Genomic DNA, 57,671 nt, shown 5'->3' on the forward strand with positions numbered 1-57,671 from the left:
CGAATTTGGGGAGGTGCCTCATTTTTATTTCATTGAAACCCTTGATACCGAAGGGATTAGAATTATGAAATTAACTCAATTGGAAATCTATAATAAGCTGTTACTTCTGTAAAGTAAACATTGGAAATATAATAAGCCCCTATTATAATGAAAGTAATCGTGTAAAGGGGGAGTAGGGATGTTAACTAAAGATGAAACGGTACTTGTACTGATTGATATTCAGGGGAAGCTTGCGCAAATTGTAGATGACAGTGACGCTGTTATTGCGAATATTGTGCGCGTTATAAAAGGCGCTAATGTACTTGAATTGCCAATTTTATGGCTGGAACAATATCCGAAAGGGCTTGGTCCAACCGTAGAAGCAATTGCCAATGAAATGAGTGGCACACCGATTGAAAAAATAACATTTAGTGCTTATGATAACGAAGAGTTTGTACAAAAGCTTGAAGCAACGGGGCGTAAGAAAGTGCTATTAGCGGGAATTGAGACGCATATTTGTGTCTATCAAACGGCTGCTCGTTTATTAGCAAATGGTTATGAAGTGGAAGTATTAGCTGATTGTGTGTCATCACGAACAGCGGGTAATCGTGAAGTCGGTATCCAAAAAATGATGCAGCTTGGTGCTAATATTACGAGTGTTGAAATGGCTTTATTTGAAATGCAAGTCGTAGCAAAGGGCGATGCATTTAAAGCGATTAGTGCGATTGTAAAATAAACGAAGCGCCCAGACTGTTGCCAAGCGTTTTCAAGACAGTCTGCAGATTTTGCTGTTTTTAAGTTGTACCTAAAAATAAATGTAGACAAAGTCAAAGTTCGACTTTGTCTACACTCTAAGCGTTCTGAATATTTAGGGCGCTATTTTAATGTTGTTCATGCTCATCTACATGTGGTGGTTGAACTGGGTGGGCGTCGGGAATGACTCGAATCGGCCGCATCATATCGTGATCCTCATGTTCAAGTATATGGCAATGCCAAATATAGTTCCCCGTATATTCTTTCCAATGCATAATAATTTTTGTTACAGTACCTGCATCGACTTTGACTGTATCTTTCCAACCTCTTTCATAGTCTCTTGGTTCCTCAGGCTCACCAGTAAACATTAATTTCCCTTCATTTCGGTAGAGTTCTACATCAAAAGGTCTTCGTTCAAGGATTTTAAATTGTACTAAGTGTACATGGATTGGATGTGGAAATGGTGTTGTATTAATAATGTTCCAAATTTCGATACTATCTAACGAGGGCTTTTCCGTAGCGGGATCGTGGTACATTCGTTCATTTAACATTAGCATAGGTCTGCCGTATTGGTCGGTTGAAGCGGAGAGAGGTAAATTTCTAACAGTATGTGCGTGAGATTCATGCATGCCCATATCTTCAGCTAACTTTACAGGGACTTCACTCGTATCTTCCCCTCTTAAAGGAAGATCCACGCGGAATTGCATGATCATACTAGTATGTTCATCTGCATTAAGGGCATCGTTCATAAGTGTAATTTGTTCTCCGGCAAGATGGGAGAAATCAATAATAATATCAATTCTTTCGGAAGGGTGTAGTTCAGCGGCAATAATTTCGTTTGGTGCTGTTAAAAAACCACCATCTGTCCCAATTTGAATCATTGGCTGATTATTAGACAGTCTTATAATATACGCTCTCCCATTAGAGCTATTAAGTATGCGGAATCGGTATTTTCTAGGCTCGACGCGCAAATATGGCCATACTTTTCCATTTACAATAATTGTATTCCCATTAAATCCAGGTGTAACAGAAGGGTGGACAGTAACAGGGAATGGCGGCGCATCAGGATAGAATAAGGAGCCATCTTCGTTAAAGGATTTATCTTGAATCATTAACGGAATTTCATATTGGCCGCTTGGTAGATTTAATCTTTCCTCAAGTGAGTCTCGAAGGAGGTAAAAGCCAGCGAGACCTGCATAAACATTCAGTCTAGTCATCCCCATTGTGTGATCGTGATACCATAAAGTGGTAGCAGGTTGGTGATTCGTATATTCATGAACTTCTCTGTTAAATTTCGGTCCGGTCACTTCATAATTTTGTGTATACCACGCTTCAGGGTGACCATCGCTTTCCCAATCAACATGTGCCCCATGTAGGTGGACAACGGATCTCACTTCCGGTGAATCTGATACGCTATGAAGAGTAGTATCGACAGGTAAAAAATGTTTTGTAGGTAGTTTATTTATATATTTTACAAACGTAGATTGGTCTTTTTTCGCTTCGATAGTTGGTCCAGGAACGAGCCCATTATAACCCCAAACAGTAGAGAACGGAAATTGTTTATGGAATCGATGGCGGGCTTTAAGCATGGTCATTTCATAATAAGATTTTCGTGGATAATCTTTATGCGCTTTGGCTATTGCTACTGGAAGAATAGGAAGCGAATCAACAAATTTAGGGATAGTGCTGGGGTCTGCAGGATTAACGAAGTCAATATGTTTACTCATTTAACATACATCCTTAATTTTTATTTTACGTTATCTAGCATATTCAACTTATGCTAAAAGGGTGTAATTTCATTCTAATCTTCCTAGATAACAGAGGTTTCCCTACTATTAAGATGCATCTTTTGTCTTTCGCACGCCAGGTCGTTCTCTTGGTGTGATATTAATAATGTAATAACCGATAATTAACACTAAAATAACGAGCGAGAACAGGAGTGTATCAGTTGGATGCTCGTGCTCAACGATAATTAGTCGAACCATCGCTGTAATGCCGATATACATGAAATACCTTAATGGGAAATGATAATCCTCTTTAAAATATTTTACAATCATTGTGATGAACTCGAAGTATAAGAAAAATACGAGGATGTTGGCAAGGAAATATTTATAGTCACGTTTATCAGAAGAAAAAACCATTTGCAAAAACTCTATAAGCTCCATCATCAGCATAATACTTAAAATAATCGCTAACACCGTTAAGCTTATATTTAAAATGATTTGCAACATGTGTGGAATCACGTTTTTCATACTATTTACTTGTTTCAACTTTTGTTCCAAAAATAAAACCCTCCTTTCTTGTAAATATGTTCTCGTAATAAGCAAAAATAAACCCTAAAAATACCAGGTAAATAGTAAAAGATATTAAATGCAAGGTTAATGGTAGCCTCCGCGCTTTGCCACAGCCTACACAGGAGCTAAAACAGGCGTGGCCTGTTTGGATCTCCTGTTCCGGCTCCTGACGCTTGCGCTTTCGTCGCAAAGAAAATCTTGGCTCCTGTGGCTATGGCGCGCTACGGCAAAAGTGAATACTTCTCGATATACTAGAAAAACATTTATCTTTTTAAAAGAAATCATTTTCTCTCCATTTGCACATATCGTCGCCTAACACCTGTAATCAATAAGGATATTTATTGTTTTTAGCATCTCATTTTTATTGAACACTAGTTGCTTGTAGCGGAGGCACGAGAGTGTAGCTGACGGCATGCGCCTTTCGCTACAGAGCAAAGCTTCCTACGGGAAAAGCGAGACAATCAAGACCCCGCAGGAAATTTATTTGCGACGAAAGCGTAGCGACAGGAGCACCGAAGGATGAGCGACGAGGAGGCTTGATCTCGCCCGTGGAAAGCGAGTGCCGGAGCGGAAAGCAACGGCTGCTCAAATGGTAATATATATTTTTAGATTTACTCATTATGTGTATGTTGTTTATCTTTGGTTGAATCTGAGAATTTAAATATTTAACAAAAACGTCATAATGAAACCGCTTGCTCCTTATGTTTCATGTATAATGAGTTCTAGCTAGCGGTAGGAGGAACAGTATGCAAAACTTTAAACAGTTTCATTTAAGTGAGCCAATTGAGCGTGCACTAGATAAACTTCATTACACAATGCCAACAGAAGTACAGCAAAAAGTATTGCCAGTAGCATTGGCGAACCTTGATTTACTCGTAAAATCACAAACAGGTAGTGGGAAAACAGCTGCCTTTGCCATTCCGATTTGTGAACAAATCGAGTGGCTTGAAAATAAACCACAAGCGCTTGTCTTAACACCGACACGCGAGCTTGCAGTACAGGTAGCTGAGGAGTTCACAAGCATTGGTCGCTTTAAACGTATTAAAGCGGTGCCACTTTATGGCAAGCAACCGTTTCATTTTCAAAAAACAGAATTGCAACAAAAAACACATGTAGCAGTCGGGACACCGGGCCGTGTGTTAGATCATATTGAAAAAGGAACGCTCAAGTTAGAAAAAATTCGCTACGTCGTTATTGATGAAGCGGATGAGATGCTTAATATGGGCTTTATCGAACAAGTAGAGGCCATCTTAGCGCATTTACCGACCAAACGTGTGACGATGTTGTTTTCGGCTACGTTACCAGAAGCGGTTAAAGCGTTAGCAGCTAGACATTTAATTGCACCTGTTGATATTGAGGTACAAAAGGAAATTGTGACGCAGACGATTGCGCATTGCGTTATAGAGGTAGCGGAGGAAGAGAAATGGCAGCTACTACAAGATGTCACGATTGTAGAAAATCCAGATAGTTGTATCATTTTTTGTCGTACAAAGGATCGAGTCGACGAAGTACATGATGAGTTATATGATTTAGATTATAGTGTAGATAAGTTGCACGGGGGTATGGATCAATCGACACGTCTGCTTGTAATGAACGACTTTAAGGAAGGCGCATTTCGTTACCTTGTAGCCACAGATGTAGCGGCACGTGGCATTGATATTGACCACATTACACATGTCATTAACTTTGATATACCCTTAGAAAAAGAAGCCTATGTGCATCGAGCAGGTCGAACGGGACGCGCGGGATTGACAGGGAAGGCGATTACGTTTGTCACACCATATGAAAATGAATTTTTAGCACAAATTGAGGAATATGTCGGCTTTGATTTACCAAAAGCGCAACGACCAGATGGTGAGTTAGTCGTGAAAATGGAGCCGTTATTTGAACGAAAGATGAGTCAGACGCCGAAGAAAAAGCGGGCAAAAAAGGAATTAGTGAACGAAGGAATTATGAAACTGTACTTTAACGGTGGCAAAAAGAAAAAACTACGTGCTGTCGATTTTGTCGGAACGATTTCAAAAATTCCTGGGATGAGTGCAGAAGATATTGGGATTATCACGATTTTGGATCAATCGACTTTTGTCGAAATTTTAAATGGCAAAGGATCGCTTGTATTAGAGGCAATGAAGCATACAACAGTTAAAGGGAAAAATTTAAAAGTGCACGTCGCTAGAAAATAAAAGATGCGGTAAGCAATGGAATGATTTTCGTTGCTTACCGCATTTTTGTCTATTTAGTTAGTAGTAATACTGCTTTATTTTATTTTAAAATGAGCCATTGTTTGCTGAAGGTGGTTGGCTGTTGTTAATAATGATTCAGCTGATGCAGCCATTTCTTCCATCGAAGCCAATATTTCTTCAGATGATGCGGCCACCTCTTCTGTCGAGCGTGCATTCATGTGTGCTTTTTCTGTTAACTGCTCTGCAGATACCGTAACCTCTTGGACACGCGATGCAATTTCTTGCGTCGTTGTGGACATTTGGGTAATCGTTGGTGCGATTTGCTGCATACTTACTAAAATTTGATCAAAGCGTTCTGCGCTTTCGTTACATATGACAATCCCTTGATTCACATCATTCAATGTGTCTTGCATCATTTGAACAGAATTGGCTGTTCCTGCTTGAATCGATTGAATGAGCTGACTAATTTTTTCTGTCGAGTTTTTTGAATCCTCTGCTAGTTTGCGCACTTCATCTGCGACAACAGCAAAGCCTTTTCCATGCTCACCTGCACGTGCAGCTTCGATAGAGGCATTTAATGCAAGTAAGTTTGTTTGATTGGAAATTTCTTGGATGACATCCAAAATCGAATTGATTTCCTTCGTACGGTCGTAGAGGCTACGTATAGTACGGTCTGTTTCCGTCACAGAGTGCTCGATTTGAGCCATTTGTGATACAGCGCCGTGAATAGAAGTACTACCTATTTCCGCTTGTGTCATGGCCTTCTGTGAAAGCGCTGAGACGTCGTGTGTATCTTTCGCAATACCCATCACATTTTGAGCAACGATGGTCAATGATTGTGTGTTTTCTTCGTTACGTAGCATTTGTTCATCAGCAATCGCTGCAACTTCTGAAATTGCAGTGGAAGTTTGCTCTGTCGCATGAATCACCTGTGTAGCACTTGCATCCAATATGTTTGCAGCTTGATGTACAGCATGGGTGCTATCCTCTACTTGGTATAAAACATCACGTAAACGATGCTTCATTGTATTGAATGCCTCTGCAAGTTGACCAATCTCATCATTTGTTTTTACTTCAATATGTTTTGTTAAATCGCCTTCACTCACAGTGACAGCTGTATCACGTAACGCTAATATTGGCCTTGTAATCGAGCGAATAATGAATAAAATGAAGATGCCACCAATTAGAAAGGCAACCGCTAAAACCGAAAAATTAATTTTTAAAATAGGGGCAGCGGCGGTACTTACCTCGTCTGGCAACATTGTCCCAACTAACTTCCATCCCGTTATATCATTCGTTAAATAGTAAATAAACCCTTCAGTTGCCTCTAGTTGCCCGTCCGCATTCGTATAAATTTTCTCGATATAGCTTTCAGTTGCTTCCGTTGCACTGTCCATTTCGTGGTGTGCAATGTATTTTTTTTGTGTATCTAATAGTGTGACATAGCCTTGCTCACCAATGTTTACTTGGTTCGCAATCGTTTTTAATGTTTCAATGCTAATGTCAATACCGAAAACCCCAGAGCCGTCTTGTAATTGTTGGGCAACAGTTAGTACCAATTCACCTGAACTTGTTGAAATATAAGGAGCGGTAATAATGGGCTGTCCATTACTTGCAATAGCGGCCTCATACCAAGGGCGATTACGTGGATCGTATGTACTTGTATATTCATAATATGGCTCACGAATCATTTTACCGTCAGCTGTTCCGACATAAGTAATAAGTGCTTCGGGGTGTATTGCTAAATAATCTGCGAGCTTTATTCGTAATTCTTCCTCGTTCGATGTTTTTTTGAAAAACTGTGCAAAATACTGTGTATCATTGAGTTTTGGCTCAAGTGTTGAAGAAATATTCGCATTTAATAATTCCATACTTGCTTTAGCACTTGCCATTTGTTGCGTTTCAATTTGTGTTTTTGCACTATAGTAAGATAGCAATCCGATGATAAGCGTTGGGATGACTAAAATCATAGCAAACGCAAACAGTAATTTTTTTCGCAAACCTAAATGTAAAAGTTTTTTCATCTTTTATAAAAATAGCCTCCATTAATAAATAAATGTTCCACGTTGTATGTAACATTTTTCCTTTCGTATTATAAAGGATGATCTAGATAAAATTCAGTTTTTTGAATTGTATAATTATTCTTCAGGATAGGACATATAAAAAAGCACAGGTTAGTTTCTGTGCTTTTTGCGTAGTAATGTTTTTGCTTTTTCTGTATTGGCGAAATGCCATTTTGTTATGGATTTTAATGTTGCTTCCCCGTGCTTTGCTAAAATACGCGCAGCCATTTCATCTACTTTGCCACTTGCTCCTTTTTGTAATGGGAAGCCAATCATTTCAGCTAAACGGTCCATCTCTTTTAAAAAGGCATAACGAGCCAGAATAGAAGCCGTTGCAACCGCTACATGTAGATTTTCAGCTTTTGTGGAGAATAGTACATTTTCACGTACTAATTCTTTTTCATTTTGAAGGTAGTTATAGTAAGTATTACGTTCGGCAAATTGGTCAATTAGAATGTATGCTGGTTTTTCTGGTGTCATTTTAGTGAGGACATTTTTTAATGCTTGATTGTGCATCATTGCTTTGATTTTTCCTTGTGAGTAGCCCTTTGCTTGAATGGCGTTATATTTATCATTGCGTAGTGTAAGAATACTATGAACACAGGCTTTCATTAAGTTTGGTGCGATTTTACGCATATAATCATCTGTTAATTGTTTAGAATCCTTCACACCGAGCTCTTCAACGAGTGCAATCTGATCAGCTGGCACATAGACTGCCGCTACCGTTACAGGTCCAAAATAGTCACCAGTTCCTGTTTCGTCAGACCCGATGACCGAAAGGGTTGAAAAGTTTTCAGGCAGTGTATCTCCTTTCGCTCCACTTCCTTTTTTTACAGTCGCTATATCTGCTATGCCGAAACGTGCTGATTCACGAAGAGCCCCAGCTCCTTGAAACATAACTTTGCCAGATTTATAAACGGTAATCGCCGTATCTATTAACTTTGCGGCAAATACCACGCCCGGTGCATTTCGTTCTATACGATCTGAAGCATAGTAGCTTTGTACTTTGTTTATCTCTTCTTTAGAAAGTTGTAATACAATATTGGTCATTTACGTCACCCTCATTTTGTTCACTTTCTGTTAAGTGTACAGGTGGGCAGGGGAGATGTCTAATGGAATAAGCATATGGTGATAATAATTCATTGCTTGTCACCTAATCATGGGAAGGATGTTAATTTCGCGATGCCCTTCTGTTAAAATATAAAGGATAATATAGATTTAGGAGTGAAGGTTCGTATGCAGGTAGGCGATAAGCTGAGACAGTTAAGAATGTATAAAGGATTGTCTCTTTTAATAATTAGTGATTAGTGAAAGAGACGTGCGGCTAGCATAAAGGATTGTAAATTAATATTTGCTACTTTTTAAAATGAACATGGATAATGAATATGCATAATATTTTTATTTTATACGAAACTTCAATTTTTCAGGAAATAAGGCTATTTGTTGTTATAATAAGGTTTATTCGGCTATAGAGTTGCTAGATATAAAGTGAAAATGGTATGATATGTATTATCGTTTTATACATAAAGAGGGGTTAAATTTGTACTCGCTGAGCGAGAGGCCTAATGGGAAGTTATGAAAGGCGTTAACCCTAGGTTGTTATTGCTTATGCTGGTGGGGGGATCACTTTTGGCTGAACAACAAAAAAATAAAATTTCGGTTGATATATACGGACAGACATATAAAATCATTGGTACAGAATCTACGGGGCATATGCGATTAGTTGCTTCAATCGTAGATGATAAAATGCGTGAAATTAGCGTTCATAACCCAACGTTGGATAATGCAAAGCTGGCTGTGTTAACAGCTGTCAATACTGTGCATGAATTATTGCAGCTAAAAGAGCAAATAGAATCGCTTGAAGAGCAGTTGAAAAAGTTAAAGGATTGAAGTAAATGCTAGATTTATTAATACTACTTATTTTAATAGCCGGTGTCATCATCGGTTGGAGACGTGGGCTCGTTGTTCAAGCAATTCATATGTTTGGATTTATTATCGCTATTTTTGTGGCGCTGATTTATTACAAGTCACTTGCACAACAGTTTTTATTATGGATTCCTTACCCAGGGTTTGCAGAAAGTGCAACGTCCATACTTGGACTTGAACAACTAGATGTGGATCGCACATTTTATCGTGTAATTGCATTTGCAATTATTTTCTTTATGACAAAGCTTATTTTACAGATACTCGGGTCGATGCTCGACTTTTTGAAATATCTCCCAGTTCTTGGTTCCATCAATCTCTTGCTAGGTGCCGTACTTGGCTTTATAGAACTGTATTTCTTACTATTTATCGGATTATATGTGTTGGCACTATTACCGCTTGAGGGATTACAAGCTCGATTAGATAGCTCCATCTTTACTGGTTTGATATTAGAACATACCCCAATTATTTCAGCGTTGTTCCAAAATTGGTGGTATATTTACTCAAAATAATGGAAGAGCAAAATACTTCTCTCACTTTTGAGAGAAGTATTTTTTATAATGATTAGAGGAGGCGGCTTTATTGAATAAGAAAATCATTATCCGTACATTAGAAAAGATAGCATTATACTTAGAGTTACAAGGAGAAAATCCATTTAAGGTGTCAGCATTTCGCAAAGCAGCCGCTGCACTTGAGGCAGACGAACGTTCTTTAAGTGAAATAGATGATATTACAACGATTAAAGGTATTGGAAAAGGAACAGCTGCGGTGATTCATGAATTGATTGAACATGGCAAATCAAGCGTGTTAGAAGAGTTAGAAGAGGCGGTTCCGAAAGGACTAGTCCCGTTAATGAAATTACCAGGTCTTGGCGGCAAAAAGTTAGCGAAATTATACCAAGAGCTAGGCATTGTCGATGCGGAATCGTTAAAGGTAGCGTGTGAAAATGGTCAAGTAAAAGCGTTAGCAGGATTTGGTGCGAAAACGGAAGAGAAGATTTTAAAAGAGCTCGAAAACTTTGGTAAGCGTGCTGAACGTCTACCGGTTTGGCAATTAGAGCCTGTCGTATTTGAAATTAATGAGCTACTTGCAAGTCTGCCTGAAGTACAAAAGTTTTCAGTAGCAGGAAGTTTTAGACGTGTAGCAGAAACGAGTAAAGATATTGACTTCATCGTAGCAACGGAAGCACATGAAGTTGTGCGAGAAGCTATTTTATCACGTCTTGTTACACTAGAGACAGTAGCAGCAGGTGATACGAAAGTTTCCCTCATCTTAGACCGTGAAGAACCGGTGAGTGTTGATTTTCGATTAGTAAAATTACATGAATTTGCGACAGCACTACATCATTTCACAGGCTCAAAAGATCATAATGTACGTATGCGTCAACTTGCGAAATCACAAGGGAAGAAAATTAGTGAGTACGGGGTGGAACAACCGGATGGTACAATGGCAACATTTGAAACGGAAGAAGCCTTTTTCGCTCATTTTGATTTGCCTTTTATTCCGCCAACGGTACGTGAAAGCGGTAATGAGCTAGAGCGATTAGAGGAATTAGCTGGACTTGTCCAGCTTGGAGATATTATAAGTGATTTGCATATGCATACCACATGGTCAGATGGTGCACATTCTGTTAATGAGATGGGGGAAGCATTAATTGCACGGGGTTATCAGTACGGTGTTATTACAGACCATTCGCAATATTTAAAAGTAGCAAATGGGTTAACACCGGAGCGTTTAGGGAAACAAAAGTTGGAAATTTTCGCATTTAATGAGGCGCATCCACATTTCCGTTTATACCGTGGGACAGAAATGGACATCTTACCAGATACAACTCTAGATTTTGATGATGCAGTTATGCGTGAACTGGATTTTGTCATTGCCTCGATTCATTCTAATTTCTCGCAACCGCAAGAGAAAATTATGGAGCGTCTATTTAGTGCGGTGAAAAATCCGTATGTGCATATGATTGCACACCCAACTGGTCGGATTATTGGACAGCGTAGCGGTTACGAGCCAGATGTGCCACAGCTGATTGAGTGGGCAGCAGCGTATGGTAAAATATTAGAGTTGAATGCGAATCCGTACCGTCTCGATTTATGTGTAGAGCATTTGCAAATGGCGATGGAGAAAAATGTACCAATTGCCATTAATACAGATGCGCATGCTATCGATCAATTACGCTTTATGGATATTGGTGTTAAATATGCGCAAAAAGCATGGTTGAAAAAAGAGTTAATCGTAAATACATGGAATATGAATCAATTTGAGGAGTTTATCCGTAAACATAAATAATTTGAGTTTTGGAGGTGTTGTTCATGATCGCACAACGCGCATTGAAAACACTAGAGTTTGATAAAGTACGTCAGCAGGTAGCAAGCTTCTGTACGTCTTCTATTGGGAAGCGTGCAATCGAGGAGTTAGTACCTGAAACGGATTTTAATACAGTTGTTGCCTTATTAGAAGAAATGGACGAGGGGCTAGCCATCCTTCGTGTGAAAGGTGATGTACCAATGGGCGGCATTTTTGATGTGCGCCCACATGCAAAGCGTGCACAAATTGGCGGGATGCTGAGCCCAATGGAATTAATGGAAATTGCGAGTACGATTCGAGCAAGTCGCATTTTACGCAATTTTATTGAAGACATTGAATCAGAAGATACAATCCAAATTCCACACTTTGTAGAACGTAAAGAGCAGATGCCTGTGTTAACAGCATTACAACATGAAATCAATGATTGCATCGATGAAAATGGCGCAGTTTTGGATTCCGCAAGCTCAGCGTTACGTTCCATTCGTCAATCATTACGTGCGGAAGAAGCAAAAGTTCGCCAAAAATTGGAAAGCTTAATTCGCGGTTCGAATGCAGCGAAAATGCTGTCCGACGCTATTATTACGATTCGTAACGACCGATTCGTCATTCCCGTAAAACAAGAATATCGCGGTCATTATGGTGGGATTGTTCATGACCAATCTTCCTCTGGTCAAACGCTTTTTATTGAACCAGATGCTGTTGTACAAGCAAATAACGAAGTCCAGCGTCTAAAAGTAAAAGAGCAGGCAGAAATTGAGCGTATTTTACTTGAACTTTCGGTAAAGGTGCAGGAAGTAGCGCATGATTTATTTGTATTAGTTGGTTTACTCGGCGAAATTGATGTGATTTTAGCGAAAGGGAAGTATGGTCGAGCACATAAATGTACAATGCCGAAAATGAACGAACAAGGCTATACGCGTTTAGTACGTGCACGTCACCCATTATTAACAATAGAAGAAGCAGTACCAAATACAATTGAATTTGGCCGAGATGTAACAGCGATTGTTATTACAGGTCCTAATACAGGCGGTAAGACGGTTACATTAAAAACAGTTGGCTTATGTACGATTATGGCACAGTCTGGTTTACCCGTGCCGGCACTAGATGGTTCAGAGCTTGCGGTATTTGAACAAATTTTTGCAGATATTGGAGACGAACAGTCCATTGAACAATCGCTATCTACATTCTCATCTCATATGGTGAATATTGTGGATATTTTAGCGAAGTTTGATGATAAATCACTTGTATTATTTGACGAGCTTGGCGCGGGTACAGATCCACAAGAAGGGGCAGCACTCGCGATTTCCATTTTAGATGAAGTGGTCGGACGCGGTGCACGGGTAATGGCAACGACGCACTATCCAGAGTTAAAAGCGTACGGCTACAATCGTCCAAGTGTTGTCAACGCATCGGTCGAGTTTGATGTGGAGACACTTAGTCCGACATATCGCTTATTAATCGGTGTACCAGGTCGCTCAAATGCGTTTGAAATTTCGAAGCGACTCGGGTTAAATGAGCACATTATTACGCAAGCGAAATCCTTTACCGGTACGGATCGCCATGAAGTGGAATCCATGATTGCTTCCTTAGAAGAAAGCCGCCTTCGTTCAGAGCGAGAGGCAGATGAGGCGCATGCCTTATTAGAAGAGGCACAGGGCATTCGGGCGCAACTAGAGGAACGCTTACGTACGTATGATGAGAAAAAAGAAAGCCTAGAGAAAAAAGCAAAAGACAAAGCACGCCGAATCGTGGATGAAGCAAAAGCAGAAGCAGAAAAAATTATTGGCGAGCTGCGTGAAATGCAAAAAAATGCAAGTCGCATTGTCAAAGAGCATGAGTTAATTGATGCGAAAAAAAGATTAGAGGAAGCTGCACCAAAAGAAGAAAACAAAGTATTGAAAAAGGTAGCAGCAGAACGCGAACGAGCACAAAGCTTAAAAGTGGGCGACGAAGTAAAAGTGTTAAGCTATGGCCAAAAGGGGACGCTCCTTGAAAAATCAGGCGGTAGTGAATGGGTTGTGCAAATTGGTATTTTAAAAATGAAACTAGATGAGGCCGATTTACAATATGTGAAGCCTGAAAAAGAGCAAGTTACACGAACGGTAGCGAATGTAAAAAATCGCAATAGTCATGTGAAGCTTGAACTCGACCTTCGAGGTGAACGATATGAAGATGCACTTTTACGCACAGAGAAATATTTAGATGATGCACTTTTAGCAAATTACCATCGCGTATCGATTATTCACGGGAAAGGAACTGGTGCATTACGTCAAGGGATTCAGCAGTTCTTGAAAACACATAAACGTGTAAAATCATTCCGTTATGGTGAAGCAGGAGAAGGCGGCTTTGGTGTAACCGTAGTCGAATTAAAGTAAAAGGGGAGATTAGATGCTTGGTTCATCATTTTGGCAAAACCCTTTAGTTGAAACTGCCGGTTATTTTAGCGTAGTTGTTCTTTGTTTAGTTGTGGCAATGGTGTTATTTGAAGTCGTGACGAAATATAAAAATTGGGAAGAAATTAAAAAAGGGAATATTGCTGTAGCACTTGCAACAGGCGGGAAAATTTTAGGGGTATGCAATATTTTTCGCTATTCCATTGAACGCCATTCCACGCTTCTAGAAATGATTGGCTGGGGTTTATATGGGTTCGTATTATTGATTTTTGCATACCTTTTATTTGAATTTTTAACGCCGAGCTTTAAAATCGATGAAGAAATTGAAAATGACAATCGCTCTGTTGGATTTATTTCGTTTACTATTTCGTTAGGATTGTCATTCATCATTGGCGCAAGCATTTTGTAGGAGAAGAAAAATGGAAACATTATCAAAAGTATTAATCGTTGTGTGTATTCTTTTTGTGGTCATTGGGGTTTATTATTTAGTAACTGTATAAGCATCAGACTAGTAGGTGACATTTCATCTACTAGTTTTTTTGTTTTTAGTTATATGAGCAGGGAATGAAAAGATAGCAGATGTGTTTATTATACAAATAGTAGTAGGTGGTAAGCGTGCATTTTTAGTGGGATGGTTGATAAAGGGTACTTGCGCGTTGATTGGAGCGGAAGCAACTCGACTTAAGCAGGAAAAGAAAGCGAGTCAGCTGTAGGGGAAATCAACACGCTTGAAAAATATATTTCTAAAATAGCATTTCTAAGTGATATGCTTCTTTCTATCGTTACTTAAAAAATGTTGTTTAACGGGAAAGAAAATACATATTCGAGCTAAAAATGAAAAATAAAGTAAAAAGTGTTTGAAACTACTTTCTTTTTTTATTATAATATTAAATAATCAGAAAATTAAAACGTTTGATTTGAGGGGAGAGAGGTTAATGACAGAGAAGGTATGGTTACAAAAGTATCCAGTACAAATTCCGCACGACATTGAAATCCCTGAAATTCCAGTTCAGCAATTTTTAACAGATGCTTATAAGACAAATTCAAGCAAGATTGCCATTCATTTTTTAGGGAAGGATATCACCTATCAAGAGCTCTATGAATCAGCATTAAGGTTTGCGAACTATTTACAAAGCTTAGGGGTAGAAAAGGGAGATCGTGTAGCAGTGATGATGCCTAACTGTCCGCAGGCGGTTATTGCGTATTACGGTATTTTGTATGCAGGCGGAATTGTTGTACAGACAAACCCGCTATATACAGAGCGTGAATTGCAATATCAGATGGCTGATTCTGGTGCAAAGGTTATTTTAGCTCTGGACATTTTATATCCACGTATTACAAAGATAGTAAAAGAGACACAAATTGAAAATATCATTGTGACAGGGATAAAAGATTATTTACCATTCCCTAAAAACCTCGTTTATCCGTTTATTCAAAAAAAGCAATATGGTTTTAGTGTGAAAGTAGAGCATAGTGGTATGAATCATTTATTTACAGAAATTATGCGTTCAGCACCATTAAAAGAACTATCGATACCATTTAATTTTGAAGAAGATTTAGCGTTATTACAATATACAGGTGGAACAACGGGTTTCCCAAAAGGTGTTATGTTAACGCATAAAAACTTAGTTGCGAACACGATGATGTGTGATGCGTGGCTGTATAAATGCCAAGCTGGTCAAGAGACGATTTTGGGCATTCTACCATTCTTCCACGTTTACGGTATGACAACCGTACTGATTTTAGCAGTTATGACGAAAAATCGTATGGTATTAATGCCGAAGTTCGATGTAGAGGATACATTAAAAACGATTGATAAACAAAAACCAACATTGTTCCCAGGAGCACCGACAATCTATATTGCGTTATTAAATCATCCTGATATTGGAGAATATGATTTATCATCCATTAAAGCTTGTCTAAGTGGTTCGGCACCGCTACCGGTTGAAATACAAGAAAAATTTGAAGAGGTTACAGGCGGTAAGCTTGTAGAAGGATATGGTTTGACAGAGACTTCCCCAGTCACACATGCAAACTTCATTTGGGATCATCGCGTAGTCGGATCAGTCGGGGTACCTTGGCCAAATACAGATGCAGTCATTTTGCGTGCTGGCGAAAGTGAACCATTACGACCTGGAGAAATCGGGGAAATTGCGGTGAAAGGGCCGCAAGTAATGAAAGGTTATTGGAATCGTCCAGAGGATACAGAGATGACATTTGCCGACGGTTGGTTTTTGACAGGGGATTTAGGGTATATGGATGAAAACGGTTACTTCTTTGTAGTAGATCGAAAGAAAGATATGATTATTGCAGGTGGATACAATATTTACCCACGTGAAGTAGAAGAAGTACTTTATGAACATGATGCCATTCAAGAATGTGTTGTTGCAGGTATTCCAGATCCATATCGCGGTGAAACAGTGAAGGCTTATATTGTATTAAAAGAAGAGCATACTGTAACGGAAAAAGAGTTAAATGATCATTGTCGCCAAAGTTTAGCAGCATACAAAGTGCCACGTTTATATGAGTTTCGAGATGAACTACCAAAAACAGCAGTAGGTAAAATATTACGCCGTACATTAGTAGAAGAAGAAAAAGCAAAGTTAACTTTAAATAAAGAAGCAAAATAATAGAAGCGAGTTGTTGACAGATTGATGAACAAATTATAATATGAAAACATGAATGAATGGTCATTCATTTGTGTTTTCATATTTTTTTGGTGGTGAACGACTTGAAACGAGATAAACCCAAATATAAACAGATAATCGATGCAGCTGTTATAGCTATTGCAGAAAATGGCTATCACCAAGCACAAGTATCGAAAATCGCAAAACAAGCTGGTGTTGCAGATGGAACGATTTATTTGTACTTCAAAAATAAAGAAGATATACTAATTTCTATATTTAATGAAAAAATGGGGCTTTTCGTAGAGAAATTACAAGATATAATTAATAGTGGGAATAGTTCATCTGAAAAGCTAGCACAGATGATCGAAAACCATTTCGAAGTCTTAGCAAATGATCGTCATTTAGCAACCGTTACCCAATTAGAATTAAGACAGTCGAATAAAGAACTTCGTCTGAAGATTAATGCGATTCTAAAAGAGTACTTGATGCTTTTAGATCAAATCTTAATTGAGGGTATGCTTTCTGGTGAGTTCAACCCGACGATGGATGTTCGTCTTGCACGTCAAATGGTTTTTGGCACAGTAGACGAAATTACAACTACATGGGTCATGAATGAATACCGCTACGATTTGTTAGCGTTATCACCGAAAGTGACACAGCTCGTGTTAAATGGGTTAAAAGCTTAAAAAGGGGTGTGGGAGAATGGAGTTTCTAAGTTGGAAAGTTGATGATGGTGTAGCTGTAGTATCAATTAGCCGACCACCAGCAAATGCGCTATCTCAAGGCTTAATCAATGAAGTAAATGAATTGCTAGATGCAGTGGAACATGATGAGGCTGTTCGCGTAATTGTGTTGCACGGTGAAGGGCGCTTTTTCTCAGCAGGAGCGGACATTAAAGAGTTTACAGATGTTCAAACTGGTGAAGAATTCGCAAAACTGGCGAAAAATGGGCAATTTGTATTTGAACGTATAGAGACGTTCTCAAAACCAGTCATTGCTGCAATTCATGGCGCTGCACTTGGTGGTGGGCTTGAGCTAGCAATGAGCTGCCATATGCGCTTTGTTACAGAAAAAGCAAAGCTAGGCTTACCTGAATTGCAGTTAGGACTTATTCCAGGTTTTGCAGGAACTCAACGTTTACCGCGCTATGTTGGCGTAGCAAAGGCGGCAGAAATGATGTTTACAAGTGATCCAATTTCAGGAGTAGAAGCGGTTCAGTGGGGATTAGCGAACCGTGCATATTCAGATGAGGACCTACTGCCAACAACGTTAGAAATCGCGAAAAAAATTGCAAAGAAGAGTCCAGTCGCATTGAAAGCAGCGATACATATGCTGCAATATTCAAAACCTGCATCATTCTTTGAGGGTGTTGCAGCGGAGGCGGAAAGCTTTGGTACAGTATTCGTATCAGCGGATGCTAAAGAAGGTATTCAAGCATTTATTGAAAAACGCGAGCCAGTATTTAAAGGCAAATAAATCAGCTTTCAGGAGGTCTGTAAAATGAATATTTATGTATTAGTAAAACGCACGTTTGACACAGAAGAAAAAATTGTTGTTTCAAATGGTAAAATTCAAGAAGATGGTGCTGAGTTCATCATCAACCCATACGATGAATATGCAATTGAAGAAGCAATTCAAAAACGTGATGCGCTAGGCGGTAAAGTAACAGTCGTTACAATCGGTGGCGAGGATGCTGAAAAGCAACTTCGTACAGCATTAGCAATGGGCGCTGATGAAGCGGTATTAATTAATACAGAAGATGATTTAGATGAGCTAGACCAATACTCTACAGCTTACATTCTAGCAGAGTATTTAAAAGATAAAGAGGCAGATTTAATTTTAGCTGGTAACGTAGCAATCGATGGTGGTTCTGGTCAAGTAGGCCCACGTTTAGCAGATTTACTAGGCATTAACTATGTAACAACAATTACAAGCCTAGAAATCGATGGCGGAACAGTAAAAATTGTACGTGACATTGAAGGAGATTCAGAAGTACTTGAAACTTCTTTACCATTATTAGTAACGGCACAGCAAGGCTTAAACGAGCCACGCTATCCTTCTTTACCAGGTATTATGAAGGCGAAGAAGAAGCCATTAGCAGAACTTGAGCTAGATGATTTAGATATCGACGAAGATGATGTTGAAGTGAAAGTAGAAACAGTTGAAATCTACTTACCACCTCAAAAAGCAGCAGGTCGTATTTTAGAAGGCGATTTACAAGATCAAGTAAAAGAGCTTGTAAATCTACTTCACACAGAAGCAAAGGTAGTCTAATAGACAGGTAATGGAGGGATAATCTATGTCAAACAAAGTATTAGTTTTAGCTGAAACGCGTGAAGGAAGTCTACGTAATGTATCATTTGAAGCAATCGCAGCAGGGAAGCAAATTGCTGACGGTGGTGAAGTAGTAACGGTATTAATTGGTGATGGTGTAGCAGGTGTTGCTAGCGACTTAATCGCTTACGGTGCAGATCGTGTTGTAACAGTGGAGCACCCACATTTAAAAACATATACTTCTGACGGCTTCAGCCAAGCATTCATGGCTGTTGTAGAGCAAGAAAAGCCAGAAGCAATTGTATTCGGTCATACAGCTTTAGGGAAAGATTTATCACCTAAAATTGCTTCTAAATTACAGTCAGGTTTAATTTCGGATGTGACAGAAATTGAAGGTGCTGGTGATGACGCAGTATTTATCCGCCCAATTTACTCTGGTAAAGCATTTGAAAAAGTGAAAGTAAAAGATGGCGTTGCATTCGTAACAATCCGTCCAAACAATATTGCATCACTAGAAAGAGATGCGGGTCGTTCTGGCGATGTATCTTCCATCACTGTAGATATTACAAACTTACGTACAATCATTAAAGAAGTAGTACGTAAATCAACAGAGGGTGTAGATTTATCAGAGGCTAAAGTAGTAGTAGCAGGTGGTCGTGGTGTGAAATCAGAAGAAGGTTTCGAGCCATTAACAGAGCTTGCTAAATTACTAGGCGGTGCAGTTGGTGCATCTCGTGGTGCATGTGATGCAGAATACTGTGATTATTCCCTACAAATCGGTCAAACAGGTAAAGTTGTAACACCAGACCTTTATATTGCAGCTGGTATTTCGGGCGCGATTCAGCACTTAGCAGGTATGTCGAACTCTAAAGTCATCGTAGCTATCAACAAAGATCCAGAAGCAAATATCTTCAAAGTAGCTGACTATGGTATTGTTGGCGACTTATTCGAAGTGATTCCAATGTTAATCGAAGAATTCAAAGCATTAAAAGTGAATGCTTAATTCGTAAACGATTTAGTAATAAAGTGATCTCAAAAGTAAAGGCATGTGTCGGTTTCAAACCGACCATGCCTTTTTGATTTTTGTTTAGGAAATGAAAAATTGTGCCTTATGGATAACGGTTGTTGAAAAGGGCATCTACGTCTAGGCGAAAGCGCATCCCCTCGCAACGCCTCAAATCCCTCCGACGTATCGGGGATTAGCGGGCGCTTTAGCATTTTTGTTCTTTATGTTGTAACTACGCCTTCAGCATCGATAATCGATTCAAATTTTGCTAGTGCATCCTCGAATAAATCGAGTGCTGCATTTAACTCGTCTGCTGTAATCACTAAAGGTGGAGCGATGATAACAGATGATTCATGACTATACGTATAGAAGCCGCGTTCAATGAGTAAGCCCATAAAGCGTTTCATAAAGCCACTAGGGTCAACACCATAACCAAGACTTAGTGGTAACATTGGCTCTTTCGTTTCTTTATTGCGTGTTAGCTCAACTGCTGCGAATAGACCAATCGAGCGTGCTTCTCCAACATATTTATGTGAGGCAATCTTTGTTAAGCGTTTCTTCAATAGTTCCCCCATAGCCGCAGAATTTTCAACAAGCTGTTCCTCTTCTAATACTTGGAGAGCTGCACAACCAATTTGTGTGCACATTGTATGCCCGCTATAGGTTAAGCCTGTAAGTAACAGTTCATCACCGAAGTGTTGTGCGATTTCTTTACTAACAATCACCCCGCCGAGTGGAGCATACCCCGATGTAACCCCTTTCGCAAATGTAATCATATCAGGTTGGAAATTAAAGTGATCTACAGCAAACATTTTCCCTGTACGCCCAAAGCCTGTCATGACTTCATCGCAAATCAGTAGGATACCGAATTCATTACAAATAGCTCGTACACCTTCTAAATAGCCTGTTGGTGGAACGATAACCCCATTACTGCCTGGGATTGGCTCAAGAACGATTGCGGCGATTGCATAAGGGTTTTCATAGAGTACTTGCTGGCGTAGCTTCTTTAAATAATAGTATGTGACGGCTTCTTCAGATTCAAATGTTACAGGCTCATGATAGGCATGTGGTACATCAAATTTGACAAAGCCACTTAAACCAGGCTCGGCACCGAAGCGACGCGTTTCCCCTGTTAAATTACCTGCACCAAATGTTGCCCCGTGATAAGAGCGATAGCGTGAAAAGATTTTTGTACGTCCCGTTACCATGCGTGCCATTTTAATGGCATGGTCATTCGCTTCTGCGCCTCCGCATGTAAAGAATACTTTTTGCATATTGGAAGGAGCCAGTTCAATAATGCGCGCTGCAAGGTCTGATTTTGGTTTTGTTGCAAAGCTAGGTGCAGCAAATGGGTACGTCCCTATTTCGCGGAACGCTTGTAAAACAGCAGGGTGTTGATGACCAATATTTTGATACACAAGCTGTGAGGACATATCCATATATCGTTTATCATGCTCATCCCAAAAATAAATGCCCTGCGCTTTTGTCATCACCTTTGGGGTAATATGATTTTGTCTTGACCAAGAATGAAGTACATGAGCCTTATCAGTTTGTTGAACTGTTTCATAATTATAATTTGTCATACGCAACACTCCATTTCATTGTAGGTTTGTATTCCTAACATTTATCGTATCAATTCCAAATATAGAAAACAATGAATATTCTGATAAAAAAGTTTGTGCAAATGCACATCACATACGATGTTGTAATATATCCTCGATTAAAAAGGCGAGATAGAGATTGGTCTTAGTGAATGTATTGTTAAGGTTTATATCGAGTAACAGTTCAATTTTATTTACTTTATAAAGTACGGTATTCCGATGAATAAAAGTACGTTGGCTAATTCGATTTGTACTGCCGTTTTCTTCTAAATAGATGCGCAAAAACGAGACAAAGTCTGTGTTATTCAATTCATCATAGCGATAGAGTCGCCCTAACATCTCTTGACGAAAATTTCCGAGCAATACAGGATTATCAATTCCCATAATAATTTGATAGGCTCCGATATCTTTATATTTATATAAATATCGATTGTTATGCAAGTTGGCAAGTTGAATAACAGTTAACGCCTCTTCGTAGCTTTTATGGATTTTTTCCAACGCTGTATAAAAACTCCCCATGCCAATTATTACATCTAATTCTCCATATTTTTTTTCAATGCGATCATAGATAGAAGTAACAGTTTTAGAAAATGGAATATTGATCGTTTTAACACTTGTCCGATCGATTAAATAGATTAATTGGTTTCGATATTGAAAATGAATAAAATGCTCATAGCGTTGTTGGAAGGCAGTTAAAATGAATGCGGCATAGCGTTGAATATTCGTAGCGTCACTTCTAGTTGCGCATGCAATAATACCGTATTCCGCATGCTTTGGAAAGCCAAGTTGTTCTAATGTGTCTGACAGATGCAGTGCATGATGTTGATAGTTGAAGAGAAGTTGATTCATCGCTTGCTCTTCTAATGAACGTTCTTGTTGATTGGTCGTAATGAATTGAAAAGTTGCTTTTAATAAGTCTGTTACGCGATATTCCCATTCCATTTGGAAGAGCGGATATTCCCGTTCATTAGCGAATTGAATGATACAATCAGGTATTTGAGGAATATATGGACCAATATTAATAATGAACCCAGCCGTACGTTTATTGAAAGTTTGTTGGATAAGCCGTTTGAGAGCGTTTGTATCATTTGCTAGTAACACACCAGTCGTAACGACGAGCTCGTTTGGTCTGCAAAACATCGTTAGCTCTTCTTTTTCTACTATGTTTATACCATTTACTCTACGATAGATTCCGCTTTCACCTGCTATTAACCGAAGTTGTGGAAACAGTGATGATTGCATCATTTGCGAAATCGTTGCCATACGTCCATCTCCTTTCTCTTATGACGTAAAATATAACATTATACTTGTGCATATGCACATTTTTTTTCTTATTTTTTGACATATACGTAAGAAAATATGACATATATAATCTATGATAAGCATTTACTAGTGTGTTAGAAGGGGGAGTGTGCGGAGTGTATAAGTGTAATCAGAGCCGTTTACAGCAAACACTGGAGCATTTTAGCCAATTCGGTGCTACAGAAAATGGTGGGGTTACAAGACTTTCCTTATCAAAAGAAGATGTACTAGCAAGAGATTATTTTAAAAAATGCTGTGAGGAGCTTGGGATGGACATCAAGGTAGATGATATGGCAAATATATATGCCACACTGCCTGGAAAAAAGGATTTGCCACCCATTGTGATGGGCTCACATTTAGACTCTGTTATTAAAGGTGGCCGTTTCGATGGTGTTCTCGGTGTCTTAACAGCGCTAGAAGCGATACGTACAATCATTGATCATGACATTGAGCTAGATGTACCGCTGACTATTGTAAATTTTACGAATGAAGAAGGTGCACGCTTTGACCCAGCAATGATGAGCTCAGGGGTTCTGACAGGAAAATTTGAGCGTGATGCGATGCTACAGTCTAGAGATAAAGAAGGGACAACTTTTGCACAAGCACTTGTACAAAGTAGGTATGAGGGGAGCAAAGAAAATCGTTTACGAGATGCACTCGCTTATATTGAATTGCATATCGAGCAAGGCCCTGTACTAGAAGCTGAAAATATTGAAATTGGTGTAGTTGAAGGGGTAAAGGGGATGGTATGTTATGAGATTCGTATAAACGGTGAATCCAATCATGCTGGCTCAACACCAATGCGGATGCGTAAAGACCCAATGATGCTTGCATCAAAGATGATGAACGAGTTAGATGAGAAGCTTGGGCAATTAGACGAAGAACTAGTATATACATTTGGCCGTATGAATGTAGCGCCAAATATTCATACCGTTATTCCGAGTGAAGTGGTCTTTACAATCGATTCTCGTCATAAAGACCCTAAAGTGATGAACCAAGTAGAACATATATTACTTAGTCTCCCGAGTGAGGAAAAAGGCTGTACCGTAAAGGCAGTAAAGCTATGGGGACGTGATACGGTACATTTCAATGCAATGATTTGTGACGAAATTGAAGCTGCATGTAAAAACTTTGGTTATTCGTTTCTTCGTATGTATAGTGGACCAGGTCATGATGCTCAGTTTATCGCATCAATCGTACCTTCTGCGATGATTTTTGTTCCAAGTGTAAATGGTAAAAGTCACTGTGAAGAAGAGTTAACAAGCTATGAGGATTGTGCAAAAGGTGCTGATATTTTACTAGAAACAGTGTTAATGCTTCAAGCGAAACAAAGTGTCAATCCAACAGCCATTAGTAAATAGGAAGGTGGTTCATGTACATGAAAAAGGTGATCAAGGGCGGTAAAATTGCGACAGCAACAGATGTATTTGAGGCGGATGTATTAATCGAGAATGGTGTCATTACACAAATTGCCAAAAGTATTGATGCAACAGATGTAGAAGTAATTGATGCTACAGGTAAATATGTCATGCCAGGTGGAATTGACCCACACACACATTTAGACATGCCTTTTAATAATACAGTGACAGACGATGATTGGGAATCAGGGACCATTGCAGCAGCTTTTGGTGGCACAACAACGATTCTCGATTTTTGTTTATCTGCTGGAGAGACGAAGTTAGCTGATGCGGTAGCGAAATGGCATGAAAAAGCAAAAGACAAAGCCGTGATTGACTACGGCTTCCATTTAATGATTACAGACTTTACACCTGAAACAGAAAAAGAACTACCAACTATTTTAAAGCAAGAAGGCATTACCTCTATTAAAGTATTTATGGCCTATGCACGTGAGTTCCAATCATCTGATCGCACGTTATTTAAAGCGTTTAAAATTGGCAAGGAAACAAATACAGTCGTCATGGTGCACTGTGAAAATGGTTCAGTGATTGATGAACTAGTAGAAGAAGCATTAGCAAACGGTCATACAGAGCCAATTTACCATGCGTTAACACGTCCAGCAGCTGTCGAAGGAGAGGCAACAAAGCGAGCAATCGAATTAGCGAACATTGCAGGAGCAAAGTTATACGTAGTACATGTAACGTGTAAGGAAGCGGTAGATGAAATTATTAGAGCGCGTGAGAAGGGCTACGATGTACTAGGTGAAACGTGTCCACCATATTTAACTTTAGATGAATCAATGCTAGCAAAGCCAGACTTTGAAGGAGCAAAATACGTTTGGTCGCCGCCACTTCGCCCAGCCTATCATCAAGAAATATTGTGGAATGCATTAAAGGCAAAACAGCTACAAACGATTGGCTCTGATCAATGTTCATTCAGTTTTAATGGTAAAAAACAACTGGGTATCAATGATTTCTCTAAAATTCCAAACGGGGGACCGTTTATCGAGGATCGTTTTGGCATCCTTTATTCAGAAGGTGTGGCAAAAGGGCGTATTACAATCAATGAATTCGTTGATATGATTTCCACAAGTGCAGCGAAAATATTTGGATTATTCCCGAAGAAAGGAACAATTGCAGTTGGCTCAGATGCAGATGTGGTGTTATTTGACCCGGACGTAAAACGCGTTATCTCTGCGGAAACACATCATATGAATGTCGACTACAACCCATATGAGGGATGGGAAGTAGCGGGTGAGGTACAAACGGTTCTTGTACGTGGGGAATATGTAATAAAGGACAAAAAATTCGCCGGGACATTAGGGAGTGGACAATATATTAAACGTAAACCAATCTCGAAAATAACAGAGGAACTTGCACTCAACTAATAAAAAAGATAGAGGGGTGGGGAACAAATGGCAATGATTCACGACAAGATGATTGCTGAGAAGTTAAAGAGGAATTTCGAGGAATTGGAGCCTGCGTTAACAAGTTATGAAGCGATAGAAGAGGCAAATCGCTGCTTATATTGCTACGATGCTGCTTGCATAAAGGCATGCCCGACAAGTATTGATATTCCGAAGTTTATCAAAAAAATTGCATCTGGTAATTTAAAGGGCTCGGCACTAACGATTTTACAGGCTAATCCACTTGGTGCGAGCTGTGCACGTGTTTGTCCGACTGAAGAGCTTTGTGAAGGAGCTTGTGTATTAAATCATCAGTCTAAACCGATTGATATCGGGCGTTTGCAACGTTATGCAACCGATTGGGCGATAGCCTCCAGTGCTTCATTATTTAAAAAGGGTGCGCCTCAACAAAAACATATCGCTATTGTCGGTACAGGTCCAGCGGGATTAGCTGCTGCACGTGAGTTAGCATGTCTTGGCTATCAGGTCACGATGTATGAAGCAGAAGAAAAAGCTGGGGGCTTAGGTCGCTATGGGATTGTAGCTTTTCGTCTACCGAATGATGTTGTCGAGTGGGAAGTAGAACAAATCACAAATTTAGGTGTTGAAATTCGTACGAATACAGTCGTCGGTCAACATATTTCCGTAGAGGAGATGTTAGAGCGATATGATGCTGTAGTGTTAGCAGTAGGTATGGGGGCGGTTCCGAATTTAGGTATTAAAGGTGAGGAGCTTTCCGGTGTATATGATGCGATTTCCTTTATTAAAGACACAAAACTAGGCCATCTTACAGCGGATTTAATGGGCAAGCGGGTTGCGGTGATTGGAGCAGGGAATACAGCCATTGATGGTGCGACAAGTGCAATTCGTTTAGGAGCTTCAAATGTCAAAATCCTTTATCGTCGTACAGAGGCAGAAATGACAGCTTATGAATTTGAATATGAATTTGCTAAGCAAGAAGGTATCCAATTTGAATGGTTGACAGCACCAGTCAATATTATCGGCAATGAGGATGGACAAGTGGTTGGTATTGAATGCGTAAAGATGATGCTTGGTGAGCCTGGTGCAGATGGTCGACAAAAACCAGTACCGATTGAAGGTTCAGAGCACGTGATTGCAGTAGACGCTATTATTAAAGCAATTGGTCAATCGCGCTATACAGAACTAATTGAAGCATTTGGCCTAAAACACGAGTGGGGTGTTGTAACGGTTAACGAAGAAACATTACAAACATCGAATCCAAAGGTGTTTGCATGTGGCGATGTGATCTTCGGGAATGGGCAAGGAGAGGCCATGGTAGTGACTGCTGTCCAACAAGGAAAAGATGTAGCTTTAAACATTCACCGCGTATTTCAAACAGTGTCACAAAGTGTCTAGCACATAAAGAGGGGGGAACAAGATGGCAGATTTACGTATCAATCTAGCGGGAATTGAATCACCAAATCCATTTTGGTTGGCATCTGCACCACCAACAAACTCAGGTTATCAAGTCCAGCGAGCATTCGAAGCTGGCTGGGGAGGTGCTGTTTGGAAAACGTTAGGTGACCCGATTTTAAACGTTTCTTCGCGCTTTGCAGCAGTCAACTTTAATGGGCAACGTGTAGCAGGCTTTAATAATATTGAGCTCATTACAGACCGACCACTTGAAGTGAATTTAAAAGAAATTTATGAGACAAAAAAACGATTTCCAAATCATACAATTATTGTTTCGTTGATGGTAGAACCGAAGCGAGAAAAATGGCATGAAATTGTGAAACGGGTAGAAGATGTCGGTGTGGATGGATTTGAGTTAAATTTTGGTTGCCCACATGGGATGGCTGAACGTGGAATGGGTTCTGCATCAGGGCAAGTGCCAGAATTAGTGGAGAAGCAAACATACTGGGCAAAAGAAGCAGCGAAATCACCTGTTATTGTAAAGCTTACGCCAAATATTACGGATATTACTGTAACGGCAGAAGCAGCGGTTGCAGGAGGCGCAGATGCAATTAGTATGATTAATACAATTAATAGTTTAGCTGGTGTAGATTTAGATTCTTGGAATACAATCCCTCATGTTGCTGGAAAAGGAGCACACGGCGGCTATTGTGGCCCAGCAGTAAAGCCAATCGCACTCAATATGGTAGCTGAATGTGCACGAAGCCCTCGTATTCATGTGCCGATTTCAGGGATAGGCGGCATATCGACTTGGCGTGATGCAGCAGAATTCATGTTAATGGGATCGAGCTGTGTACAAGTGTGTACAGCAGCGATGCATCATGGATTTAGCATTGTAGAAGATATGATTGAGGGGCTTAATCATTATCTTGATGAAAAAGGATTAGCCTCAGCGATGGATTTAGTCGGTCGCTCTGTAGCACGTTACTCGGATTGGGGAGATCTAGACCTCAACTATCAAATCGTCGCCCAGATTAATAATGATGTATGTATTAATTGCAACAAGTGCCATATTGCTTGTGAAGATACGTCACACCAATGCATTGATCTTTATACAGAAAACGGTCGTCCGATGTTAAAAGTCCGGGAAGATGATTGTGTTGGTTGTAATCTTTGTTCCATTGTTTGTCCTGTAGATGGTGCAATTACAATGGTGGAGAAGAAAAATACATTACCGCCAATGACGTGGAATGAGCGTCAAGCAATCATGAATAAGTTTACGCCAACGACAAATGTAAAGTAGTAAAGTGCTCGCTGAAAACTTAATAAAGGGGATTCATAAATATGGAGAGTAAAGGAAACTATTTAAAGTCGCCCGATTTATTGCCTGTGACACATGCAAAACGTGTAATTAGCCCTTTTGGTTTTTCTGTTATTTGGGTAGGGATGGCAATCGTATTAGCTGCCTTTGCTATAGGCGGTGGGGGAATTGTTAATTTACCGCTACCGTATGTTATTTTAGCAACGCTAATCGGATCAGTAGTTATTGGGATTTTCATGACTCTAATTGGTGACATTGGTGTTGAACACGGCATTTCCTTTCCAGTATATATGCGTGCTCCCTTTGGTACGATTGGTACACACTTTCCATCTGTGATGCGAGCATTTACAGCAGCCTGTTGGTTCGGGATTAACTCTTATTTCGGTTCAACCGCTATCAACGGCATTTTAAATTTATTGTTTGGCTTTGATAACTGGATTTTATGTTTTATTATTTTCGTTACATTGCAATTAATTAACACGTCACTCGGTATTAAATCGATTGAGCGCTTTGCTGATTTAGCAGCACCGATCATCATTTTAATTTCTTGTTGGATGTATATGACATTAGCTGATAACGCAACAGCTCAAGGAAAAGACATTTGGAGTTGGGTGGAGTCACCAGTAACGGGCGCAGCAGGTTTTACGGCATTTATGGTAGTCGTCATGGCCAATATGGGCTTCTGGGCGACATTAGCAGCGGATATGCCTTCGTTATCTCGCTTCTTTAAAGCACCGAAAAACGAACGAAACTGGTTTAAACGCAATAAAACACAATTAATGGGTTCACTTATTATCATGCCAATTACAAATACGTTTATGGTAGCCATTGGTGCCATTTGTTATATGGCCGTCTCAACGGCTGATCCGATTACAGCATTGCAATCCAGTGCAAACGGGATCGTTTTAGGAGTGTTGCTGTTAATGATTGTGTTAGCACAGTGGTCAACAAATACTTCCGCAAACGTTATTCCAGCAGCAACAGTTTTCTCCAATGTAGGTGGTCCGAAAGTTCCGTTCTGGGTAGGGGTTATCATTACAGGGATTATCGGGACAATTGTTCAACCTTGGAGCCTATTTGATATTTTAAATAGTGTGCTCTTAATTATTGGGGGCATTTTAACCGCCATTGTAGGGATTTTATTCGCTGATTATTATTTAATACGAAAGCGTCGTATCAATATCCATGCACTGTACGAATTAGACGGACAGTTTAAATATTTTAAAGGATTTAATTTTGCTGGTTTAATTGCATGGGCTATTGGTGGCGGTGTTGCGAACATGTTTCCTACGTACTCATCACTGATTGGCTTCTTTTTAGGGGCGGCGGTCTATTATGTGCTTGCGAAATATTGGTGGTTTGTGAAGTATCCACAGGACGAAGTGAATAACCCAAGTGACGAGCTATATTTAGGGATAACTGCAGGAAACGACTGGGAGATTGATAAAAAAGTGTATCAAGAGCCAGAACCGAACCTCGAATCAGAAACACTAGATCCACCTGTAGCGCAAGAACAATAGAAAGGAGTAGAGACTGATGTCATCGCATAGTGAAGTGTTACAAGAAATCGCGCAGCTTGATGTATTGTTAACGCAAGGTTATCAGATGAAATGCGTCTATGAAAATTTAAGTGGTACATTTATAGAATTACAATGCGAAGCCGATACAACTACGTTACATCTTTTAACAGCAGACGCACGTAAATATCTTGCTGTGAAGCTAAGGGAAACGATGGTCTCTTAATGAATAAGGTGATGGTTTGTTGAATGAATAATCAACAAATAATAAAGACTGTAGACAACTTTGATTTATTTTTAAAAAGCTGTATAAGTGTTTTATCATAGCCTCCGCGCTTTGCCACAGCCTACACAGGAGCTAAAACAGGCGTGGCCTGTTTGGATCTCCTGTTACGGCTCCTGTGGCGATGGCGCGCTACGGCAAAAGTGAATACTTCTCGATATACTAGAAAAACATTTCTCTTCTCTAAAAGAAATCATTTTCTTTCCGTTTGCATGTATAATTGCTCAGCCTCTACCGAAATGGATGAGAATCGTTCTTTATTTTTAAAAACTGATTATTGTACTCAACCAAATTTATTGATTAAGAAAATATTTCCTTTATAGAAGCGTTTTTTTAGAAAAACATGATCAAAAATGACTTGCCAGTTGATTGAAGCGGAATCGGCGAGACTCCTACGGGAATAGCATGAGCTGAAGACCCCGCAGGAGCGAGGTACGAGCGACGAGGAGGCTGAGGCCATGCCCGTGGAAAGCGAGCCGAATGGAGCGGAAATCAACGTTTCACACGACTCTATAAAGGTAAATCAACACGCTTGTTAAGATAATAATATTCTTATGGACATTTTGCCAAAACGTTTTAGTTAGAGCAGAATAATTCCAATTTATAAAATGAACATGCTATACTACAAGCATATGTATTATGAAGGAGGCTATTTAAAATGGCAATTGTACAAGGTACAGATTCAAACTTTCAACAAGAAATCGCTGAGGGCGTAGTATTAGTAGACTTCTGGGCTGCTTGGTGCGGACCATGTAAAATGATCGCTCCAGTGTTAGAAGAAGTAGACGCTGAAATCGGTAACGAAGTGAAAATCGTAAAAGTAGATGTGGATAATAACCAAGGAACTGCTGGTGAATATGGCATTATGTCAATCCCATCACTATTATTATTCGTTGATGGCGAATTAAAAGCAAAAACTGCTGGCTTTATGCCAAAAGAAGCGTTAGTTGATTTCATTAACGACAACAAATAATCATAATTACTATGAAAGCTGAGTACAAACACGTGCTCGGCTTTTTTTCATGCATTATAATAGGTAGTAGGTGATGATATGAATGATTTAATTAAAAATAAGTTAGCCATTCTTCCGGATGAGCCAGGCTGTTATATTATGAAAGATCGTCAAGGAACGATTATTTATGTCGGCAAGGCAAAAAAATTAAAAAATCGTGTACGCTCTTATTTTAATGGCTCTCATGATGGAAAAACAGCTCGTCTTGTAAGTGAAATTGAAGACTTTGAATACATGGTGACAACCTCTGAGCTTGAAGCTTTAATATTAGAGCTAAATCTGATCAAGTTACACGACCCAAAATATAATATACGGCTGACAGATGATAAAACATATCCCTATATCAAAATCACAAATGAAAAATATCCACGTATTATTACAACACGTAAAATCAAAAAGGATAAGGCCCGTTATTTTGGTCCTTACCCAAATGCTTTTGCGGCGAACGAAACACGTAAAATGCTAGATCGTATTTACCCGTTGCGAAAATGTGCACAGTTACCAAGCCAAGTGTGCTTGTATTATCATATGGGGCAATGTCTTGCGCCTTGTGTCAAGGATATCGACAAAAAAGTGTACGACGAAATGATCGAGGACATTTCAAAGTTTTTAAACGGTGGGTATGAAGAGGTCAAAAAAGATTTGGAAGTAAAAATGCTTGAAGCGGCGGAAAAGCTTGAGTTCGAGCGGGCAAAAGAGCTACGCGATCAAATTGCCCATATTGAAACGGTTATGCAAAAGCAAAAAATTATTTCGGATGATTTATCAAATCGCGATGTATTTGGCTATGCAGTGGAAAAAGGGTGGATGTGTGTACAAGTATTTTTTGTGCGTCAAGGAAAATTAATTGAACGTGACGTATCGATTTTTCCCGTTTACCGTGATCCGGAAGATGAGTTTTTAACGTTTGTTGGCCGATTTTATGAATCGCCGCAACATTTAAAGCCGAAAGAGATTTTTATTCCACATACAATTGATGGAACACTCCTTGAACGTTTACTAGATGTTAAAGTCATGATACCAAAGCGTGGACAGAAAAAGGAACTTGTTGAGATGGCGATAAAAAATGCGCAAATCGCGATTCATGAGAAGTTTCAATTGATTGAAAGACAAGAAGAACGAACGGTTGGTGCATGTGAGGCATTAGGGGATGCATTAAATATTTCAACGCCTCTCCGAATTGAAGCGTTTGACAATAGTCATATGCACGGGGCGGATCCTGTTTCCGCAATGGTTGTATTTATCGACGGGAAGCCGGCGAAAAAGGAATATCGTAAATATAAAACAAAGGAAGCGGCAAAGCATGATGACTACGGGGCGATGGAGGAAGTAATCCGCCGCCGGTATATACGTGTACTGAAAGAACAGTTACCGTTACCAGATTTAATCATCGTGGACGGCGGAAAAGGACAAATGGAAGTAGCGCGTAGTGTATTACAAAATGAGCTTGGCTTAGTCATTCCGATTGCAGGACTTGCAAAAGATGAAAAGCACAATACATCACAGCTATTATTTGGTGATCCACCTGTACCGGTTGAAATGAAACGGACGAGTGATGGCTTTTATTTATTGCAACGTATTCAAGATGAGGTCCACCGTTTTGCGATTACATTTCTTCGTCAACAACACCAGACAAATGCGATTCAATCCGTGCTGGATCATATAGAAGGTATCGGTCCAAAGCGAAAGCAACAACTGCTAAAACACTTTGGGTCAGTTAAAAAAGTACGGGAGGCAAGTATCGATCAATTAATGGAAGCGGGCATGCCGAAAACACAGGCAAATAACATTTTTCAGTATTTTCAAAATGAAGCGTTGAAAAAACAGTAGGCGTGTGCTACGCTTACAACATAAATTCATATCGAGTAAAGGTAGAGGCGCGGGTTTCAAGAGTATCGCTTGTGAGGAGGAACAACTCCAGTGAGCAAGTGTGAAAGGGGAAGCCGCCGAAGTGACTAACCGTTGTTTCCGATTAGTTGCTGGTTTTGCATTTAAAAAATGTCAAACTGTCAGAATGCACATTCTGGAGAGCTATCTCAAGTAAACTTTTTCGTTATAATCGTTTACTGAGGCGGCTTTTCATATTAGTGAAAAGCCGCCTTTTTGTATAAGAAAGGGTGTGGACAAATGAGCAGTATTGTCATGAAATTTGGTGGACCAGCTGTTGCAACGCCAGAGAAAATGCAAAAAATTGCAAGGCGGGCAATAGAAGAACAAGGGAAAGGATTACATGTGGTAATTGTCATTTCACCGATGGCAACTATTCGCCGGGAGTTGCAGGCATACGTATCAGAACTTTCAGATAATCCAACGAAACGTGAGCAGGATGTGTTATTAGCAGTAGGGGCACAAATAACGAGTGCGTTGTTATCCATTGCCATTGCCGAACAAGGTGGTAAAGCTGTATCACTTGCAGGATGGCAAACAGGAGTTGCAACGGATAGCTTACATAACAATGCACGTATTGAAGCAGTGAAGACTCAGCGCATTTACAAACATTTTGAGCAAGGGGAAATTGTCGTTATTGCGGGCTCTCAAGGTGTAGATAGCCATGAAAATATAACGACATTTGGCAAAGGTGGTTCAGAAACAACGGCTGTAGCGGTTGCCGCCGCAATTAATGCGGAACGTGTAGATATGTATACAACCGTAGATGGTATTTATACCGCTGACCCTCACATTGTGCCCAATGCCAAAAAATTAAAAGAGTTATCGTATGATGAAATGTTGGAATTAGCCAATTTAGGGGCAGTGATTATTCATCCACGAGCAGTAGAGCTAGCGAAAAAATATAACATACCAGTAGTTGTTCGCTCCAGTACAGTGAATGTGGAAGGGACATTGTTAAAGGAGGAAGTGGAGATGGAGAAAAATTTAGTTGTGCGCGGCATTGCCTATGAGTCAGACATTATTCGATTAACAGTTGGCTATGATTCATACGAGGAAGCATCATTAGCTGATATTTTTACCGTACTAGCGAACAATGGCATTAATGTCGATATTATTGTACAGGCAGTCATTGATAAGGTAAAACCAACAATCTCATTCTCGATTGAAAAAGACCAGTTTGCAGAAAGCTTACGCGTATTAGAATCTAGTAAGCTGTCACTTGGTTTTAGTTTTGCGGATTTTGAAGTAGGGTTAGCGAAAGTATCGATTGTTGGATCGGGTATGGTATCTCACCCAGGTGTAGCAGCTCGTATGTTTGCGCGACTGAGCAGAGAAGGAATTGAAGTAAAAATGGTCAGTACTTCTGAAATTAAAGTGTCAGTCGTTGTACCGCAAGAAGATATGATAAGGGCAGCCAATGCATTACACGAGGAATTTAATTTAACTATATAATAGAAGATAGCTACAAAATTGACGGAAAATTCCATCGTTTTGTAGCTGTTTTAATGATAAAATAGGGAGTTTCTTCTATATTAATATTACATCTATTTCCAATTAAATTTGATGCCTGTAGCATGTTCACTGATGTAAGTTATTTAATCGGTTCTTTTAAGTCCCATTTCAAATTAAAAGTCACAGTCCCGTGCTTGATATTTTTTTCCTCATAACATTCTGTTAAATAGCCGTTTAGTTTTTGTGTTTGCTCCGCTAAGAAACCAGCCTCGATTCGAAAACAACGCTCTTCAAATTTTAAAATATCTGCATCCCCGATTAGAAGAAATATGGCGAAATCTTTCCCTTCTTTTTCAAGCGATAATGCCCCCCAACCAGCTTGTTCAAAAAAGCTTGCTGCTTCTGCCATTGAAAAGAGGGGGAATTTCCGAGCGAGCTCTTTACCGGCCCAATAAAGAACCTCTTCTTCGTGTTTTCCTAAAACAGAACGCAATATATTATCGCGAATTAATTCGTAGCCGAAAGTTGGAATCGTTTTCATATTGCTATCATTCATTTCCAAAACCCCTATCTTAAATTTTCTTATTTTTTAGACTAATTATTAAGTGAATAAATTAATAATAGAAAAATTGTACTTAAGCCAGCTAAAATTAACTTTATTCGTATGTGCTAAATGATGCAGAGTGCCTTGACGCTTGTATGGGGAGGGAGTACAATGGACATGTCATAATATTGTACCATGATGAAATACGCAGTCAATGTGCTACTAATTACAAAGTGTTGACAATTGAGGCGTGTTTTAAGTACTAAGGGGGGTAACAATCTTGTCGAAAGATCGTGAGTTTTTATGGCGCCGGTTACACTCGCTACTTGGGGTTATTCCAGTAGGTTTGTTCTTGGTGTTCCACTTATCACTGAACTTCACTGCAGTTGGTGGTGAAGAAGCTTACAATAATGCTACAGGAGCTATGGAATTAGTTCCACACTCATTATTGTTATTAATGGAATGGGTGATTATTTATATCCCATTATTGTTCCATGCATTCTACGGAATCTACATTGCATTTACTGCAACGAATAACACAAAACGCTTTGGCACATTCCGTAACTGGGCGTTCCGTATTCAACGTATCACTGGTATTTTCTTAGTTATTTTCATTGCATGGCATATTTTCCAAACACGTGTTCAAAAGGCATTTGGAGCTGAAGTTAACTGGGATATGATGGCTGAAATCGCAGACAACCCTGCGATGTTAGTATTCTATATCGTAGGTATCTTGTCTGCTACATTCCACTTAGCAAACGGTTTATGGTCGTTCTTAGTAAGCTGGGGTATTACGCAATCTCCATCATCTCAAAAAGTGGTTACTTACATTTCAATGATTTTCTTCGTTCTTTTATCAATCATGGGTGTAGTAGCAATCGTATCATTTGCAATTTAGTAGCTGAACTAGAGAAAAGCTATATATTAAACTTTTAGCAATGTTAGAGGAGTGAGAATCAATCATGGCAAAGAGCAAAGTAATTGTTGTCGGTGGCGGTCTTGCAGGCTTGATGGCAACGATTAAAGCTGCTGAAATTGGCACTGAAGTTGAATTATTCTCATTAGTTCCGGTAAAACGCTCACACTCTGTATGTGCGCAGGGCGGAATTAATGGCGCAGTTAATACAAAAGGTGAAGGGGATTCTCCGTGGATCCACTTTGACGATACAGTGTATGGTGGGGACTTCTTAGCGAACCAACCACCAGTTAAGGGAATGTGTGATGCAGCTCCTGGTATTATCCACTTAATGGACCGTATGGGTGTTATGTTCAACCGTACGCCAGAAGGACTACTTGACTTCCGACGTTTCGGTGGTACATTAATGCACCGTACAGCATTCTCAGGTGCAACAACTGGTCAACAGTTATTATATGCACTAGATGAGCAAGCTCGTGCTCACGAAGTAGCAGGTTTAGTAACAAAGTATGAGCACTGGGAGTTCCTTGGTGCAGTACTTGATGATGAAGGCGTATGCCGTGGTATCGTAGCACAAGATTTAAGAACGGAAGAAATCCGTGCATTCCGTGGCGATGCAGTAATCATGGCTACTGGTGGTCCTGGTATTATCTTCGGTAAAACAACAAACTCTGTTATCAACACTGGTTCTGCAGCATCGATCGTGTACCAACAAGGTGCTTCTTATGCAAACGGTGAAATGATTCAAATTCACCCAACAGCGATTCCTGGTGACGACAAAAACCGTCTAATGTCAGAATCGGCTCGTGGTGAAGGTGGTCGTGTATGGACGTATAAAGATGGTAAGCCATGGTACTTCTTAGAAGAAAAGTACCCAGCTTATGGTAACTTAGTACCACGTGATATTGCAACACGTGAAATTTTCGACGTATGTGTAAACCAAAAGCTTGGTATCAACGGCGAAAACATGGTATACCTAGATCTTTCACACAAAGATCCGCATGAATTGGATATTAAACTTGGCGGTATTATCGAGATTTACGAAAAATTCGTAGGGGATGACCCACGTAAATTACCAATGAAAATCTTCCCAGCAGTTCACTACTCAATGGGTGGCTTATGGGTTGACTACGATCAAATGACAGAAATCCCAGGTCTATTTGCAGCTGGTGAATGTGATTACTCACAACACGGTGCAAACCGTCTTGGTGCGAACTCATTACTTTCAGCGATTTACGGTGGTATGGTTGCAGGACCTAACGCTGTTAAATATATCAAAGGCCTTAAAAAGCATGCAGAAGACTTACCAGAGTCAATTTTTGAAGCACGCGTAAAAGAAGAAACTGAGAAATGGGAAGCAATTCTTAAGATGGACGGAACAGAAAATGCTTACCTTCTACACAAAGAGCTTGGTGAGTGGATGACAGACAACATGACAGTAGTACGTCATAATGACCGTCTAGAAAAAACTTATGAAAAGCTTACTGAGTTACAACAACGTTGGGAAAATATCAATATCAACGATACTCAAAAATGGTCTAACCAAGGTGCTCACTTCACACGTCAGTTAAAGAATATGTTATACCTTGCTAAAGTTATGACAAAAGGTGCTTTACTACGTGACGAATCTCGTGGTGCGCATTACAAACCAGAGTTCCCAGAACGTGATGATGAGAACTTCTTAAAAACAACTATGGCTAAATTCGACCCAGCAACGGGCGAGCCAATCATTTCATATCAAGAGGTAGACGTTTCGTTAATTCCACCACGTAAACGTGACTACTCAGCGTAAGGGGAGGAGACTTAAACATGGAGACAGCTAACACTGGCAGAATGGTAGATGTTGAGATCCTTCGTCAAGATACTGAAAACGGTTCAACTCGATGGGAGAAATTCCGCGTACCTTACCGTCACGGTATGAACGTAATCTCAATTTTAATGGAGATCCAAAAGAACCCTGTCACTGCAGATGGTAAAAAGACAACGCCTGTAGCATGGGATATGAACTGTCTTGAAGAAGTTTGTGGTGCATGTTCAATGATTATTAACGGTCGTCCACAACAATCTTGTTCTGCATTAGTAGATAAATTAACTCAACCAATTCGTTTAGAACCAATGGCAACTTTCCCAATAGTACGTGACTTACAGGTTGACCGTAGCCGTATGTTCAACGCACTTAAGAAAGTAAAAGCATGGGTGCCAATCGATGGTACGTATGATTTAGGTGAAGGTCCACGTATGCCAGAGCGCAAACGTCAATGGGCTTATGAATTATCTAAATGTATGACTTGTGGTGTATGTATGGAAGCATGTCCGAACGTATCTGAAAAAGCTGATTTCATCGGCCCAGCACCATTATCACAAGTACGTTTATTCAATACGCATCCAACAGGAGCAATGAACAAAGACGAGCGCCTAGCTGCAATTATGGGCGACGGTGGTCTTGCGAACTGTGGTAACTCACAAAACTGTGTAGCGGCTTGTCCTAAAGGGATTCCTTTAACAACATCTATCGCTGCACTAAACCGTGCAGCAACAGTTCAAATGTTCAAGAACTTCTTCGGTTCTGACCACATGGTTTAATACACAAAAACTGCTTAGAGGACAACCTTCTAAGCAGTTTTTTGTTGTTGTACTAATTCCTATAGATACTTCAATTTATGCCTTGTAAGATAGGAGAGTGCTGTATGTTCTTGATTAAAAAGAATGAATTTAAAAGCACATGAAGTGAAGGGCGGTGACTCCAGCGGGAATCGCATGAGCTGAAGGCCCCGCAGGAGAGAGGTACGAACGACGAGGAGACTGAAGCCATGCCCGCGGAAAGCATCCGCCCGTAACGGAATGTGCGGTCAAGTACACGTTTGAGTGAAAAGCCAAATAAATAATATCATTTTTCTATTTTATTTCATGTTATAATGAATGGGTATTCATTCTTTGGGATGGGATGAAGGAACAGATAAAGGGGAGGGTTTATCATGAAAGCAAAATATATTGAAGATTTACAAACATGGGAAAGTGAATTTGAATTTTCGGTTGAAGTACAAGTGCGATTTTCTGAAACGGATATGTTTGGGCATGTGAATAACACTGTTGTGTTTACATATTTAGAATTCGCGCGTATTGAATATTTAAAGGCAATGGGTTTAATGGGGAAAGAAGGAGCTATTCCAGTCGTTGCGGATCTTCAATGTGACTACGTACGACAAATGTATTTCGATGAAAAAATTAAAGTATATGTAAAAATTGCACAGATCGGATCGAGTTCTGTAGACATTCATTACTTAGGAAAGAACGAAAAAGGCGAGATTGTATTTACTGGGCGAGGCACAATTGTTCAAATGAATGTGCAAACGGGCAAGGGTGTACCATTTACAGAAAAAGAAAAGCAATTATTGCTCGGGAAATAGTGAAAAAGCCCTCACCTCATGTCAATTCTAACATACTGTACAGGGAAGAGGATGGGAGGTTGTTGCTAAATGAGTAGCCAGCAGTCAGGTTTTTTACTTACAAAACGAGAACGTGAAATTTTCCAATTGCTGATTGAGGATTATTCCACGAAAGAGATTTCTGAGAAGCTACAAATTAGCGAGAAAACAGTGCGGAATCACATTTCTAATACAATTCAAAAACTAGGCGTTTCAAGCCGGACTCAAGCACTTGTTGAATTACTGCGACTACAAGAATTGTCTTTAAACTGAATGCACACTTGCTATTTCAGCAAAAACAATTCAAAATAGACGTATGAATGTATTTTGAGGAGTGAATGGGTCACATGAATGACAGCAGTAAACATAGCTTTGAATCAGTAGCTTCATTAGAAAAAGAATTACGTTATATTTCACACCTAATTAAGCAAAAAGGTCGTGAAATTTTAAGTAATTATACGATCACACCTCCGCAATTTGTGGCTTTGCAGTGGTTACATGAATTTGGGGATATGACAATTGGGGATTTATCGAATAAAATGTATTTAGCATTCAGTACGACGACAGATTTAGTTGATCGTATGGAGAAAAGTGAGCTAGTACAGCGTGTTCGAGATGAGCAAGATCGCCGAGTAGTACGCATTCATTTACTACCAGAAGGTGAGCGCATCATTCAGGAAGTAATTGAAAAACGTCAAAATTATTTGCGTGAGTTGCTAGAAAATTTCGAAGTAGCGGAAGCGCAAGAGTTACTGCAATTATTACAAAAATTACATTTACTAATGAAATAGGATTGAGGCGGTACATGTGAATGCCCCGATTGGTGTTATTGATTCAGGTGTTGGTGGCTTAACAGTAGCAAAAGCGATTATGGAGCTTTTGCCAAATGAAACAATTTATTATATTGGCGATACAGCGCGTTGTCCATACGGTCCTCGCTCAAAGCAGGAAGTCCGTACATTTACGTGGCAAATGGCAAAGGCGCTAGAAAAAATGAATATCAAAATGTTAGTGATTGCGTGTAACACAGCAACTGCTGTGGCACTAGAGAGCTTACAAAAAAATATGCCGTTTCCGGTACTCGGTGTTATTAACGCTGGTGCACGAGCGGCTATCAAAAAAACAAAGCGCAATGAAATCGTGGTTCTTGCAACAGAAGGGACTGTCAAAAGTGCAGCTTATGAGCAGGCCATCCATTCATTGAGCACAAAAGCGAAAGTAATCCCGCTTGCTTGTCCTACATTTGTCCCGCTTGTAGAAAGTGGAGAATATGAAGGGCAGTTCTCTTATGATTTAGTCAAAAATGGGTTAAAGCCATTAGAGGATGAGCGGTTTGATACGGTTATTTTAGGTTGTACACACTACCCAATTTTGCAAAAGCAAATTGAGGCAGCGGTTGGACCGGAAGTGCATGTATTATCTTCAGCAGAGGAAACAGCACGCGATGCAGAGGCGATCCTAGCTTTTAATCATAAGTTGCGTCAAGATACGTCTCCGCCAGAACATAAATTTTTTGTGTCAGGTTCGGTACCGATTTTCCGCTCTATCGTGGAACGCTGGTTAGAAAAAGAAAACCTAGATATCCAACGTATAAAATTTTAAATGAGACTCGGTCGATTCTTTTATCGACCGGGTTTTTTAGTTGCCCTTACTCGTTTTAGGATGAGTGCCTTTCGAACATTTCGAAATTATGTTAAGATAAGTGCGCTAATATACAAGGAGGTCTACTATGACAAGACATGATAACCGAGCTGTGAATGAGTTACGTCCAGTTCAAATTGAAAAAAATTATTTAATGCATCCAGAGGGTTCCGTATTGATTACAGTCGGAAATACGAAAGTCATCTGTACAGCGACAATTGAAGAAAAAGTACCAGGATTCTTGCGTGGTCAAGGCAAAGGCTGGATTACGGCTGAATATTCAATGCTCCCGAGAGCGACTGCACAACGTACACAACGCGAATCATCTCGTGGCAAAGTGAACGGACGCACAATGGAAATTCAACGTTTAATCGGTCGAGCATTACGCGCTGTTGTGGATTTAGAGGCATTAGGTGAAAAAACAGTATGGATTGATTGCGATGTCATTCAAGCAGACGGCGGCACACGTACAGCATCGATTACCGGTGCATTTGTAGCGATGACACAAGCGATTGCGAAATTGGGTGAAGAAAAGCCGTTTACAACATTCCCAGTTGTCGATTACCTTGCTGCGACAAGTGTAGGCATGATTGATGATATCGGTGCTGTACTAGATTTAAACTATGTAGAAGATGTGGATGCAGCAGTTGATATGAATATCGTTATGACAGGTGCTGGACGCTTTGTTGAATTACAAGGGACAGGGGAAGAAGCTACATTCTCACGTGCTGAACTGAACGAATTGCTCGCATTAGGTGAACAAGGAATTGCTCAATTAATCGAAATGCAAAAAGAAGCATTAGGTGAAGCCTCTGCCCTTGTAGGAGCAAAGGGGGAAAGCGCACAATGAAGCAAGTAGTCATAGCGACAAAAAATAAAGGGAAAGCAAAAGATTTTGAAGCGTTATTTAGTCCCCTAGGCTATGATGTTGTCACAATGTTTGATGTTGCACCGGATATGGAAATTGAAGAAACAGGTACAACATTTGAGGAAAATGCCGTGTTAAAAGCTGAGACACTTGCAAAGGCGTTACATACTATTGTGATAGCAGATGATTCAGGGCTTGCAGTAGACGCATTAAATGGCGCGCCAGGCGTTTATTCTGCGCGCTATGCTGGTGATCACGATGATGAGGCGAATATCGTAAAAGTGCTTGAAAACTTAGCTGGCGTGCCTGAAGAAAAGCGTACAGCGCGCTTTATGTGTGCTTTAGCGATTGCTGGTCCGGCATTAGAAACAACGACTGTTTTTGGTACTTGTGAAGGAATCATTTTAGAAGAGAAGCGTGGAACAAATGGTTTTGGCTATGATCCTATTTTCTTTGTGCCTGAACTAAATCGTTCAATGGCCGAACTAACACCAGAAGAGAAAGGGGCTATTTCCCACCGTGGGAATGCCATCCGCAAACTAGCAGACCTTTTACCAACTTTAGTAAAGTAAGTCAGAAGGGAGGTGTAGGGATGAAGTTATTAGTGATGAGTGATACACATGGGGATGCAGAAGTGATTAAGAAGGTTCGAGGCTATCAACCACAAGTAGACGCGGTTGTACATTGCGGCGATAGTGAGCTACCTTATGACCATGCTTATTTAGAAGATGTCGAGCGTGTGCGCGGTAATTGTGACCGAACAGACGACAGATATCCAAATGAAAAGGTGTTTGAATTAGGGGAAACAACTGTGTTTGTTACACATGGCCATCTCTTTAACGTGAAATCATCCATCCTTTCTTTAATGTATCGTGCGAAAGAAGTAGGAGCAAATATTTGCTGCTTCGGTCATTCGCATTTATTAGGTGCAGAAATGGTTGACGATATTTTATTTATTAACCCTGGTAGCTTACTAAAGCCACGGGGGCGCGCAGAAAAAAGTTATGTCATCGTAACAATCGTTGATGACAGTTACACGGTGCAATGCTTTACTGATGATAATGAATTATTAGAAACCATTCAATTTACACGATAATGTATGCTCCCTACAAAGCGTAGGGAGTTTTTTGTGCTGAAAAAAGTTGGAGTAAAGCGTAATGTAAATCATTCACCAGCATATGATAAATACGGAAAACGGCTTTGGTTTTGATGAGGCCATCAAAAGTAAAAGGGGACTGGGGAATGCACAAATACTCTAAAGGCTGGTATGTAAAGGAATTGCGCACAAATGGTGTGAAAAAGCATCCACAATTTAGAACCCATCTAGGACTTTTCAGGACTGCAGAGTTACGGAATTTATACTTTAAACTAGTAGCAAAGGACGAATGAAATGAAACAAAAAATAGGTTAGAAGCTTTTCGGAAATTTCTAACCTGTTTTCTTATGAATTCGTGTTTAAAGGTGAAAAAAGCAATAAAATTGTAAAACAATTGCTGATGCAATCATGTCAGACATGGCTAATGCTTCTGCCTCAATCTGATCAAATACAGCGACATCCTCTTTATAGTCTTTCTGTATCATACTAACGGCCTCTTGCTTTGTTAACTTAAGGTGTTCATAAAACATTTCTTGTAATGAGTCTTTACGTAAATAAGGATTAATACTAGTTAAAAATGCCACAATGTCATCTGCGTTCCGATACCATTCTTTTTCTTTTGTTTCAGCTGTAGCGGCATCTCCTTTATTTGCGGCAGTGACAAGTTCTGCAGCAATGACTAGATGCTCTTTAATCAGTTCTGAGTAGCGATCAGCGATTTTGTCTCCGTAGAATGGACGTAGACAATTACCCAGATCAGTTGCGTTACGCAAAAGACGTTCCTGTACAAAAGGTAAATCGGGTAGACCAAAGACAATACTAATAATAGTCATCCTCGTCCAATTCACATGCTCCATCCAAAGTAATCGATTCATCGCCATAAAATCAGCTTCTTTTTTGCTAATGCACCGGTAATCATTCCATGAAGGTGGCTGATTTAAAAAGTATCGAATAGGCGCAGTATAATAAGTGGATGGACCTTGATAGGCTGCACGCAATGAATTCGGGTAAGCCGTATTTTCATAAGGGTATATAACCTTTCCTCCTTAAATTTTATGTTGTGAAAATAAGCAGAATTATAGGTCTTCCCCTAGAATATTCAATAGGTGAGGGGAGTGTGAAATGATAAGGTAATCGCTATGTGTATTATAGGTATGATTGAATTATGTTGCAGTGAAACGAGGCAAACCTTCCCTACATAGTAAAATTCATGTTGACTTTTTGATGTGAAGCGCATATAATAAATATTGTCCTTCCTACTGGATTGAGTAGGGATTTAGACATGTCTCCATAGCTCAGCTGGATAGAGCAACGGCCTTTAAGTAATAGGAGCCTTTATATGGAAAAGTAACATATAAAGTGGACGACACCGTATCGGTAAACCCTTAACAGATGATGCTGATGGCAATACCGAGGAAACGAGATTAGTCGAAGAGCGGTTAGCAGGTAGATTAGTCGTTGCCTTTTAAAAGGTGAGAGGTTCCGTAGAGACTGAACGTGTCGCACCTGAAATGGTGAAGTTACAGTCCAGACCATCAAACAATGATTGCATTGGTAGTGAAAACTATAGTGGTAAGCTAAGCCGTCGGTCACAGGTTCGAATCCTGTTGGGGACGTATCAAGGTTCAGATAGAACAGGTTTGAACCAATTGAAAAGCGCTTCAAATCCTTATGTTATAAGGATTTGGGGCGTTTTTTCTGTTTTGGAGATTACGTTAGAAAAGGATAGAAAATGAAAAGTTTCTACACAAGAATGGGTTGCAGAAAGCGGTATTTTGTCATGTATTAAACATTAATTTAAAACAATGTAGTAACTTTTAGTTCTAGCTATGATAATAAAAAACTCTAGTGTGTTATTAGATAAAAGTGAATAATGAGATTGCAAATATGTTTTATTAGGGTAAAATTTACATAAAAAGTATTTGGAGGTGTTTTTATGGGGACTTCAAAAAGATCTATAAACGATAGCATTAAAAAAATCTTAAAAGATGTACCTTTTGATACCATTAATTCAAAGTCACCAGAAGTTAGTAAAAAAATTATTACTGAGAAACGTATTGCAAAAGAATTAGGTGATAACAGTGTGTTAGAAAGATGTATAGGAATTGTAGGTGGATACTTCCAAAAAATAAAATTTGAAGGATTTGAGGGTAATAGTTACGAAGAATTAAAGAGAGATAGTGTATCTACTGAAGAATTTATAAATACTATTATCGATGAAATTGATAGTGAAGAGTCAGTTTTACTTGATAAACATTTACTTGAGAAAAGTTTGAAAATGACTTTAACTGATTGTGTTATGAATGACGAGCTAGATGCTGAATATTTAGTTACTAAACTTTTACTGAATGTAGTGAAAAATATTTTAAGTACAGAACTTCACGATACGCTTAAAGATATCTATGGTGAAGTTGAATTTGAACAAATTGATAACATGATAGAGAACCTATCGAAAAAAATCGTACATCAGGAAGTCAATTCAAAAATTAAAGGATATATTTCTAAAGAAGTTTCATATGAAGAAATGATAGATGCAGTAGTTAAATCTACAGAGTCTGCTACTTTCGGTGAATTCTAATGGAAAACTTGACTTTAGAAAACCTACATTGTGATCTTCTAAAGGATTTTTCAATCGATTATGAAAATCAGCCGTCATTAATTATTTTAGATTTAGTGACAGTGATGGGAAGTGTATATTGTCTAGACGTAACTATAACTAAAAGAGCAACAGAACTTGTTATTGATATTCCTGTATTTAATAAGAGCTTATGGGATGCTTTAAAGGTTCAAATTGAACAATTGTTATATTGGGTATCTGAAGAACGATTTACAGTTTTATTCAAAGAAATGAAAAAAGATGATTTAGTATTACCTCCACAGCTTACATTGGCCTTAGATAGTGTAAATAATAGAGCTGTAACTTTATTTTCGGGAGGATTAGACTCCCTGACAGGTGCTTATTTTAATTTTAAACACGATATTGAAAGTGATTATTTAGGCTTTATTAATAAAAATGAAGAGGCAACAAAACAACGACTTTTGAAGAATTTTTATATGGGTAAAATTTCTCCGGTCCCAATAATTAAATTAATCGAAAAACCTATAGAAAAGAAAAATCATTATACTCAGGCAACTAGATCGTTATTATATTTTTCTTTAGCCGTTGCAAATGCATTTTATAATAAATCGAAAAATGTATATTTATATGAAAATGGTGTTCTATCATTAAATCCAAAATTATTCGGAAGGTTTACAACTAAAACTACGCACCCTAAAACAATCTACGAATTTAATAGAATTTTAGAGGCTTTTGATTTAGATATACGAATCGAACATCCGTTTTTATTCAGAACCAAAGCAGAGGCAATTGCCGACATGGATGATGACTTTAAAAGCGTTATTAAAGAGACTTTTACTTGTGGGGCAAGTAGATCTTCAAGTCTCAGAAATCATACAGGGCAATGTGGTGTGTGCATTCCATGTTTGCTAAGAAAAATCTCAATGGCAGCTTATGACAATGAACATTATGATTGTGAGTACTACATTGGCTATGAACTTGAAAATTTCCATCATCCGATTTATGAGCAAGAATATGTATCGAATTTAAATTACTTTGAAACGTATTCAAATTTAATAAAGGCGAATAAAATTTGGCCAGAGTTAAAGCTAAGGAATAGGTACTTTGAACAAGCCGATTATTTAAAGCAGACTTGGGAAATGCTTAATCGATTTACTTATGAATATGAAAGGTATAAAGAGAAATATGGCGCTTATAGACACTCACGTTCATATTGACTTTTATCCGAATCCTCTTGAAATAGCTCAGCAATATGAGTCTCGTAAAATATATACATTGTTTGTAACGAATTTACCGGAATTGTATAAGAAACATTATGAGCAATTTTCAAAGTATAAGTATATTAGGCTTTGTTTAGGATACCATCCACAAATTGTATTAGAGTACGATTTGAATAAGGATCTATTTAGAGAGTGTATTAAAACAACGAATTATATAGGAGAAGTGGGTTTAGATTTTTCATGGAAAGTGTCTCTTAAAGAAAAGCAACTACAAATAGAAGCTTTTAAATTTATAACATCGGAAGAATTTAATAGAGGAAGAATATATTCAATTCATAGCAGGGGAGCCGAGGATGAAGTTTTAGAAATCTTACAAGCTAATGGAGTTAAACATGCAATTTTTCATTGGTATACTGGGAAAATATCTACTCTGATTAAGGCGATTGAATTTGGCTATTACTTTTCTATGAATCCTAAAATGTTGTTGAGTAAAAGTGGGAAAAACATAATCTCTAAAGTACCAAAAGAAAAAATTTTATTTGAAACGGATGGTCCATTTGCAAGGATAAATAAAAAGTCGTTAACGCCTGTTGAAATAGCAGCTTCATATAAAGAGTTTGAGTTGGAGATATTAGATTTCGAGAAGAAAGTATTTAATAATTTTAGAAGACTACTTATTGAAAAAGACTTATAATGTGAAAATTTATTTTCAAAGATAGTAAGAGACTTCGCTAAATAAAGGAGAATTTTATGACATATAATATACCAGAGACAGAAAGTGTTAGACAGTTTATGGGTGAAAGGATTTTGGGAGAATATGTTGATGTAGGATGTTTTATAAACATTCTCGATGAATGTGGATATGATGCTAATGGTTCAAATTTATCTTTAGTAGATTTATATAAAGTAGTGCCTACGGAAATATATAATAAAGCTTTTTTTGAATGTGTATTTTATAATCATTTAAAAAATATATTTGTATATGACATTACAGTTGATAAGGATAAATTTATAGAAGGAATAATTGCTACCATTAAAGATATTAATGACAATACAAGTATGCCTTCTGCACTCAAACCATTTCTAAAAAGTGAAGGGTTTAATTTGCTTTCAATAATGGGTTCGCACAGTAAAATTGGTGATAAGATCGTAATGGCTTTAGATTACAAGGAAGATCCGGAAAAGCAAATTGATATAGTTAGAATTATTTTTTCTCAAGTAGCTCCAACTAAGACTGAAGGGAAAATAGCTCATAGTGTGTGTGGTGTAACTATAGACTTTAAAAATAATAAATGTACTATTGCGATAAAGAATAACACAGATCTTTCTAAAGGAACAGATATAGACTTAATTGAAAAGCTATCGATTACGTTATCTTCTTATAGAGAGTGGGTAATCTCGAAATTATCATTATTAGTAGATTTTAAAATTCATGATGTTGAGAACAAAAGAATGGGAATGTCTGTTTTATGTAAGGAATTAGACGAAAAATTATTATTAGAAGATAGAAGTTTTATTTCAGAAAAAATGAAGTCCAAAGTGGAAAATAATATAACTGAATATTTAGTCAGTTTGAATTCCGATAGAGCTAGAGTAAGTAATGATGAGAAGGAATCATTAATAAATACTACATTATCCTTATTAAATGGGGTTTATGTTAAACAAAAATATCAAGGTAATGAATTACAAAAGAAAGCGAAACAGCTAGGTTTAGAAGGATATCCTACTAAGATACAATATACAAGTTCTAAACTTGACAGAGGCGCTACACAATCTTCAGGTGTAAACGATCCAATTGCTAGTTCAGATATATATCATAGTTTATATAGTAACTTTGTGGATGCAAATTCATTAGAAAAATGGAGTATTGCTTGGTTTACAGATATTGATAAAGAAGATGAAACTGATTTGGATGTCATACAGACTACGATATATGTTAGATTAGGGTATATTCATATAATATTCCTTCCTAAACGACCTTTAAATGAGGAGATAATCAATTATGTTATTAGAAAAATTGGTTACTAAATTAAAAATAGAAGATAAAGAGTTAATAAAATATCTTGACCTTATAGGTAATAATAATAAATTTAGCTTAAAATTATTTAGTAAATTAGATCAAAAAGTTGCAGAAAGCATATTGTCTATATTGATTGCAGAAGATTATATTGAAAAAAATTTAACTTATTATTGCTTTTTGAATTCAGATGTAGTTTATTTAGCTGATTCAGAAACACAAACTTGTGAACTTTGTGATGGTATTATTAATACGAACCAGCATAAAATAAATCAAATATACATCAACAAAACTAAAAACATTTTAATAGAAATTGAAAAGTATAAAAAGAATAGTGTATTAAACATAATAGATGAACGGTATTTTGCAAATGTAAGTAAACTAAAAGAAAGTATAATAAATAAAAAAATAATCCCGTTTTTAGGTGCAGGGGTATCAATTCCTTTGGGATTACCTAACTGGCAAGGAATAATCAAAATTTGTGAAGACGGTTTGGAGGGAAGGGATAAAGAGGAATTCATTAAAAAATTAGATTCAGGAGATATTTTTAATGCAATAGAGATTCTATTAACGAAATCTACTACATACAATGATTCCATTGTAAGAAAAAAAATACAAGATTATATAAAAAACAATCTCAATATCTATGTAGACGAAAAAAAGCATAATATAAAAGATATAATAAAAATTAAGCCGGATTTTTTCATTACTACTAATTATGATGATGCCTTATCGAAAATGAATGATAATAATACTTATCCTTTAGTGATTGATGATATTGATGATGTGCAAAGTTTCTTAGATGCAAGGGAAGGTCAGGTTTTACATCTACATGGGCTATATCACAGAATGAAAACAATGATTATATCAAGAACAAATTACGATTCACTATATTCTGAAGATAAGATAAGGTTTTTAATGGCAAATTTAATATCCTATAAATTTTTATTTATTGGATTTTCTTTTGAGGATCAATATTTTAAAGATTTATTTTCAAGAATCAAAGATTATTTAGGTGGGGAACATTATATCATTTTGTTTGATGCATACGATAGAGATGTTCAGGAACTGAAAGATTTATATAATTTACAAGTTATATCACTTAAAGCTGAAAGTGATACAGGGCTTAATAAGATACAATCTTTAAAAAGATTATTAGAGTACTTAAATGAATAGTTAATGCCTAGAAATTAGGCTTTTCTAAGTAAGTATGTAAGAATACCCGCCGTCTCCCCCATTACGGTTATAAGTGTCATAATTAATAATACTCTAATTATGAATACCTATAATAATGGTGAAACTTGTATTTTAGAGGTTTCATGGTGTGGCTTTAACTTTATATAATCGGTCACTTTCTTCAATGCATAAATGTAGAATAAATATTCATGTATTTTTATTCTACACATTTTCTATATGCCTTAATTAAAAACTTAGTAATACCAAGGCTTCAGAAGAATGTGAAATTCCCTCCTAGGACGTACTAAAAGCATCTTTCATGACCATCGTCATAAAAGATGCTTTTTTATGTTCATAACGCCAATTTTTTCTAATCTTTTTCTAATGTAGCTCTAAGAGTCCGCTCATACTCTTCTTTTATAGTGAAAGTACTAAAAGGTTAGAGGAGTGCTAAAAATGAAAGTTGTAATTGTACCGTCAGGATTTAAAGAATGTATGGATGCTGAAGAGGTGGCTTTGGCGATGGAACGAGGCGTGAGGCGTGTTGATCCCTTAATGGAAGTGGATGTTATTCCGATGATTGATGGAGGAGAAGGGTTTGCGAAGACCATTGTGAATATAAAAGGTGGAACATTGATCGACAAAGAGGTTACTGGGCCAGTAAGTCAAAAAATTAAAAGCTCTTTTGGGATTTTCGAAGAGAATGGCAAACGAACAGCAGTGATTGAAATGGCAGCGGTTGCAGGCTTGAAGCTCGTGCCACAACATCAGCGAAACCCTTTGAAAACAACTACCTACGGGGTAGGGGAGTTGATCATTGCGGCACTTGATGCTGAGGTGGACAATATATTAATTGGCTGTGGAGACTCTGGAACATCCGATGGCGGAGCAGGAATGGCACAGGCATTAGGTGTTCAGTTTTTCGATATGCACCGTCAACTCGTTGTAGTCAACGGTGGAGAAGATCTGATGGAGGTTGCCACGATAAATACAGGAAATATAGATCCACGACTAAAAGAGGTTACGATAGAAGTAGCCTGCAATTGGACGAATGTTTTATGTGGGGAGAAAGGCGTTGCACATGTGTTTGGCCCACAAAAAGGAGCAACTCCAGAGCAGGTGGAACAATTGGCAACGGGATTAGAACATTATGCGACGTTAATTCAAGAAGCGGTCGGGCTGGATGTTTGTTTATTGCCCGGTAGTGGGGCATCAGGTGGGCTTGGCGCAGGACTAGTCGCATTTGCAGGGGCAAAATTATATCCAAGATTCGATATCATCATGAATTATATTAGTATAGAAGAAAAAATTTCAACAGCAGACATTGTATTCACAGCAGAAGGTAGTTTAGATTTTCAAACACCGAATGGTAAAATTCCATCAGAGGTAGCACGTATTGCTAAACAGAATCATGTTCCAGTTATTGCGATTACGGGTACAATTGGAAAAGGCGCGGCCGTTAACTACGACGCGGGAATTGATGCCTTTAGCAGTATTATTCAAAAACCAACTTCCTTAGAAAATGCGATGAAAAAAGCACCGATTTGGATAGAAGAAAGTACCGAGTCCGCTTTTAGGCAAGTTTCAATTGGCTTAGATATTGCAGCAAAAATGTATTATAAGGAAAGTGTGTAAAACAATGAGCACGAGGATGGAGAAATTAAAAGTACAACCTAAATGGATGAATCAATTTTCTAGAAAATCAAAAGCAATCATCGGTGTACATATCCTATTATTAATCGTAATCATATCAATCAATGACTTGGACTACTCAGCAAAAATATCGTTATTTGCGTTCTTATCTGCAATGATTTTATGGGTAACAACGAAAATTCCAGCCGGATATGTGGCGCTGTCACTCATCGTGTTTATTATCATTATGAAGGCAGAAGGACCAGAGCTGTTATACCATTCATTATCTGAGGAAGTTGTTTGGCTAATGGTAGGTTCTTTTATCATTGGTGAGGCCGTCAAGCAGTCTGGATTGGCTAGGCGTTTAACTCTCTCAATCTTACGGAAGTCTAATCGTAAAAATAATGTACTATTGAGCATGAGCACGGTATTATTTACATCGGCTTTTTTTGTCCCATCTACTTCTGGAAGAGCAGCTATAGCTATGCCGATTATCAATCAGCTCGGTCAGAAATTTTCAGCAAATGAAAAAAGTGTGCTTGCTATTTTAGCACCTGTGATTATTTTAATGAGTACCTCTGCGACATTAATCGGCGCAGGTTCGCATCTAATTGGCGTCAGTTTATTAGAAAGTACGGTCGGTGATTCGATCTCTTATATCCAATGGTTCGTCTGGGGAGCCCCATTCGCTATTGTCATTACGCTTATTTCTTATGCCGTCATAAAATGGATGTTATGGCCGAAAGATGGCATGAGACAAATAGAAAACATACAAACGGAAGAGCAAGCTATGCAGAATAAAAAAATGAATAGCGAAGAAAAAAAGACATTGGTGTTACTCATCATGTTGATCGTAGGTTGGATGACAGAAAGTATACATGGCTATGATATAGCATTTATCACGATGTTGGGTGCAATTATCGTCATGCTCCCACACTACGGAATTCTCAACTGGAAAACGGGCATGAAGTCCGTATCGTGGAATTTAATTGTATTTATTGCAGCAGCGACTGCTCTAGGAAGAGTGTTAGTAGATACAGGTGTCGTTGCGTGGATTGAAAAAGAGATGCTGAGTGTATTGCAGTTGTTTGTCCATGCACCGGAGTGGCTTATTGTTTTTATCATCTTGCTTGTAACGGTCACAAGCCATTTATATATTACATCACATACAACACGCGCCATTGTTTTTATCCCTAGTTTACTATTATTTAGCGAAACAATAGGGATTGACCCTACAACAGTTGTCTTTTTAAGCTTAATAGGCATGAACTATTGTGTGACCGTCCCTGTCAGCTCGAAAGCGTTGTTGCTTTTTTATGAAGAAGGAGAAATTTCGTATGACGCAAAAAAACTCATCAAAATTAGCACGCTATTAATGCCACTTTATATATTTGTCATGATGTTGTTCTATTTCACGTATTGGCATTGGACGGGGATGCAATTGTAAGGAGAATCACATAAATGATTGAAACCTCAGCCTATACGAAATAGATTGAGATCTGCTTTGTATTGCTTTTTGAATAATATTTTGCACCAGCAAAGTTCCTATGAAAGAAGTGTATTCGAATTATACTCGAATACGCTTCTTTTTGTTTTGAAAAAATATATAAGTTAAACATAGACTCAGGTGTGTTGATTATCAAAATATTTTCTGTATACAAGCATGTCTCTTTAGCAAAAAACGTAATCAAAAATGACTTGCCAGTTGATTGAAGCGGAATCGGCGAGACTCCTACGGGAATAGCAATAAAGGAACGAAGGCTAAAACCGTCACGTCCTGTGACAACGCCTTCGTGACCAACGTCGTGTTGGCCTGAAGACCCCGCAGGAAATTTATTTGCGACGAAAGCGCAGCGACAGGAGCACCGAGGGACGAGCGACGAGGAGGCTGAGGCCATGCCCGTGGAAAGCGAGCCGAATGGAGCGGAAATCAACGTTTCATAAGATTCCATTAACAATAAAAGGCACATCAACACACTTGAAAAATTACACCTTAAATTATTGGTTTTAATATAACAATTAAGGAAATAAAAGCATAAAAGTGTAGGTTATCTTATAATGTTATTTGGATGTTAAAGGAAAGGGTGGGTTTATTTGAGTAAAAAGATTTTAATTATTGAAGACGAAAAAGATATTGCAAACATAGTAAAAGACTATTTGATTGTGTATCAGTTGACACCAATTGTTGCAGGTACGGGGAAAGAGGCTACTCAGTTATTTAGAGAAGAAAATCCAGATTTCATTATTTTAGATTTAACGCTACCAGACTGTGACGGTATCGAATTATGTCGTCAATTACGTGAAAATAGTAATGTGCCCATTCTTATTTTAAGTGCTAGAAGTAGCGATACTGATAAAGTTTTAGGGCTAGGCTTTGGTGCAGATGATTACATGACCAAACCGTTCTCTTTAAGTGAACTTGTTGCACGAATTAATGCACATCTACGTAAACAAGATCGCTTGTTACAGCAGCAAGAAGACCAACATGACATTATTCAAGTGGACAAGATGAAAATCAATAAACTTGAATACACGTTTACACGAGATGAAGAAATGATTCAGTTATCCGGTAAAGAATTTGATTTATTATATTTTTTAATTAAACACCCTAATCAAGTATTTTCGAAACGTCAGTTATTAGATGCTATTTGGGGGTTCGAAGTATATGGCGATGAAAATACCATTACAGTTTATATGAGAAGGTTACGTGAAAAAATTGAAACAAATCCATCCAACCCAGTATATTTACAGACGGTATGGGGTGTAGGATATAAGTTCTGTACTAAACACAACTAAATGAGGAGCGATAAATATACATGTATTTAAAAGAATGGACAAAAAAGTGGATTTTAGTAACCATTTCTACATTCTTGATAATTATTGTCTGTTTCTTTTACATGATTGTCAATGATGCCAATAGAGAAGAACCTGAAACCGCTGTTGTCATTAATCAAATTCGCCTAACGATAAACGACTTATTAGTTTACATAGAACAACATTTTAATGAGCTAGAACAAAGTGTTGATATACAGCACGTACTTCAGGCAATGAGCATCGATAAAAAAGTAGATGTTTTAGTTGTACAACTTGATGGAAAAGTCCTTTATAACTCGTCCGGTGAGGAAATACCTGATTATATAAATAATAAGCTAGATCTTCATTATGATTTGTATACTGCCAAAAGGGAACCGAATCTATTTAAAATTTCTTTTCCCGTTGTTCATCCTGAAACTAATCATCAAGTGGGGAATGCGATCTTTACATTCGATTGGGATGTACTCTTCGCTAAAGAAGAGCAGAGTCCTTTTAATTTAGTGATACTATGTATGATTGGCTCCCTTTCAATCATATTATTGTCCTTATTTGTCCTTATTTTTTATAAAGTAAAAAAATCGGTATTAGTGCCGTTAAATCACTTGAAACATAGTGCGGAAGAAATTGTTAAAGGAAATTATGATAAAAAAAGTGACTTTCATACGTTAGATGAGATTGGCAATCTGTATGCAGTTTTTGAACAAATGCGAATAGAAATTTTAACGCTTGATCAACAACGTAATGAACAAGAACAAAATTATAAAAAGTTGGTTTCTAATATCTCTCATGATATTAAAACGCCTCTTACAACGATTAGAGCTTATTTAGATGCTGTGGCTGATGGTATTTATAATGATTCAGAAACTTTTAAGACATATGTTCAAACGATGCAAGCCAATACAGAAAAAATGTCGAGATTGCTAAATGATTTATTTGCTCATTCATTAAATGAGTTAGGCCATATTCCTGTCAATTTGAAAGAGCAGTATAGCAGCAAAATACTTACTAAAATTATTGAACCCCTAAATCACTATGTACAAACGAAAGGGGTTCAGTTTATAGCACCTACACATATACCTAATGTCCTTTTAAAAGTCGATGAGTATCGGTTGGAGCAAGTCATTTCAAATCTCATTTCAAATGCATTAAAACACACCTCATTTGAAGATGCCATTACGGTCTCTATTAAAGTGGATGAACAAATGCTGAAGATCGAAGTGATTGATACGGGACAAGGCATGTTGCCACAGGATATGCCCTTTATATTCGAGCGTTACTTCAGAGGTAGCCAACAAGTAGAGAGACCTCTTACTGAAAATGATGGGGCAGGTCTCGGATTATCCATTTGTAAACAGATTATGGAAGCACATAATGGGTCTATCTCATTCAAAAGTAGGCAGAATGAAGGGACAACTTTTACTCTCTCACTTCCGATTAGTTAAAAATGCTGTAATAATTTATTAATATTTCAATAAGGTGGTCGTAATAAATAGCCCTTACACTATAGAAAATGATGCAGAGAGGGTGACCTAGTATGGAGAAAGAAGTTCTTATTCGTGCCAAAAATTTATGCAAGACTTATGCGACGGGAAATGAACAATACCATGCCATTAAAAATATTGATGTTGAAATTTACAAAGGTGATTTCACCGTAATCATGGGGAATTCAGGATCAGGTAAATCGACGCTTCTTTATCTTTTAAGTGGGCTAGATACGATAACAGCTGGAGAAGTTTATTTTCAAGGAGCGAGATTGGATAAATTGAAAGAAAAAGAATTAGCCGAATTACGTGCTAAAAAAATAGGTTATATTTATCAGAATAATAATCTTATACCTGACTTAACATTACTTGAAAATGTAGCGCTCCCAGGTTATATTGCTAAAACAGCTAAACAGTTAGTTCTTCCAAAAGCAGCATCTCTTCTAAAAGCAATGTCATTAGAGGAGCAATTAAACCGATTACCTTCTCAAACCTCGGGAGGTCAGCAACAAAGAGCAGCAATTGCTAGATCGTTAGTAAATGATCCTGAAGTCATTTTTGCAGATGAACCGACAGGCAGTTTAAATTATGATCAAGGTGTGGCAGTATTAGATATTTTGACAAATTTAAATAGAAATGGTCAGTCTATTATTATGATTACGCACGATATAAAAGCGGCTTGTCGAGCAGATAGACTCATTATGATAAAAGATGGAAAAATTGAAGGTATCATAAATTTCGATCAATTAGAGGAAACAAATCTACAGGATCGCGAAAATATTATCTTTTCTTATATTTCGGGGAAGGAGTAGTCTATGAATGCCATTACTACACTTTGTCTCGCACAATTAAGAAAAAGAAAAATACAAAATGGATTAATCGTTACACTCATCATGTTATCCACTTTACTTGTAGCTACATCAATAACCATGCTGATGAATACAAACAATATGTTTGAAAAAGTTCATCGAGAGTCAAATGGTGCGCATCAAATTTTGACAATGAGTGGGGAAATTCATAATCCTGCACTCGTGCAGAACTGGTGGCAACAACAAACTGGCGTTACAGTTTCGGAACTGATACCTTATAGAAATTTATCGCGGATAAAATTTAATGAAAAAGAGATATCAAACCTTTATCTCTTTATGATGAATACACCTAAGAAGCCGATTCTTATTGATCAATTGATTTTTGCAGAGGGAGAAAAGACGCTTTATCCTGAAGTAGGGAGTATTTGGATTCCAACTTCCCTAGCTATTACGGCAGGTATATCAATAGGGGACATGTTAGAATTTCAAACAAGTGAGAAGAGTTTTAAACTAGTTGTGTCATCCATTGTAGTAGATATTCCATATGGTGGTCCGTTTACAACCAATGCACGTATTTGGATGAATGAGCAGGATTACACGGAACAATTTCAAATGATGATAGGAACAGATCAATATATGATGGGGCTCCGATTTGATGACTATACAAAAAATCAAAGTTTTTGGTTGGAATTCGAGGAATATTTCAAAAGCCCATTCCTTGAAACAAAAATGGAATATGAACAAATCGCTTCATTCTATTTAATTATTAATAAAATTATTGGATTACTAATAATAGCGCTAGGCATTGCTATGTTAATTATTTCATTATTTATTATTGGTTTTAGTATTTCTGATGCCATATTAGCAGATTACAAAAATATTGGGGTCATAAAATCACTAGGGCTTACATCTAAAGGAATAATACTAACATACATTTTGCAGTACGGCATATTATCTATTTTTTCAATCATCCCTGGATTATTAATGAGTGATGTGTTAGCGCGCGTCATCATTGAGATCTCATTATCTTTTTTGAAAACGGGTGATAATTTAGATATTGTACAAAATTTTGGTAATGATTTACTAATAGGCTT

At 38.3% G+C, this 57,671-nt stretch carries 51 protein-coding genes and 1 riboswitch (1 of these 52 running past the window's edge); of the genes, 43 read left to right on the forward strand and 8 right to left on the reverse strand.

From position 1 onward, the window contains the following. The first annotated feature begins 178 nt into the window (after positions 1–178). Positions 179–715, forward strand: a complete 537-nt coding sequence (locus AC3II9_RS15395; RefSeq protein WP_489156839.1) for a hydrolase — start codon at positions 179–181, stop codon at positions 713–715. Between the two features lie 145 nt (positions 716–860). Here the strand turns inward: AC3II9_RS15395 and AC3II9_RS15400 are convergent, their stop codons facing one another. Both AC3II9_RS15400 and psiE read right to left on the reverse strand, forming a co-directional pair. After that, positions 861–2,459: a multicopper oxidase family protein gene (locus tag AC3II9_RS15400; protein WP_489156840.1), complete on the reverse strand. Its 1,599-nt coding sequence runs from the start codon at positions 2,457–2,459 to the stop codon at positions 861–863. Positions 2,460–2,567: 108 nt separating this feature from the next. Then, a complete protein-coding gene (gene psiE, locus AC3II9_RS15405; protein ID WP_489156938.1) occupies positions 2,568–2,984 on the reverse strand; it encodes a phosphate-starvation-inducible protein PsiE in 417 nt (138 codons plus the stop codon). Between the two features lie 788 nt (positions 2,985–3,772). On the opposite strand from psiE, the gene AC3II9_RS15410 reads away from it, so the two are divergent. Beyond that, positions 3,773–5,209 (forward strand): DEAD/DEAH box helicase, encoded by a 1,437-nt coding sequence (locus AC3II9_RS15410; RefSeq protein ID WP_489156841.1) that lies wholly within the window; start codon positions 3,773–3,775, stop codon positions 5,207–5,209. Between the two features lie 74 nt (positions 5,210–5,283). On the opposite strand, the gene AC3II9_RS15415 is transcribed toward AC3II9_RS15410, so the two are convergent. Together AC3II9_RS15415 and rnhC are read right to left on the reverse strand one after the other, a co-directional pair. Beyond that, on the reverse strand, positions 5,284–7,233 hold the full coding sequence (locus tag AC3II9_RS15415; RefSeq protein WP_489156843.1) for a methyl-accepting chemotaxis protein: 1,950 nt from the start codon (positions 7,231–7,233) through the stop codon (positions 5,284–5,286). Between the two features lie 150 nt (positions 7,234–7,383). Next, entirely contained in the window at positions 7,384–8,322 is a 939-nt protein-coding gene (rnhC, locus tag AC3II9_RS15420; protein WP_489156845.1) for a ribonuclease HIII, read from the reverse strand. Between the two features lie 579 nt (positions 8,323–8,901). On the opposite strand from rnhC, the gene zapA reads away from it, so the two are divergent. The 10 genes from zapA (at position 8,902) to AC3II9_RS15470 (ending at position 19,802) form a co-directional block, all read left to right on the forward strand. Beyond that, positions 8,902–9,162, forward strand: coding sequence for a cell division protein ZapA (gene zapA, locus AC3II9_RS15425; protein ID WP_391368994.1), 261 nt, complete (start codon positions 8,902–8,904; stop codon positions 9,160–9,162). 5 nt (positions 9,163–9,167) lie between these two features. Continuing rightward, on the forward strand, positions 9,168–9,707 hold the full coding sequence (locus AC3II9_RS15430; protein ID WP_489156847.1) for a CvpA family protein: 540 nt from the start codon (positions 9,168–9,170) through the stop codon (positions 9,705–9,707). A gap of 70 nt (positions 9,708–9,777) precedes the next feature. Continuing rightward, positions 9,778–11,487 (forward strand): DNA polymerase/3'-5' exonuclease PolX, encoded by a 1,710-nt coding sequence (polX, locus tag AC3II9_RS15435; protein ID WP_489156849.1) that lies wholly within the window; start codon positions 9,778–9,780, stop codon positions 11,485–11,487. 23 nt (positions 11,488–11,510) lie between these two features. Then, positions 11,511–13,880: an endonuclease MutS2 gene (locus tag AC3II9_RS15440; RefSeq protein WP_489156850.1), complete on the forward strand. Its 2,370-nt coding sequence runs from the start codon at positions 11,511–11,513 to the stop codon at positions 13,878–13,880. Between the two features lie 13 nt (positions 13,881–13,893). Next, positions 13,894–14,307 carry a DUF350 domain-containing protein gene (locus tag AC3II9_RS15445; RefSeq protein ID WP_489156852.1) on the forward strand — a complete coding sequence of 138 codons (414 nt, stop codon included), beginning with the start codon at positions 13,894–13,896 and terminating at the stop codon, positions 14,305–14,307. Positions 14,308–14,833: 526 nt separating this feature from the next. After that, a complete protein-coding gene (locus tag AC3II9_RS15450; RefSeq protein WP_489156853.1) occupies positions 14,834–16,528 on the forward strand; it encodes a long-chain-fatty-acid--CoA ligase in 1,695 nt (564 codons plus the stop codon). A gap of 101 nt (positions 16,529–16,629) precedes the next feature. Continuing rightward, the gene (gene fadR / locus AC3II9_RS15455) at positions 16,630–17,211 is read left to right on the forward strand and encodes a fatty acid metabolism transcriptional regulator FadR (RefSeq protein ID WP_489156855.1); all 582 of its coding nucleotides are present in this window, start codon (positions 16,630–16,632) and stop codon (positions 17,209–17,211) included. Positions 17,212–17,227: 16 nt separating this feature from the next. Then, a complete protein-coding gene (locus tag AC3II9_RS15460; protein ID WP_431027444.1) occupies positions 17,228–18,001 on the forward strand; it encodes an enoyl-CoA hydratase in 774 nt (257 codons plus the stop codon). Positions 18,002–18,025: 24 nt separating this feature from the next. Next, positions 18,026–18,799 (forward strand): electron transfer flavoprotein subunit beta/FixA family protein, encoded by a 774-nt coding sequence (locus AC3II9_RS15465; RefSeq protein WP_391369018.1) that lies wholly within the window; start codon positions 18,026–18,028, stop codon positions 18,797–18,799. Positions 18,800–18,824: 25 nt separating this feature from the next. Further along, positions 18,825–19,802 (forward strand): electron transfer flavoprotein subunit alpha/FixB family protein, encoded by a 978-nt coding sequence (locus AC3II9_RS15470; protein WP_489156857.1) that lies wholly within the window; start codon positions 18,825–18,827, stop codon positions 19,800–19,802. 224 nt (positions 19,803–20,026) lie between these two features. On the opposite strand, the gene AC3II9_RS15475 is transcribed toward AC3II9_RS15470, so the two are convergent. Together AC3II9_RS15475 and AC3II9_RS15480 are read right to left on the reverse strand one after the other, a co-directional pair. Continuing rightward, positions 20,027–21,388 (reverse strand): aminotransferase class III-fold pyridoxal phosphate-dependent enzyme, encoded by a 1,362-nt coding sequence (locus AC3II9_RS15475; RefSeq protein ID WP_489156859.1) that lies wholly within the window; start codon positions 21,386–21,388, stop codon positions 20,027–20,029. Positions 21,389–21,496: 108 nt separating this feature from the next. Continuing rightward, positions 21,497–22,669, reverse strand: coding sequence for a PucR family transcriptional regulator (locus AC3II9_RS15480; protein ID WP_489156860.1), 1,173 nt, complete (start codon positions 22,667–22,669; stop codon positions 21,497–21,499). A 155-nt stretch (positions 22,670–22,824) separates the two neighbouring features. On the opposite strand from AC3II9_RS15480, the gene AC3II9_RS15485 reads away from it, so the two are divergent. From AC3II9_RS15485 to AC3II9_RS15525, 9 genes are all read left to right on the forward strand, one after another. Continuing rightward, entirely contained in the window at positions 22,825–24,069 is a 1,245-nt protein-coding gene (locus AC3II9_RS15485) for a Zn-dependent hydrolase (protein WP_489156862.1), read from the forward strand. Positions 24,070–24,086: 17 nt separating this feature from the next. Then, entirely contained in the window at positions 24,087–25,493 is a 1,407-nt protein-coding gene (hydA, locus tag AC3II9_RS15490) for a dihydropyrimidinase (RefSeq protein WP_489156864.1), read from the forward strand. A 27-nt stretch (positions 25,494–25,520) separates the two neighbouring features. Beyond that, on the forward strand, positions 25,521–26,888 hold the full coding sequence (locus tag AC3II9_RS15495) for an NAD(P)-dependent oxidoreductase (protein WP_489156866.1): 1,368 nt from the start codon (positions 25,521–25,523) through the stop codon (positions 26,886–26,888). Positions 26,889–26,910: 22 nt separating this feature from the next. Next, complete coding sequence (gene preA / locus AC3II9_RS15500; protein WP_489156867.1) at positions 26,911–28,188, forward strand: NAD-dependent dihydropyrimidine dehydrogenase subunit PreA; 1,278 nt, start codon at positions 26,911–26,913, stop codon at positions 28,186–28,188. A 41-nt stretch (positions 28,189–28,229) separates the two neighbouring features. Further along, positions 28,230–29,726 (forward strand): NCS1 family transporter, encoded by a 1,497-nt coding sequence (locus AC3II9_RS15505; RefSeq protein ID WP_489156868.1) that lies wholly within the window; start codon positions 28,230–28,232, stop codon positions 29,724–29,726. Positions 29,727–29,742: 16 nt separating this feature from the next. Then, positions 29,743–29,949 carry a hypothetical protein gene (locus AC3II9_RS15510; RefSeq protein ID WP_489156869.1) on the forward strand — a complete coding sequence of 69 codons (207 nt, stop codon included), beginning with the start codon at positions 29,743–29,745 and terminating at the stop codon, positions 29,947–29,949. A gap of 715 nt (positions 29,950–30,664) precedes the next feature. Next, on the forward strand, positions 30,665–30,979 hold the full coding sequence (gene trxA / locus AC3II9_RS15515; protein ID WP_431027433.1) for a thioredoxin: 315 nt from the start codon (positions 30,665–30,667) through the stop codon (positions 30,977–30,979). Positions 30,980–31,057: 78 nt separating this feature from the next. Then, positions 31,058–32,848, forward strand: coding sequence for an excinuclease ABC subunit UvrC (gene uvrC / locus AC3II9_RS15520; RefSeq protein WP_489156871.1), 1,791 nt, complete (start codon positions 31,058–31,060; stop codon positions 32,846–32,848). A gap of 34 nt (positions 32,849–32,882) precedes the next feature. Then, positions 32,883–33,060, forward strand: a riboswitch (Lysine riboswitch). 85 nt (positions 33,061–33,145) lie between these two features. Beyond that, on the forward strand, positions 33,146–34,360 hold the full coding sequence (locus tag AC3II9_RS15525; protein WP_489156873.1) for an aspartate kinase: 1,215 nt from the start codon (positions 33,146–33,148) through the stop codon (positions 34,358–34,360). 139 nt (positions 34,361–34,499) lie between these two features. On the opposite strand, the gene AC3II9_RS15530 is transcribed toward AC3II9_RS15525, so the two are convergent. Continuing rightward, positions 34,500–34,916 (reverse strand): YslB family protein, encoded by a 417-nt coding sequence (locus AC3II9_RS15530; RefSeq protein ID WP_489156874.1) that lies wholly within the window; start codon positions 34,914–34,916, stop codon positions 34,500–34,502. Positions 34,917–35,184: 268 nt separating this feature from the next. On the opposite strand from AC3II9_RS15530, the gene AC3II9_RS15535 reads away from it, so the two are divergent. The 11 genes from AC3II9_RS15535 (at position 35,185) to AC3II9_RS15585 (ending at position 43,143) form a co-directional block, all read left to right on the forward strand. After that, complete coding sequence (locus AC3II9_RS15535; RefSeq protein ID WP_391369058.1) at positions 35,185–35,802, forward strand: succinate dehydrogenase cytochrome b558 subunit; 618 nt, start codon at positions 35,185–35,187, stop codon at positions 35,800–35,802. Between the two features lie 64 nt (positions 35,803–35,866). Continuing rightward, a complete protein-coding gene (sdhA, locus tag AC3II9_RS15540; protein WP_489156876.1) occupies positions 35,867–37,612 on the forward strand; it encodes a succinate dehydrogenase flavoprotein subunit in 1,746 nt (581 codons plus the stop codon). A 17-nt stretch (positions 37,613–37,629) separates the two neighbouring features. Further along, positions 37,630–38,403 (forward strand): succinate dehydrogenase iron-sulfur subunit, encoded by a 774-nt coding sequence (sdhB, locus tag AC3II9_RS15545; protein ID WP_391369064.1) that lies wholly within the window; start codon positions 37,630–37,632, stop codon positions 38,401–38,403. A 392-nt stretch (positions 38,404–38,795) separates the two neighbouring features. Further along, on the forward strand, positions 38,796–39,227 hold the full coding sequence (locus tag AC3II9_RS15550; RefSeq protein WP_489156878.1) for an acyl-CoA thioesterase: 432 nt from the start codon (positions 38,796–38,798) through the stop codon (positions 39,225–39,227). A 69-nt stretch (positions 39,228–39,296) separates the two neighbouring features. Further along, on the forward strand, positions 39,297–39,518 hold the full coding sequence (locus tag AC3II9_RS15555; RefSeq protein ID WP_036156400.1) for a helix-turn-helix domain-containing protein: 222 nt from the start codon (positions 39,297–39,299) through the stop codon (positions 39,516–39,518). A 74-nt stretch (positions 39,519–39,592) separates the two neighbouring features. Continuing rightward, entirely contained in the window at positions 39,593–40,036 is a 444-nt protein-coding gene (locus AC3II9_RS15560; RefSeq protein ID WP_489156880.1) for a MarR family winged helix-turn-helix transcriptional regulator, read from the forward strand. A 16-nt stretch (positions 40,037–40,052) separates the two neighbouring features. Further along, positions 40,053–40,847, forward strand: coding sequence for a glutamate racemase (racE, locus tag AC3II9_RS15565; RefSeq protein WP_391369074.1), 795 nt, complete (start codon positions 40,053–40,055; stop codon positions 40,845–40,847). Between the two features lie 127 nt (positions 40,848–40,974). Further along, complete coding sequence (rph, locus tag AC3II9_RS15570; protein WP_431027420.1) at positions 40,975–41,736, forward strand: ribonuclease PH; 762 nt, start codon at positions 40,975–40,977, stop codon at positions 41,734–41,736. Further along, positions 41,733–42,326, forward strand: a complete 594-nt coding sequence (locus AC3II9_RS15575; RefSeq protein WP_489156882.1) for an XTP/dITP diphosphatase — start codon at positions 41,733–41,735, stop codon at positions 42,324–42,326. The genes rph and AC3II9_RS15575 overlap by 4 nt, the downstream gene beginning before the upstream one ends. Before the next feature lie 20 nt (positions 42,327–42,346). Then, a complete protein-coding gene (locus AC3II9_RS15580; RefSeq protein WP_489156884.1) occupies positions 42,347–42,850 on the forward strand; it encodes a metallophosphoesterase in 504 nt (167 codons plus the stop codon). A 146-nt stretch (positions 42,851–42,996) separates the two neighbouring features. Next, positions 42,997–43,143, forward strand: coding sequence for a DUF2639 domain-containing protein (locus tag AC3II9_RS15585; RefSeq protein WP_391369084.1), 147 nt, complete (start codon positions 42,997–42,999; stop codon positions 43,141–43,143). Between the two features lie 66 nt (positions 43,144–43,209). On the opposite strand, the gene AC3II9_RS15590 is transcribed toward AC3II9_RS15585, so the two are convergent. Continuing rightward, a complete protein-coding gene (locus tag AC3II9_RS15590) occupies positions 43,210–43,848 on the reverse strand; it encodes a hypothetical protein (RefSeq protein WP_489156886.1) in 639 nt (212 codons plus the stop codon). 938 nt (positions 43,849–44,786) lie between these two features. On the opposite strand from AC3II9_RS15590, the gene AC3II9_RS15595 reads away from it, so the two are divergent. The 11 genes from AC3II9_RS15595 to AC3II9_RS15645 form a co-directional block, all read left to right on the forward strand. Next, the gene (locus AC3II9_RS15595) at positions 44,787–45,428 is read left to right on the forward strand and encodes a hypothetical protein (protein WP_489156888.1); all 642 of its coding nucleotides are present in this window, start codon (positions 44,787–44,789) and stop codon (positions 45,426–45,428) included. Further along, on the forward strand, positions 45,428–46,645 hold the full coding sequence (locus tag AC3II9_RS15600) for a 7-cyano-7-deazaguanine synthase (protein ID WP_489156890.1): 1,218 nt from the start codon (positions 45,428–45,430) through the stop codon (positions 46,643–46,645). Before AC3II9_RS15595 ends, AC3II9_RS15600 begins: the two co-directional genes overlap by 1 nt. Continuing rightward, positions 46,614–47,342: a TatD family hydrolase gene (locus AC3II9_RS15605; RefSeq protein WP_489156892.1), complete on the forward strand. Its 729-nt coding sequence runs from the start codon at positions 46,614–46,616 to the stop codon at positions 47,340–47,342. Before AC3II9_RS15600 ends, AC3II9_RS15605 begins: the two co-directional genes overlap by 32 nt. Before the next feature lie 56 nt (positions 47,343–47,398). After that, on the forward strand, positions 47,399–48,676 hold the full coding sequence (locus AC3II9_RS15610) for a hypothetical protein (RefSeq protein WP_489156894.1): 1,278 nt from the start codon (positions 47,399–47,401) through the stop codon (positions 48,674–48,676). Beyond that, positions 48,651–49,841 carry an SIR2 family NAD-dependent protein deacylase gene (locus AC3II9_RS15615; protein ID WP_489156896.1) on the forward strand — a complete coding sequence of 397 codons (1,191 nt, stop codon included), beginning with the start codon at positions 48,651–48,653 and terminating at the stop codon, positions 49,839–49,841. Before AC3II9_RS15610 ends, AC3II9_RS15615 begins: the two co-directional genes overlap by 26 nt. A 456-nt stretch (positions 49,842–50,297) precedes the next feature. Further along, positions 50,298–51,476 carry a glycerate kinase family protein gene (locus AC3II9_RS15620; RefSeq protein ID WP_489156897.1) on the forward strand — a complete coding sequence of 393 codons (1,179 nt, stop codon included), beginning with the start codon at positions 50,298–50,300 and terminating at the stop codon, positions 51,474–51,476. 16 nt (positions 51,477–51,492) lie between these two features. Further along, positions 51,493–52,920 carry an SLC13 family permease gene (locus AC3II9_RS15625; protein ID WP_489156899.1) on the forward strand — a complete coding sequence of 476 codons (1,428 nt, stop codon included), beginning with the start codon at positions 51,493–51,495 and terminating at the stop codon, positions 52,918–52,920. Positions 52,921–53,567: 647 nt separating this feature from the next. Next, positions 53,568–54,269 carry a response regulator transcription factor gene (locus tag AC3II9_RS15630; protein WP_489156901.1) on the forward strand — a complete coding sequence of 234 codons (702 nt, stop codon included), beginning with the start codon at positions 53,568–53,570 and terminating at the stop codon, positions 54,267–54,269. 20 nt (positions 54,270–54,289) lie between these two features. Beyond that, entirely contained in the window at positions 54,290–55,729 is a 1,440-nt protein-coding gene (locus tag AC3II9_RS15635; protein ID WP_489156903.1) for a sensor histidine kinase, read from the forward strand. A gap of 92 nt (positions 55,730–55,821) precedes the next feature. Then, positions 55,822–56,580 carry an ABC transporter ATP-binding protein gene (locus AC3II9_RS15640; protein WP_489156905.1) on the forward strand — a complete coding sequence of 253 codons (759 nt, stop codon included), beginning with the start codon at positions 55,822–55,824 and terminating at the stop codon, positions 56,578–56,580. Positions 56,581–56,583: 3 nt separating this feature from the next. Further along, on the forward strand, positions 56,584–57,671 hold the beginning of the coding sequence (locus AC3II9_RS15645; RefSeq protein ID WP_489156907.1) for an ABC transporter permease. Its footprint extends 1,297 nt past the window's final position; 1,088 of the gene's 2,385 nt are visible here — the first part of the coding sequence; its start codon is at positions 56,584–56,586; its stop codon lies beyond the right edge, outside the window.

This window comes from Lysinibacillus sp. RU7, from assembly GCF_057837305.1.

Coding starts and splice junctions, on each gene's coding strand:
- AC3II9_RS15640 (WP_489156905.1), top strand. CDS start 55,822: ATGGAGAAAGAAGTTCTTATTCGTGCCAAAAATTTATGCAAGACTTAT.
- AC3II9_RS15585 (WP_391369084.1), top strand. CDS start 42,997: ATGCACAAATACTCTAAAGGCTGGTATGTAAAGGAATTGCGCACAAAT.
- sdhB (WP_391369064.1), top strand. CDS start 37,630: ATGGAGACAGCTAACACTGGCAGAATGGTAGATGTTGAGATCCTTCGT.
- AC3II9_RS15555 (WP_036156400.1), top strand. CDS start 39,297: ATGAGTAGCCAGCAGTCAGGTTTTTTACTTACAAAACGAGAACGTGAA.
- AC3II9_RS15620 (WP_489156897.1), top strand. CDS start 50,298: ATGAAAGTTGTAATTGTACCGTCAGGATTTAAAGAATGTATGGATGCT.
- rnhC (WP_489156845.1), bottom strand. CDS start 8,322: ATGACCAATATTGTATTACAACTTTCTAAAGAAGAGATAAACAAAGTA.
- AC3II9_RS15615 (WP_489156896.1), top strand. CDS start 48,651: ATGTTATTAGAAAAATTGGTTACTAAATTAAAAATAGAAGATAAAGAG.
- AC3II9_RS15430 (WP_489156847.1), top strand. CDS start 9,168: ATGCTAGATTTATTAATACTACTTATTTTAATAGCCGGTGTCATCATC.
- trxA (WP_431027433.1), top strand. CDS start 30,665: ATGGCAATTGTACAAGGTACAGATTCAAACTTTCAACAAGAAATCGCT.
- AC3II9_RS15495 (WP_489156866.1), top strand. CDS start 25,521: ATGGCAATGATTCACGACAAGATGATTGCTGAGAAGTTAAAGAGGAAT.
- AC3II9_RS15400 (WP_489156840.1), bottom strand. CDS start 2,459: ATGAGTAAACATATTGACTTCGTTAATCCTGCAGACCCCAGCACTATC.
- AC3II9_RS15440 (WP_489156850.1), top strand. CDS start 11,511: ATGATCGCACAACGCGCATTGAAAACACTAGAGTTTGATAAAGTACGT.
- AC3II9_RS15635 (WP_489156903.1), top strand. CDS start 54,290: ATGTATTTAAAAGAATGGACAAAAAAGTGGATTTTAGTAACCATTTCT.
- AC3II9_RS15475 (WP_489156859.1), bottom strand. CDS start 21,388: ATGACAAATTATAATTATGAAACAGTTCAACAAACTGATAAGGCTCAT.
- uvrC (WP_489156871.1), top strand. CDS start 31,058: ATGAATGATTTAATTAAAAATAAGTTAGCCATTCTTCCGGATGAGCCA.
- sdhA (WP_489156876.1), top strand. CDS start 35,867: ATGGCAAAGAGCAAAGTAATTGTTGTCGGTGGCGGTCTTGCAGGCTTG.
- AC3II9_RS15410 (WP_489156841.1), top strand. CDS start 3,773: ATGCAAAACTTTAAACAGTTTCATTTAAGTGAGCCAATTGAGCGTGCA.
- AC3II9_RS15625 (WP_489156899.1), top strand. CDS start 51,493: ATGGAGAAATTAAAAGTACAACCTAAATGGATGAATCAATTTTCTAGA.
- AC3II9_RS15505 (WP_489156868.1), top strand. CDS start 28,230: ATGGAGAGTAAAGGAAACTATTTAAAGTCGCCCGATTTATTGCCTGTG.
- AC3II9_RS15465 (WP_391369018.1), top strand. CDS start 18,026: ATGAATATTTATGTATTAGTAAAACGCACGTTTGACACAGAAGAAAAA.
- AC3II9_RS15460 (WP_431027444.1), top strand. CDS start 17,228: ATGGAGTTTCTAAGTTGGAAAGTTGATGATGGTGTAGCTGTAGTATCA.
- AC3II9_RS15395 (WP_489156839.1), top strand. CDS start 179: ATGTTAACTAAAGATGAAACGGTACTTGTACTGATTGATATTCAGGGG.
- AC3II9_RS15575 (WP_489156882.1), top strand. CDS start 41,733: ATGAAGCAAGTAGTCATAGCGACAAAAAATAAAGGGAAAGCAAAAGAT.
- AC3II9_RS15445 (WP_489156852.1), top strand. CDS start 13,894: ATGCTTGGTTCATCATTTTGGCAAAACCCTTTAGTTGAAACTGCCGGT.
- hydA (WP_489156864.1), top strand. CDS start 24,087: ATGAAAAAGGTGATCAAGGGCGGTAAAATTGCGACAGCAACAGATGTA.
- AC3II9_RS15605 (WP_489156892.1), top strand. CDS start 46,614: ATGGCGCTTATAGACACTCACGTTCATATTGACTTTTATCCGAATCCT.
- AC3II9_RS15600 (WP_489156890.1), top strand. CDS start 45,428: ATGGAAAACTTGACTTTAGAAAACCTACATTGTGATCTTCTAAAGGAT.
- AC3II9_RS15595 (WP_489156888.1), top strand. CDS start 44,787: ATGGGGACTTCAAAAAGATCTATAAACGATAGCATTAAAAAAATCTTA.
- AC3II9_RS15530 (WP_489156874.1), bottom strand. CDS start 34,916: ATGAATGATAGCAATATGAAAACGATTCCAACTTTCGGCTACGAATTA.
- AC3II9_RS15415 (WP_489156843.1), bottom strand. CDS start 7,233: ATGAAAAAACTTTTACATTTAGGTTTGCGAAAAAAATTACTGTTTGCG.
- AC3II9_RS15550 (WP_489156878.1), top strand. CDS start 38,796: ATGAAAGCAAAATATATTGAAGATTTACAAACATGGGAAAGTGAATTT.
- AC3II9_RS15510 (WP_489156869.1), top strand. CDS start 29,743: ATGTCATCGCATAGTGAAGTGTTACAAGAAATCGCGCAGCTTGATGTA.
- AC3II9_RS15610 (WP_489156894.1), top strand. CDS start 47,399: ATGACATATAATATACCAGAGACAGAAAGTGTTAGACAGTTTATGGGT.
- AC3II9_RS15525 (WP_489156873.1), top strand. CDS start 33,146: ATGAGCAGTATTGTCATGAAATTTGGTGGACCAGCTGTTGCAACGCCA.
- AC3II9_RS15450 (WP_489156853.1), top strand. CDS start 14,834: ATGACAGAGAAGGTATGGTTACAAAAGTATCCAGTACAAATTCCGCAC.
- preA (WP_489156867.1), top strand. CDS start 26,911: ATGGCAGATTTACGTATCAATCTAGCGGGAATTGAATCACCAAATCCA.
- rph (WP_431027420.1), top strand. CDS start 40,975: ATGACAAGACATGATAACCGAGCTGTGAATGAGTTACGTCCAGTTCAA.
- AC3II9_RS15480 (WP_489156860.1), bottom strand. CDS start 22,669: ATGGCAACGATTTCGCAAATGATGCAATCATCACTGTTTCCACAACTT.
- psiE (WP_489156938.1), bottom strand. CDS start 2,984: ATGAAAAACGTGATTCCACACATGTTGCAAATCATTTTAAATATAAGC.
- AC3II9_RS15580 (WP_489156884.1), top strand. CDS start 42,347: ATGAAGTTATTAGTGATGAGTGATACACATGGGGATGCAGAAGTGATT.
- AC3II9_RS15560 (WP_489156880.1), top strand. CDS start 39,593: ATGAATGACAGCAGTAAACATAGCTTTGAATCAGTAGCTTCATTAGAA.
- AC3II9_RS15470 (WP_489156857.1), top strand. CDS start 18,825: ATGTCAAACAAAGTATTAGTTTTAGCTGAAACGCGTGAAGGAAGTCTA.